The sequence below is a fragment of the Flavobacterium sp. genome (assembly GCF_027531705.1).
GTDB lineage: Bacteria > Bacteroidota > Bacteroidia > Flavobacteriales > Flavobacteriaceae > Flavobacterium.
Window position 1 is genome coordinate 115,344 of sequence record NZ_JAPZSP010000020.1, and the last position, 57,671, is coordinate 173,014.

The following is a 57,671-nucleotide window of genomic DNA, read 5'->3' on the forward strand; positions in this document are numbered from 1 at the left end:
TGACGACCTTTTCCTTGTTGTTCAATTAGTTGATTTTGATTGTTTAATACCTCTTGCTTCTGAATTAAAGTTGCCACAGGTTTGAAAGCTACTCTAAAATAAATATCCATTCCGTTAGAAATTCCGCCTTGAATTCCGCCAGAAAGATTGGTTTTGGTTGTGCCATCTTCGTTATACAAATCATTATGTTCGCTACCTTTCATTTTAGCGCCACAAAAACCGCTTCCAAATTCAAAACCTTTTACAGCATTGATTGACAACATTGCCTTTCCTAATTCGGCATGTAGTTTGTCAAAAACGGGTTCGCCCAAACCGACTGGAACATTCTGAATTACACAAGTTATGGTTCCGCCAACAGTATCACCTTGTTTTTTGATTTCTTTAATGTATTCTTCCATTTTTTCGGCTGTTGCCAAATCTGGACAGCGAACCGCATTAGTTTCTGTCAATGAAAAGTTAAGAGCTTGATAGGGTTTGTCAATGAAAATTTCTCCAACTGATGAAACGAAAGCATTTATTTTAATTTCATTTATAACTTGTTTTGCAATTGCTCCAGCTACTACTCTACTTGCTGTTTCGCGCGCTGAACTTCTTCCACCACCTCGATAATCGCGAATGCCATATTTTTTTTCGTAAACATAATCGGCGTGACTTGGTCGATAACTATCTTTGATATGTGAATAATCGTCTGACTTTTGATTGGTATTTGGAATTATAAATCCGATTGGAGTTCCAGTCGTTTTTCCTTCAAAAATTCCTGATAAAAATTGTACTTCGTCTTCTTCTTTTCTTTGGGTAACTATTGAAGATTGACCTGGTTTACGGCGTTGCATTTCATGCTGAATTGCTTCTGAATTTAATTCAATTCCAGCTGGACAACCATCTATTATTCCGCCAAGTGCTTCGCCATGAGATTCTCCAAATGTGGTTACTCTAAAAAGTGTTCCATAACTATTGCCTGCCATTCGTATTAGTTTTGAACAAATATAGTTTTTTTGGTTTAAAGAATAAAATTATTCTAAACATGTGAAAAATATAAACTTTTTAATTAAATATATAAGATTGGCTAATAAGTTGCGTTATAAATTTGTAGAAATAAATTAGTAAACAAAATTGTAAAACATGAAAAAACTTATTTTATCAGCTTTTATGCTAACTGGAATAGCATTTAGCACTCAGGCTCAAGACATTTCAAAGAACGCTTTAGGTTTAAGATTAGGAGATAGCGATGGTTTTGGTGGTGAAGTTTCATACCAAAGAGGGTTAAAAAGTAATAACAGACTTGAATTAGACTTAGGTTGGCGTAATTCGAATAATGTTGATGCTTTAAAAATTGCTGGATTATACCAATGGGTTTGGAACATTGATGGAGGCTTCAATTGGTATGCTGGTGTTGGTGGTGGTGTTGGAACTTGGAGTTATGATTATAAAGGAATTGATGATAATGGAACTATCCTTTTTGCTGCTGGAGGCATTGGTATTGAATATAACTTTGATTTTCCTTTACAATTGTCCTTAGATATGCGTCCAGAATTATATTTTGATTCAGATTCATATAGAGATGATAGTTTTGGTCCTGATATTGCTTTAGGTATCAGATACAAATTCAATTAATTATACAAAATCCCGTTAACTCATAGCTAACGGGATTTTTTTTATTAAACTAATTTATAAAAATTAAACATTCGTTAACATTAAAAATAGTATTTTCGGCAAATTAAATTTTTCAATATGATGCCTCAAAATAAATTAATATTAGGTAGTGAAGAATGGTGCAAGTTTCTTGATTTAGGAATTCCTGCCATAAAAGCCAGAGTAGATTCAGGTGCAAAAACATCTGCTTTGCATGCTATTAATATTGCTCCTTTTGTAAAAGATGGTGAAAACTGGGTGAAATTTGACATCAATCCGATTCAAAATAATCTAAAAACTGTTATTCATTGTGAAGCATTACTTATTGATAAAAGAATTGTAAAAAGTTCAAGTGGTTTTAGAGAACAACGTTATGTAATTCAAACAAATATAACCATTGCAAACGACTCTTGGCCTATTGAAATGACTTTGACCAACAGAGATTCAATGGGATTCAGAATGCTTTTAGGAAGAGAAGCAATGAGTGGAAGAATTCTAGTTGATCCTGAACAAAAATATATTCTTGGTGAAACTACAACAGAAAATTTGGTTGATTTATATCCGGAAGCATTAGCAAATAAGACAGGATTACGAATTGGACTTTTAGCAAGTAATCCCGAACTTTATAGCAACAAGCGAATAATGGAATCTGGACTTATGCGTGGTCATAAAATGCATTTTTTAAATATCAAAGAATGTTACATGAAACTTGATGCCGATAAACCTGAAATTCATTATCGTGGAGGAAAAATTCTCGATAATTTTGATGCGGTTATTCCTCGTATTAGACCAAGTATTACTTTTTATGGATGTGCATTAACAAGACAATTTGAAGCAATGGATGTTTTTTGCCTAAATTCTGCTGCTGCAATAACACAATCTAGAGATAAATTATTTTCATTACAATTATTGTTACATCATGGTGTTGATATTCCAACAACTGGTTTTGCCAATTCACCTTTAGATACCGATGATTTGATAAAAATGGTTGGTGGTTCACCTTTGATTGTAAAATTACTCGAAGGTACTCAAGGAAAAGGTGTTGTTTTAGCCGAAACAAAAAAAGCAGCAGAATCAGTTATTAATGCTTTTAAAAGTCTAAATGCTAATATACTTGTTCAAGAATTTATAAAAGAAGCAGATGGAAAAGATTTGCGTTTGTTTGTAGTTGATGGAAAAGTTGTCGCAACAATTCAACGTGAAGCAGCTCCGGGAGAATTCAGAGCCAATATACATATGGGAGGAACAGCTTCTGTTATCAAACCAACTGTCGATGAAAAGAAAATTGCAATCAAAGCAGCGAAAGCAATGGATTTAAAAGTCGCTGGTGTGGATATTATTCGCTCTTCCAAAGGACCATTATTACTTGAAGTCAACTCTTCTCCAGGACTCGAAGGTATTGAAGGCGCAACTAATAAAGATATTGCAGGTGAAATGATAAAAGCAATTGAGAAAAATTTTAAAATAAAATAGCTTTTATTAAAAAAAATATAAATTACAAACTCCACTCCTAACTTTTAACTATATTTGCACGCAATTTAACTACAACTACAAATTGCAATGAAAGCACACACAACTAAAATCGTTGGAGAAGGACTTACTTACGACGATGTACTGCTAATCCCAAATTATTCTGAAGTTTTACCGCGCGAAGTTAGTATTCAATCTAAATTTTCTAGAAATATTACTTTAAACGTTCCTATAGTTTCTGCAGCAATGGACACAGTTACTGAAAGTTCTATGGCAATAGCAATGGCACAAGAAGGCGGAATTGGTGTTTTGCACAAAAATATGACGATTGAACAACAAGCTGCCAAAGTTAGAAAAGTAAAACGTGCCGAAGCCGGAATGATTATTGATCCCGTAACTTTACCATTAACTGCAACTGTTGGTGACGCGAAAATGGCAATGAAAGAATTTGGAATTGGTGGAATTCCAGTTGTGGATGAAAATGGAATTTTAAAAGGAATTGCAACCAATAGAGATTTACGCTTCGAAAAAATAAATTCTCGTTCCATTTTAGAAGTAATGACTTCAAAAAATTTGGTTACAGCTGCTGTTGGAACTACTTTGCAAGAAGCTGAAGGCATTTTACAAGAAAACAAGATTGAAAAACTTCCAGTGGTTGATGCTGATTATAAATTAGTTGGACTAATCACTTTTAGAGATATTACAAAACTGGCTCAAAAACCAATAGCTAACAAAGATAAATTTGGTCGTTTGAGAGTTGCCGCTGCACTTGGTGTAACAGCAGATGTACTTGAAAGAGCAACAGCATTGGTAAATGCAGGTGTAGATGCCGTAATTATTGATACAGCGCACGGACATACGCAAGGTGTTGTTTCTGTTTTAAAAGAAGTAAAAGCTAAATTTCCAAACCTTGATGTTGTGGTTGGAAATATTGCTACACCAGAAGCAGCATTGTACTTAGCTCAAAATGGTGCAGATGCTGTAAAAGTTGGAATTGGACCAGGTTCTATTTGTACAACAAGAGTAGTTGCAGGTGTTGGTTTTCCTCAATTTTCTGCTGTTTTAGAAGTTGCTGCTGCCTTACGTGGTACTGGTGTTCCAGTAATAGCTGACGGTGGAATTCGCTATACTGGTGATATTCCAAAAGCTATTGCTGCTGGTGCTGATTGTGTTATGCTAGGATCACTTTTAGCTGGAACAAAAGAATCGCCTGGAGAAACCATTATTTTTGAAGGAAGAAAATTCAAATCTTATCGCGGAATGGGCTCAATCGAAGCCATGGAAGATGGTTCAAAAGATCGCTATTTTCAAGATGTTGAAGACGATGTAAAAAAACTGGTTCCAGAAGGAATTGTGGGTCGTGTTCCTTACAAAGGTGAACTCAACGAAAGCATGCAACAATTCATTGGAGGATTAAGAGCTGGAATGGGTTATTGTGGTTCAAAAGATATTCCAACATTACAAGAAACGGGAAGATTTGTTAGAATTACAGCTAGTGGAATTGGTGAAAGTCATCCTCATAACGTGACTATTACAAAAGAAGCTCCTAATTATTCTAGGTAAAATTAAATTGAATTAAAAATAAAACAATGAAAAAAATTTTACAAATTCTATGTTTGATAGCAATTACTAATAACTCGTTTTCTCAACAATGCTGGAAAACATTAGATGCAGATAATTTTCAAGTTTTAGGAGTTTCTGCAAATGGAAAACTTTGGGGTTGGGGTAATAATCAATACGGAGTATTAGGTGACGGAACTACAGATAGTAGACTAATTCCGACTCAAATAGGTACTGCTTCAAATTGGGTCACTTGTGCTACTATTCGTTATGATTCTTTCGGTATAAAAAGCGACGGAAGACTTTATGCATGGGGTAGAAATCAATTCGGTATTCACGGTGACGGAACTACAATTTCAAAATTAACTCCAACACAAATAGGTACAGATACCAATTGGGCAAAAATTGCGGTAAGTACTGAACATTGTTTGGCTATTAAAACAAATGGGACGCTTTGGGCTTGGGGCGATAATATTCATGGTCAACTTGGCGATGGTACTACAACCTACAGATCAACACCTGTTCAAATTGGCACAGATACGGATTGGGCTTCAATAACTGCTGGAAGTTTAGTATCATTAGCAATTAAAACAAACGGAACTTTATACGGCTGGGGAAGTGATGCCTACGGTTTAAATGGACAAAATAATGTTAACCCTGCGATAATATTTAATTCGCCAACACAAGTTGGAACTGATTCGAATTGGAAAGAAGTAAACACAAATTACGCTCATGTCGTGGCTGTAAAAACTAATGGCACTTTATGGTCTTGGGGACAAAACAGTTATGGAGAGCTGGGTAATGGATCTACAAACTTTAATACAATACCAACGCAAATTGGTTTGGATTCAAATTGGCTAACAGCAACAACAGGCAGACATACCTCTGGAGCAATAAAAACCAACGGTACTTTATGGACTTGGGGTAGAAATTTTTACGGAAATCTTGGAGATGGCACTACAATAGATAGATTAAGCCCTAATCAAATTGGTACAGTCACCAACTGGAAATCTATAAACATGAGTGGCACCTGCAGTATTGCAACAAGAACAGTTGCAAATAACCTTTCAAGTTGGGGTTTTAATAACGATGGACAATTAGGGAACAATACCCAAGATAATTCATTAGTTCCAATAAACATTGATTGCCCTACTACTTTGGTTTTAGATACAAATGAATTTAAAAAAAATGACTTTTTAGTATATCCAAATCCAACAAATGATTTTATAACAATAAAATCGTACAGTAATGACATAATAAAGCAAATAAAAATAATAGATATTTTAGGTAAAGTAATAATCAATAAGCAAAATGGTCTTGAAAATATAGATGTTTCAGATTTAAAATCTAGTTTATTTTTTATCGAAATTAAAGCTGATAATGAAAAAACTACTTTGTTAAAATTTATCAAACAATAAGTAGAAAAATATAATAAAGTTATAATTTTTTATGTTTTTAAAGAAATTCTTAGCCTAACCGAAATGATAAAAAAATAGTCCACAAGTTAATTATTAAATACTAAATGGCTCGATTTCAAGAAAACGACATACCAAAAGTTAAACTCAACGAAAGTATGCAACAATTTGTAGACGAACATTGAGTAGAATAGGTTGTTGTGGTTCAAAAGATATTCCAACATTACAAGAAACTGGAAGATTCGTCAGAATTACAACTAATGGAATTGGTAAAAGTCATCCGCATAATGTGACTATTACTAAAGAAACTCCTAATTATTCGAGATAATTTTTAGCTTTCAGTCGCAGCTTTCAGTTTACAGTTTGTCATTCCGAAGGAATCTTATTTAAAGTGCCATTTATGAATTTAAAATTCAATATTCAAAAAACAATAGAATCAGAACTATTTTATGGTTCTTATGTTATCTATATTCTTGGTGGTCATCATGTAGAAGTAAATCCAAATTTTTACATTCAAGTTGTAAATAATGAAACTAAAGAAGAGATTGAATTAAAAGAAAAATATCTTAAAGCAAGAGATTTTAAGTTTAGAAAAAAAGCTGTAAGATTCTATACTTTCCAGATTAATGAATATGCAAAATTTAAAATATCTGTCCATAACTATAATGATATTGTTGTGAAAGATTCAATTTTAGAAGTTTACCCGTTTCCATTTAACATTCCAAATATTGTATTGTCAAAAGTATTAGGTAGAAGTAGACAAAATAAAAGTTTAAATGATATTGAAATTTTAATTCAATAAAATTTAGAAATTGACATTTTAAGCCTTCATAAAATTGGCAATTTTTTTCTTTTCACCTGCAATCCATAAGATATCACTATCTTCTAGAACTAAATGTGATTCTGGATTAAGAATTCGCTTTCCGTTGCGCTCAACACCTACTATAATTCCATGTGTTTTTTCTCTAATACCAGATTCTCTTATTGTTTTTCCTATGCAAACTCTATTTTTTAATTCGAGTTTTTGCAGAATTATATCTGTTTCTTCAACAGTTTCTGGAATATCAATTTCATTTTTATCTAGAAAAACTTTAAAATCTTTAACCTGATCATCTGTTCCAATAACACTAATTTCATCACCTGGAAAAATACGCTCAGTTCGTGTTGGAATATTAATCATTATATCACCTCTTTTTATTGAAGCGATATTAATTCCAAATTGTTCTCTAATAGCAAGTTCTTGAAGTGTTTTGCCAGCCAAGTTTGATTCGTGTGCAATTTGAAACTCTGTCATGTGACCATCCCAAGGTGAAAGTGTGTTTTGTCTTTTATTTTCTTTCTTTATTTCTCTGTTATTAAGATTTGACATAAAATGAGTTTCAATTTTTTGATAAATAGCATGTAGCTTTTTAGGAAATATTATATAAGCAGAAACTGCAACTAGAAAAGCAATAAAAGCAATTCCAGCAGAAAAAAATGTATTCAAAACAAATCCAATGTAAAATAAGGTAAGCGCTATTCTAAAAAAAACTAACATTATTATTGGTCCTTGGTGTTTTTTTTCTTCCATCAATATTTGAACTTGCTTCACTGCTACTCTTCTGAGCGACAAAGCCCATAAAAATGGAGATAAAATTATAACAGTAATCAAAGCTGCAATAACATTTCCCGATTTTGAATCTTGTACTAATGGCAGCAAATAATTAGAAGAAAGTAAAATTATTGCAATTATAATGATTGAATGAATGATGACTTGTGTCAAATAACTTCTTAAAACAATTCTCCAATTACTTTCGGACTTAATTTCTTCCGTATTGGAACTATATAGTTTAATTCGTTTTACCCAACGTTTTGGTAATTTTCTCTCTAAAAAATCAGAAAAAGGCACCGCATATTTTACCATAAAAGGTGTTGTAAATGTTGTAATTGCAGATACAGCAACCACAATTGGGTAAAGAAAATCATTAGTAACCTTTAGCGTTGTTCCTAAAGTGGCAATAATAAACGAAAACTCGCCTATTTGCGACAAACTCATTCCAGCTTGAATGGATTGTTTTAAAGGTTGTCCAGACAGCAACGAGCCAATTGTTGAACTAATTGACTGCCCAAAAATAACTACCAATGTCAAAATTGCGACAGGTAGTGCATACTCTACTAACGTATCAGGATTAATCAACATTCCAACAGAAACAAAGAAAACAGCTCCAAACAAATCTTTTACAGGTTTTACTAGATGTTCAATGTGTTCGGCTTGTGTTGTTTCGGCTATTATTGAACCCATAATAAAAGCTCCAAGTGCTGGAGAAAAACCAACGTTTGCAGCAAAAATAACCATCAACAAGCAAAGTGCTAAAGAAATTATGAGCATCATTTCATCTGTCAACAAATGCTTTGCCTTTTGTAATAATGTTGGTATAAAGAAGATACCTACAACAAACCAAATAGTTAAAAAGAAAATTAATTTTAAAACTGAAAAAAACAATTCCATTCCAGAAAACTGTTGACTTACTGCTATTGTAGAAAGTAGAACCATCATCAAAATGGCAACAATGTCTTGAACTATCAAGGTACCGATTACATTTCCTGCAAATTTTTGAGTTTTTACACCAAGTTCATCAAATGTTTTTAAGATAATTGTTGTGGATGATATTGATAAAATTACACCTAAGAAAATGCTATTCATTTTATTCCAATTCATCAATTGACCTACAAAGAAACCAATTGCAACCATCGCTATTATTTGGGTAAGAGCAGTTATTGAAGCCGTTCCGCCAACTTTCATCAATTTTTTGAAACTAAATTCAAGTCCAAGGCTAAACAAGAGAAATATAACTCCTATTTCTGCCCAAACTTCAACACTATGCATATCTCTAACTGTTGGAAACAAATCGAACTTGTTTCCTGCTAAAAATCCTGCTACCAAATAACCCAAAACTAAAGGTTGTTTCAGCATTTTAAATAATAAAACTGCAATAGCAGCAGTAATTAGGATTAAACCTAAATCACTTATCAAATCAGGTAAATGAACCGCAGAAGCTGCTAAAAAGATAGACATAAATTTGAATTTTTACTAAAATAACAAAAAATCTGCTTTAATCAAAAAGACCAAAGCAGATTTAAAGAAATTATAACAAAAAATAGATTAAATCCCCAAATAATTACTTGGGCTAATCTGCATCAACTCTACTTTAATTTCATCTGAAACTTTTAAGGTTTGTATAAAACTATGAATCGCTTCTTTATTGATAACAGAATTGGTTCTTGTCAAGTCCTTCAAAGCTTCATAAGGATTTGGATAGCCTTCACGACGCAAAATCGTTTGAATGGCTTCGGCTACAACTGCCCAGTTTTTTTCTAAATCTTCAGCAAATTTAACTTCGTTCAAAACTAACTTGTTCAATCCTTTTAAAGTTGCTTCAAAAGCGATTAAAGTGTGCCCGATTGGAACTCCAATGTTTCTTAAAACTGTACTGTCGGTCAAATCGCGTTGTAATCTTGAAACAGGTAATTTAGCAGAAAGATGTTCAAAAATCGCATTGGCTATTCCTAAATTTCCTTCTGAATTTTCAAAATCTATTGGATTTACTTTGTGCGGCATGGCTGACGAACCAACTTCTCCAGCTTTTATTTTTTGCTTAAAGTAATCCATCGAAACATAAGTCCAAATATCTCTATCTAAATCGATTAGAATAGTATTTATTCTTTTTAAAGCATCGAAAAAAGCAGCGAAATGGTCGTAATGTTCTATTTGTGTAGTTGGAAAAGAATGCTGTAATCCTAAAACATTTTCAACAAAATCAGTTCCAAATTGCTTCCAATCGGTTGCTGGATAGGCTACATGGTGCGCATTATAATTTCCAGTTGCGCCACCAAATTTAGCAGCAAAGGGAATATTGAATAACAATCGTAGTTGCTCTTCTAAACGCTCTACAAAAACCAAAATTTCTTTTCCTAAACGGGTTGGTGAAGCTGGTTGACCATGTGTTCTAGCCAACATTGGAACATCCTTCCACTCTATTGCAAGTTCTTTTAATTTGGCAATTACCGAAATTAAACTTGGCAAATACACCTTTTCAAATGCTTCTTTAGTAGAAAGTGGAATGGCAGTGTTATTGATATCTTGAGAAGTTAACCCGAAGTGAATGAACTCTTTATATTTTTCTAAACCTAATCCGTCGAATTTACTTTTGATAAAATATTCAACTGCTTTCACATCATGGTTGGTTGTTTTTTCGGTTTCTTTTATCCAAAGTGCATCTTCGGTTGAAAAATTGGTATAAATTTTACGCAAATCTTCAAAAACGGATTTGTTTACATCAGAAAGTTGAGGCAAATCGGCTTCACATAAAGCGATGAAATATTCTACTTCTACTAAAACCCTATATTTTATTAATGCTTCTTCTGAAAAGAAAGGAGAAAGCGAAACGGTTTTGCTTCTGTATCTACCATCAATTGGAGAAATAGCGTTTAATTCTGTTAGTTGCATGTTGTTGTGTTGTTGTTTGAAAGTGCAAAAATAGTTAAACGATTTTAGAATATAGAAAATAGAACAAAGAAAATAGACTATCCACGGAATCTATTTTCTATTCTCTATTTTCTATTCTCTTGTTCGCAATTTTTCTCTTAAAAACGGAACACCTTCGGTTGCATTCATCGGAATTATTTCCAACGGATTTGACAAATCATAAATAGTGGCTGGATTTGGATCGATATAAAAAATAGGAACATTTTTATTGGTATAGTGCAACAAACCAGCTGCAGGATAAACTTGCATGGAAGTTCCAACAATTACAAAACAATCAGCTTGTTGGCTAATTTCGATTGCTTCTTCTAGTGCTGGAACGGCTTCACCAAACCAAACAATATGTGGTCGCAGTTGATTTCCGTTTGGGTCAACATTGCCAATATTTAAATCGCCATTCCAATCTAAAATATAGTTTTCGTTTTTGGTACTTCTCACTTTTAGCAATTCACCATGAAGATGCAACACTTTTGAACTTCCTGCTTTTTCATGCAAATTATCCACATTTTGAGTTATGATATGCACATCAAAATCAGATTCTAATTTAGCTAAAGTTTTGTGACCCAAATTGGGTTCAACGGTTTGCAATTGTCTTCGTCTTTGATTGTAAAAATCTAAAACTAATTCTTTATTTTTACACCAACCTTCGGGCGAAGCAACTTCCATTACATCATGACCTTCCCATAGTCCGTCGGCATCTCTGAAGGTTTTGATGCCACTTTCTGCTGAAATTCCAGCACCGGTTAAAACAACTAATTTCTTTTTCATAATATTGGAACGCAGATGACACGGATTTGCGCAGATTTTAAAATTGATTTAGTTTTTAAACACATATATACACAGACTTTAATTAGATACTATAGATTTTATAGAAATGTTATTTTTTTCACATAGTCTATAAAATCTATAAAAAGCGAAGCGACTTATATAGTTTATTATTATCTATGTTTCTATGTGTTTAAAATTTGACTATAAAATTAGTGAATTTGTTCTAAAATAGAGATTCGTTTTTATTAAATCTTGTTTTACTATTTTTGCAAAAATATTTTTGAGAATGATCGATTTAGACTATTTAGCCTTTTTAGAAAATATACTTACCGAAAAAAGAAAAGAACGTTTTTTAGAAGTTTTAAAAAACCGTACCAACCATTTTACAATTGCTATAGAAGATGTTTTTCAATTGCATAATACTAGCGCAGTAATGCGAAGTTGCGAAGTTTTTGGGATTCAAGAACTAAATGTAATTGAAGAAAAATTTGGCAAACGAATTGACAAAGAAATTGCAATGGGTGCACAGAAATGGGTTGATGTTAATCGATTTAATGCTGTTCAAGATTGTATTGATACACTAAAAGGCAAAGGTTATCAAATCATTGCTACAACACCTCATAACGATTCTTGTCTAATTCATGAATTTGATATTTCAAAAAAAAGTGCTTTGTTTTTTGGTACCGAAAGAGATGGACTTTCTCAAGAAATTATTGACCAAGCCGATGGTTATTTGAAAATTCCAATGGTTGGTTTTACTGAAAGTTTGAATATATCGGTTTCGGCAGCAATTATCATCCAAGATATCACTAACAGATTGCGACTTTCAGACATTAATTGGCAATTATCCGAAGAAGAAATTTTAGAAAAAAGACTTCTTTGGGCAAAAAACACCATTAAAGATATTCAACGAATTGAGGAACGATATTATTCTGAAAAAAAATAACCTATTTTTTCTTCAAAACTTTATATTCTTCGTGGCATTGTGTGATGGCTTCGAGAATTTGCAAATCATTTGCCGATTTTGCGAAAGCCTCTGAATAATTACATCGTTGCAACAATTCTGGTATTTCGTCCTTATCAACTCCAAGTATGATTGATAATGTTTCTCTATCGAACTTATTTTCTAACATTGCTCTAACTGAAGGATCTTTCTTCATTTCCTTTAGTCGTTTTAACTCTTTAGGTTTTTTTCCGAAAAAATTATATAACATATCCGCTGGATTGAATAGAGAACCCATAACTTTTCCAAAAGCACTAGGCGAATATTCTCCTGCCTCGTAACCTTGTTCTAATCCTGAAATACTATAACGATAATTTTCTCTTGAAGGAATCAATTTGGTATCAATTTCAAGATAACCTGTTAACATGTAGGGTTGGATAATTACTTCTTCAAGCGCAATGGCTTTTTCAGTTAACTTTATTGTAGTAGTTTTATTTTTAATCCAGTCATTGGTAACACGCATTTTTATAGATTGAAAACCAACCATAGATAAATGTAGTGTGTCATTAACAGAAGCGCTCAACTCAAAATATCCTTTTGAATCAGATACGGTTGCTTTTGCTTTATTCAAGTTAATAATATTTACATTGGAAACTGGTATAAAAGTGAATTCATTCACAATTGTTCCAGAAATTGATTGAGTAGTTGTGGCTTCTTGCGCTCCAACGGTGTTAGCAAGTGCAACTAAAAAAAAGACTACAAAATATCTCATATTTGGGTTTTAAAACGATAAAAGTAATAAAACAAATAAGATAAAATTGTAGTCTTCAATTTTTTATAAGAAAATTAACTAAATGACTTAGCTTTTTCTTGGTCTTCTTGGTCTAGATGCGTCACCAAAACCTTCCGAACGTCTTGGAGCTCTTTCTGAACTTCCTTCTGTTCTTGAAGAATCAAATCTTCTTGCTGGTCTTTCGCCTCTTTCAAAACCACCTGGTTCTCTTCTTGGAGCTGCACTTTTAAAACTGCCTTCTCTTGGTGCTCTTTCTGAAAAACCACCTTCTTTTCTTGGTCCAAAACCGCCACTTCTTGGTGCAGAACTTCTTCTTTCGCCACCAAAACCGCCACGTCTTTCTCCGCCTCCACTTCTACCATTATGATCACGTCTTCCGCCACCATCATTTTTAGAAATTTCAACGTTTATTCTTCTTCCGTTTAGATCAAAACCATTTAAGATTTCCATTACTTTATCAGTATGTTCTCCGTCAGTGTTAAAGAAAGAGAAACCTTCTTTTACATCTACTTTGAAAACGTCATCACGACCTAAATCTAAAGTTTCTTTTAAGAAATCTTTCAATTGCATCCAATCAAAATCGTCTCTTGAACCAATATTTACGAAATATCTAACTGGATCACCAGCTCTAATTTCTCTTGGTTCAGAACTTCTATCACTTCTTTCACCACCTTTTTCACCTGATAAATCACGTTTCTTTTTGTAGTAATTGATGAATCGATTAAATTCTACAGAAACCATTTTTTTGATCAACTCTTCTTTAGTCAAACCATCCAAAACCTCGTTGATAGCAGGAAGATAGTTGTCTATTTCGTGGTCAACTTCGGTATCTTTGATTTTATTAGCTAAGTGCAACAATTGAATTTCACAGATTTCCATTCCAGAAGGAATCGTTTTCTCTTCAAATTTTTGTTGGATGATTCTTTCGATAGAGGATATTTTACGTAATTCACTTTTAGTGATTATTACGATAGAAGTTCCTAATTTACCAGCACGACCAGTTCTTCCTGAACGGTGATTATAGGTTTCAATTTCATCAGGTAATTGATAATTTACTACGTGAGTAATATTATCAACGTCAATTCCACGAGCTGCAACGTCAGTAGCAACCAACATTTGAATTTGACGACCTCTAAAAGATTTCATTACACCATCACGTTGCGCTTGAGATAAATCTCCGTGCAATGCTGCGGCACTGTAACCATCTTCAATTAATTTTTCTGCAACAGCTTGTGTATCTCGTTTTGTTCTACAAAAAACTACAGAAAAAATATCTGGATTAGCATCTGCTAAACGCTTTAACGCTTCATAACGATCACGAGCGTTTACACAGTAAAATTCGTGTGAAACGGTTGCAGAACCAGAGTTTTTAGTTCCAACTGTAATTTCAGCTGGCGAAACCATGAATTTTTTAGCAATTCTGGCTACTTCTGCAGGCATTGTTGCCGAGAATAACCAAGTGTTTTTTTCGTCTGGAGTATCGGACAAAATCGATACGATGTCTTCATAAAAACCCATGTTCAACATCTCATCGGCTTCGTCTAGAATACAATAATTGATGTTTTTAATGTTTACAAGACCACGGTTAATCATGTCTTGCATTCTACCTGGAGTTGCCACAATAATTTGTGCTCCACGTTTAATTTCTCGGGCTTGTTCTGTAATGCTTGCGCCACCATAAACTGCCACTGTATGTAATCCTTTTACATATTTTGAGTAAAGTTTAATCTCGTTGGTGATTTGTAAGCATAGCTCACGCGTTGGTGATAAAATTAACGCTTGTGTACTTCTGTCTTCAGCATCAATTTTTTGAATCAGTGGAAAACCAAAAGCTGCCGTTTTCCCTGTACCTGTTTGTGCTAAAGCGACTAAGTCTGTTTCTTGTTCCAATAAGACTGGAATGGCTTTTTCTTGCACTTCTGACGGATTCTCAAATCCTAGATCTTTGATCGCCAGCAGTAACGACTCATTCAGACCTAATTGTTCAAATTTATTCATATTATATTTTAAAATTGGGTGCAAAGGTAGGTTTTAAAAACAATATAAACTAATTTGTTGTTTTTTGATTTTCAAGCAGTTGACATAATTGAATTTAAAATTGATTGTTAGAAAGTGTTCAAGAAAAATATTGTTTTATAGATTTTTACAAAATTCAACCAACTTTTTTACCGCTTTTCCTCTATGACTAATAGTTGATTTTTCTTCAATAGAAAGCTCTGCAAAAGTTTTTGAATAACCATCTGCAACAAAAATTGGGTCGTAGCCAAAACCATTATCTCCTACTCTATTTTCTATGATTTTGCCGTTTACAATTCCAGTAAAAAGGTGTTGTTTTCCATTTATATTTAAACAGATAACTGTTTTGAAGTTGGCATTTTTGTTGGTTTTATCTTTTAAATTTTTTAAAACCTTGTCAATATTTTTTGAATCATCTTTGGGTTCGCCAGCATATCTTGCCGAAAAAACACCTGGTTCTCCATTTAAAGCATCAATTTCTAAACCAGAATCATCTGCAAAACAGTTGAAACCATATTTTTCGGTAACATAATTTGCTTTCAAAATGGCGTTTCCTTCAATGGTATCAGCAGTTTCTGGAATATCTTCTGTGCATCCTATATCTTTTAGACTCATAATTTCTATTGAATTTGGTACTAAAAGTTGAATTTCTTTTATTTTATTTTGATTGTTGGATGCAAATACTAGTTTCATAATTGATTTATCAAGTTATTAAGGTAAAAAATGTTTTTTATTACGTATATCTCAATCTAACATAAACATGTTTTATACCTTTCTTATCCGATTCACGCTCATCTATTTCGAGAATATCTGTTAATGATTTTAACATCGGTGTAAGTTTAGAAAATCCATAATTACGCGGATCAAATTCTGGTTTTTTCTTTGAAATTAAATTTCCTACATCACCCAAAAAAGCCCAGCCATCGTCATCGCCTATTGCTTCAAGTGTGTCTTCAATAAGTTCAATAGTTTTGATGTCAATTTTATTTACAACTTCTTTTGGAAGCGCCAATTCACTTGTATTTGCTTCAACTAACTTTGGAGCTGGCTTGGATGTTTTACTTGTTACAGTTCTAACTTTTCTTGTTTTTTTTATCGCACCGTCCAGAACTTCTATGTAGATAAATCTGTCACAAGCAACTATAAACGAATTAGGCGTTTTCTTTTCGCCAATACCGATAACTTTCATGCCAGATTCACGTAATCTAATGGCTAGTCTTGTAAAATCGGAATCGCTGGAAACAATACAAAAACCATCTACTTTGTCTGAATATAACAAATCCATAGCATCAATAATCATAGCCGAGTCAGAAGAATTTTTGCCGACAGTATAACTATATTGTTGAATTGGTGTTATGGCATGTTCGAGTAAAACAGATTTCCAACCATTTGCATTTGGTTTTGTCCAATCGGCGTAAATACGTTTGGTTGTTGGAGTTCCTAACTTTGCGATTTCTTCCATCATTCCTTTTACGTTGCTATATGGAACATTGTCGGCATCGATTAAAACAGCTAGTTTGAGTTCTTTATTGGTTGACATAATGTAGTGTTGATTTTTGAAATTAAAATCAAATTCAAAGATACAATGTTTTTTTTGAAAACGAATGCCCTAGCCGTGATAGCAGTGGAAATCCTGTTATTGCGAGATTACAAAGTTCCTGCTTACTACTAAATACAAACTCGCAATAACAGATTGGAACGGATAGCGCGATTAGCTCCTTAAAAATTATGAAATAATATATAAAATAGTTAATTTTGCAACTTGAAAAAACAAAAAAATCAGATGGTAAAAGATTTATTCGAAAGAATTCAAAACAATAAAGGTCCATTAGGTAAATGGGCTTCTCAAGCAGAAGGATATTTTGTATTTCCTAAACTAGAAGGAGAATTAGGTCCAAGAATGAAGTTTCAAGGCAAAGATATTTTAAATTGGAGTTTGAATGATTATTTAGGATTAGCTAATCATCCAGAAGTTCGTCAGGCTGATACTGATGCAGCAATTGCTTATGGTGCAGCTTATCCGATGGGCGCAAGAATGATGAGTGGACATACCAATGCACACGAACAATTAGAAAATGAGCTAGCTGAATTTGTTCAAAAAGAAGCTGCTTATTTATTAAATTTTGGTTACCAAGGAATCATGTCTTGCATAGATGCGCTTGTAACCAAAAATGATATTATAGTTTATGATGTAGATGCACATGCCTGTATTATAGATGGTGTTCGTCTTCACATGGGAAAACGTTTTACTTACAAACACAATGATATTGAAAGCATGGAGAAAAATCTTCAACGTGCTACAAAAATGGCTACCGAAACTGGTGGTGGAATTTTATTTATTACCGAAGGAGTTTTCGGAATGCGTGGTCAGCAAGGTAAGTTGAAAGAAATTGTAGAAATGAAGAAAAAATACAATTTCCGTTTATTAGTGGATGATGCTCACGGATTTGGAACATTAGGAAAAACTGGTGCTGGTGCTGGTGAAGAACAAGGTTGTCAAGACGGAATTGATGTTTACTTCTCTACATTTGCTAAATCTATGGCAAGTATTGGTGCTTTTTTAGCTGCTGATAAAGATATTATTGATTATTTAAAATACAATTTGCGTTCACAAATGTTTGCAAAAGCGTTACCAATGATTCAAACAGTTGGTGCATTGAAACGTTTGGAATTATTACGTAAATCGTCTGAATTGAAAGACAAACTTTGGGAAAATGTAAATGCATTACAAGGTGGTTTGAAAACTAAAGGATTTAACATTGGTGACACTAACACATGTGTAACACCGGTTTATTTGGAAGGCTCAATACCAGAAGCTATGGTTATGGTAAATGACTTGAGAGAAAACTATGGAATCTTCTTATCTATAGTGGTTTACCCTGTTATACCTAAAGGAATTATTTTGCTAAGAATGATACCAACAGCTACACATACTTTAGCAGATATAGAAGAAACGTTAACTGCTTTTGAAGCTATCCGTGAGAAATTAGTAAACGGAACGTATGCAAAATTAGCGGAACAAAATGTTGAGAATATGGCTTAATAAAAGCTTTATATTTTTATAAAAAAATCCATTCGTTTTGACGAATGGATTTTTTTTGTTTTGACGATTTATTACTTTAAGTGGTTCGGGTTTTGAAGCCCTAAAACTTTCGGTTGTGGATTGAAAATAAAAAGTGTAACTTTTTAAGTTCTTATCTTCCGTTCTCAATTTTCAATTTTAATTTTCAATTTCCGATTTCAATAGCTATAAAATTCTTCTTAATTAATTTAGGGATTAATAAAATCAAAATAATTAGTAAACAAAAAAACAACGAAAGCAATATTCTAAACGGATTAAAAATAGGTAAAGAAAATAATCCTATCGATAAGATGAAAAAAAACCAAGTAAATGATTTTCTATTCAATATAGGAGTTAACACATTTTGAATAAATACAATAAAGAAAAAAGCAAATATAATAAGAGGAAATATAGTTCCTATAACTAGTTTTTGATTAGGCTTTATCGTTAAATAAACTAATGCAAGAAGGAAGGAATAAAATACAGTTTGTATAATACTAATAAAAAATCCAAATGCTAATATTCTTTTCATATTTAAAAACTATAAAATTATTTTCCGCTTAAAATGAATTGAACTGTTTTGTCGAAATTCCAATTTTAATGCTTCTGCTATTTACATTTCGACTTTTCAAGTTTATGATGGAAAGTTTAAACTCTCAAGATTCTACTTTATTTAATTCTTTCCAATACAGTTTTTTTTATTTTCTGATTGATTTTATCTGAGTAATTTCGACATAACGCCAGCGTAACTATTTATCATTTCATTTTTACAAATCCTTCTTATAAGTCTTTCTTTTTCTAAAAGTCACAGGATCAAAATGTTTCCATATTTGATGAATGGCGTGATTATCGGCTAATTCTGGAGTTCTTATACAATTTTTTATTCCTTTTTTTGTAAAAGAAACATAATTTTCATTAAAAATAACTGCTGTAACTCCTTTGTTTTGGTATTCTGGCGCTACACCTATTAGGTAAAATAAAACATCTTTGCTTTCTCTTCGAGCTTTTAGCATGTGGTAAATTCCAAATGGAAATAGTTTTCCGTTTGCTTTTTGCAATGCTTCTGCAAAACTTGGCATTACTATACTAAAAGCTACCATATTATCATCTTTATCAAGCACAAACTTTATGTATTCTGGATTGATGAAACTAATGTATTTTTTCTTAAAATATTCTTTTTGAACATCTGTAATAGCAACAAACGACGACAAATCGGCATAAGAATTGTTAAACAAATCGAACATTTTGTCTACATACGGCATAATGTCTTTTGTTTTGGTAAAATTCAATGGACGTAATTGGTATCTTTTTTTGATTAATTCTTGTGCTTTGAAGAAGAATTCGGGTTTTACATTTTCAAACGGAAATTTATTTTCCCAATATTCTTTTTCTTGAACAAACCCTAATTGTTCTAAATGTTGCGAATAATAAGGATAATTATACCAAGTAATCATTGAACCAATTTCATCAAAACCTTCGGTTAGAACACCCACTTTATCAAGATTAGAAAATCCCATTGGCCCTTCAACGTGTTCTAATTTGTTGGTTTTACCAAATTCATATACTTTTTCTAGCAATGCTTTGGTAACTTCAATATCGTCTATAACATCCCACCAACCAAAGCGAACTTTCTTTTTTTGTTGGTCGTTTACTTCATTCCAATTGATAATGGCTCCAATTCTTCCAACAACTTTATTGTCTTTATAAGCCAAATAAAATTTTGCGTCAGCACTTTTAAATGCTGGATTTTTTGTTTTATCAAAAGTTTCTAATTCATCAGCAATCAATGGTGGAACCCAATAGGGATGATTTTTATATAAAGTAAACGGAAATTTTACATAATCCTTAAAATCCTTTTTGGTAATTACTTCTCTAACCTCTGTCATTATTCTTCTTTTTCTTTAGATTTTGGCAATTTATCTAACATTTTTTTCTCGTTATTCTTTTTCTTTTTGTCTTTTTTAGCCTTATCAGCTTTATTTTTTTCAGGTGATTTTATCAAATGATCTTTGTAGTTAGTATCTGAACGCCATGTTACACCTACTCCAACATATAATAATGACGGCGTATCTTTAATGTTTTTAGTCACCGAAGCATCCACTTGTAAATTATTATGAACCAGATAGGCACCTCCCGCCGAAAACAAAGCGTCAGAATAATACTTGCTATTTATTCCTTTATGCTCTACAAATGCTGACCATTTATCATTAAAACCTCTTGTAAGTGTAACTAAATATCCTTTTGCTTGACCAGCAGTTGTAATTTTATCAAGAAAAATATTGGTGATAAAAACATATTGATTTCCAAAAATATTTTGAGTAATCAACATAAGCTTTGGACTAATATTACTCAATTTTTCATCTCCAAATTGGAATTTATTATTACTAAAATTCAAATTCATTCCACCATAAACAGACACAATTGGAATTAATTGCTTCATTTTAAATTTATGATTGGCTTTCCAACTATATAAATTTACATTTTCTTCATAAAATTTGAAAGGATCATAAACTAGATATTTTAAACCTAATGTAGTAGATTTAATTCCGCTTCTGTTTTTCTCAATAAAGTCGGTTACATATTTATCATTTTGATAACTAACTTCTAATATTGTCTCCAATTGTTCTTTAAAAAAACCATATCTCACGTTAAAATCAGTTACAAAACCATTTGCTTTATATTCCAATCCATTATGATTTTCGTTAATATAACCAAGTCCACCTTCTAACTGAACAACGGTTCTTCCAACCGCAAAAGCCGACATTGATTCGCTTGGACGATTAGAATTGACAATGTCTGTATATTGAGCATTACTCAATTGAAAAGTAAGTAATACTATAAAGGATAAAAACTTTGACTTCATAAAAATTGGTTTTTAAATACATTAAATTGAAAGTATCCAAATGTAGAATTTTTTTATTATTTATTTAAGATTCCAATTCGGCAAGATTTATTATTTTTGAACAAATTTATTAACTTATGGAAACGGCTTCTTTTACTGGTTTTTTCAAAACGCTTATCTACATTGTTGGGTTTTATTATGTTTTTAGATTTTTGGCCAAATTATTTTTACCAATTTTACTAAAAAAAGCGGTTCAAAAAGCTGGTGAAAATTTTCAAAAACAACAACAGAATTACCAACAACACTATCAAAATACATCAACCGACAACGATATTATTTACGATAAATCAACTTCTTCAAAACCTCGAGAAACTAAAAAAGTTGGCGAATATGTTGATTATGAAGAAATAGAGTAACTTTTTTGATTTAGTCTTCACAAAAGTTTGATTACCTACTTATTTTTTGACTATTTTTGAACTTTACTATTGTTTACTAAATCGCTTTATGAATTTACTTAAAAAGTTTTATCCTCATGCGCTTGCCGTTATTGGTTTTGTGCTAGTTTCTATTATTTATTTTTATCCTGTTTTGCAAGGAAAAAAAATATACCAATCTGATATTGCGCAATATACCGGAATGGCAAAAGAGCAAAATGACTTTAGAGCCAATGAAAATACTGAACCTTATTGGACAAATTCAGCCTTTGGTGGAATGCCAACTTATCAGCTTGGAGCAAAATATCCTAATGATTTTATTGGTGATTTAGATGATGTAATTCGCTTTTTGCCAAGACCAGCAGATTATTTATTTCTTTACTTTTTAGGATTTTATGTATTGCTTTTAGTTTTAAAAATAGATCCATTGAAAGCCTTTTTCGGTGCATTAGCCTTTGGTTTATCTACCTATTTAATAATAATTCTTGGTGTTGGACATAATGCTAAAGCGCACGCTATTGCTTATATGCCGCTTGTGATTGCAGGAACTATTTTAGTTTATAAAAAGAAATACATTGTTGGTGGATTATTAGCCATGTTTGCAACCGCTTTAGAGATTAATGCCAATCACTTTCAGATGACATATTACTTTTTGTTTTTACTTTTAATTATTGGAATTTATTATTCTATAAAACTATTAAAATCAAAAGATTACAAATCTATAGTGAAAATAAAATTGACCTTTTTAGTTGCCATAATCTTAGCTTTGGGAGCAAATGCTACTAATTTATTAGCGACAAAAGAATACGCAGATTTCAGTACAAGAGGAAAAAATGAATTAACCTACAATCCAGATGGTTCAAAGGTTGAAGGCACAAACGGACTTTCATATGATTATATCACAGAATACAGTTATGGTGTTTCTGAAAGTTTGAACATATTTGCCGCACGCCTATTTGGTGGTTCTAACAGTGAAAATCTTGGTACACAAAGCAAAATGTACGAATTCATGGTTGGACAAGGTGTTCCCGAAGGTCAAGCTGCTGAGTTTGCTTCTGGTTTACCAACTTATTGGGGCGATCAACCTATTGTGGCTGCTCCAGCTTACATTGGTGCTGTTGTGTTTTTCTTGGCAATTTTGGCTTTGTTTGTTGATAAGCGTAAACTTAAATATGTTTTTCTATCTGGAGCAATCCTTTCATTGGTGCTTTCTTGGGGAAAAAATTTCTCAATCCTAACTGATTTGATGATTGATTATATGCCGTTATACAATAAGTTTAGAGCAGTTTCATCTATACAAGTTGTTTTAGAATTATGTATGCCAGTATTAGCCATTATGGGATTACAATCATTTTTCAAAGCAGAAAAAGAAGCTCAATTCAAAGCTTTATGGCAATCGGCTGCAGTGGTTTTAGGATTAATTGTTGCTTTGTTTCTATTCAAAGGAATGTTTGCTTTTTCTGGTGGTAGCGATGGTTATTATTTGCAAAGTTATGGACCTGAATTTGTTGATGCACTCAAAGAAGATAGAAAAAGTATGTATTCTGCTGATTTACTACGTTCAGGATTTTTGATTGCACTGACGGCTTTCTTGCTTTGGATGGCAAACAAAAACAAATTAAATCAACAAAAAACAGTTATTCTTGTTGGATTAGTAATGGTTTTGGATTTGTTTTTTATGGCAAAAAACTATGTTGGCAAAGATGATTTTGTGCCAGCAAGTCAAGTTGATGTTCCTTTTGCGGCAACGCCAGCTGACATGCAGATTTTACAAGATACAACGCATTATAGAGTTTTAGAAATAGATGGAAATATGTCAAGTGCGCGTGCTTCGTATTTTCATAAATCAATTGGTGGTTATAGTGCTGTAAAACCGCAAAGAATGCAGCAATTATTTGATTATCAAATCGCTCGAAACAATATTGATGTACTCAATATGTTGAATGTAAAATACCTTATTCAGACAGATTCAACTGGAAATTATTTTCCAACTTTAAATCCTGAAGCTAATGGAAATGCTTGGTTTGTGAAGAATTTGAAAAAGGTAAATTCAGCTGATGCCGAAATGAAAGCTTTGGATAGTTTGGATACGAAGAACATTTGTTTATTAAACCAAGTTGAATTTGGAGCTTGGAGAAAAGGGAATGCAAATGATAATTTCGAAAAAGATTCAACTGCAACAATTCGATTACTAAAATACAAACCAAATCATTTAGTTTACGAATCAAATAATGCAAAAGATGGTTTTGCCGTGTTTTCTGAAATGTATTATAAAAATGGTTGGAAAGCCACTATCAAAGGTAAAGAACTTCCAATTTATCGAGTAGATTATGTTTTACGCGGGTTAGAAATTCCGGCAGGAAAGCAAATAATTGAATTCAAGTTTGAACCTGAAGTTGTTAAAACAGGAAGCACAATCGCTTTATATAGTTTCATCGGAATGATTTTGATATTGATTGGCGGAATATATTTAGAATATAAAAAATCTAATAGTAAAGATTAGAAATAAATAAATGAAAAAAAACAGTTCTTTTTATGCAAATCCAGAAGTTCATCAAGCTAGAAGAATTGAGGAAATAAAAGCATTATCCTATGAAGATAGAATAAAGCGATTATTTGCATTGATTGAGATTTCATTTAAAATTAAGAATGCAAATAAGAAAAAATGACTGAACAAATTTTTGCAATTTGGAAATATTTTTTTCAGTATGATGTAAAATATATCACTATTGGTGGTTTTGCAGTAAATTTCCATGGTTATAATAGAAGTACTGGTGATATTGATTTATTATTAGAAGATTCTACAGAAAATAGGCATAAATTAAGAAATGCATTTATTGAAATTGGTCTTGGTGATATAAAAGAGCTGGAGACGATGCAATTTGTTGCTGGTTGGACAGAGTTTTCATTAAATCATGGTTTTAGCCTCGATCTTATGACTTCTATCAAAGGTCTTGAAAATAAAACTTTTGATGAACTATTTGAAGTTGCAAATGAAACAACAATTGATGGTGTTTCAATCAAGTTTATTGATTACGAAAATTTAATTATTGCAAAAAAAGCAACTAATCGTCCAAAAGATATTTTAGATATTGAAGAGTTAGAAAAAATTAATAAAAAAATCTGATTCTTAAATTGAAAACTGAACCAAAAAAACTCCTAATCATCACTTACTATTGGCCACCAGCAGGCGGTCCAGGTGTGCAGCGTTGGTTAAAATTCGTAAAATATTTACCTGATTTTGGTGTGCAGCCAATCGTATTTATTCCAGAAAACCCAACTTATCCAATTGTTGATGACGCTTTGGTAAGTGAAATTTCGGATAAAGCGATTATTCTAAAACAAAAAATATTTGAGCCTTATCAATTAGCGGGAATTTTTTCTAAAAAAGAAACTAAAAAAATTAGTTCAGGTATTATTCCAAATCAAAAAAAACAAACCTTTTTGGAGAAAATATTGCTTTGGGTTCGAGGCAATTTATTTATTCCAGATGCTCGTAAATATTGGGTTGAACCTTCAGTTGACTATCTTAAAAAATACATTCAAGAAAACAAAATTTATACCATTGTAACTTCTGGACCACCACATAGTTTGCATTTGATAGGTTTGCAACTAAAAAATGATTTAAAAATCAATTGGCTTGCCGATTTTCGTGATCCTTGGACAACTATTGGCTATCATAAAGCTTTAAAATTATCTTCATATGCTGCAAAAAAACATAAAGCATTGGAAAAAAAGGTTTTAACAACTGCCGATACTATAATTGTTACCAGTAAAACCACTAAAACAGAATTTAAAGTTATTACCAATCAGCCAATCGAAGTGATTACCAATGGTTATGATGTTGAAAATATTCCGAGACAAAAGTTAGATGAAAAGTTTACGATGTCACACATTGGTTCATTTTTATCAGATAGAAATCCAGCTATTTTATGGGAAGTTTTGAGTGAATTAGTTTCCGAGAATGAAAATTTTGCCTCACGTTTTCAATTGAATTTGATTGGAAAAGTCAGTCAAGAAATTATTGATAGTATTTCAAAATTTAATTTAAGTAATTATTGCAATCTAGTTGGTTATGTTTCACACAATAAAGCAATTGTGTTTCAGAAAAAATCACAAATTTTATTACTTATTGAAATTAATTCTCCGGAAACCAAAAGCATTATTCCTGGTAAACTATTTGAATATATGGTTTCTGAAAGACCTATTATTGCTATTGGTCCAAAAGAATCTGATTTTGCCGAAATCATAACAACAACAAATACTGGTGTTTTCTTTACTTACGATGAAAAAGAAAGATTAAAGAAAACAATTTTAGCTAATTTTGAGCTGTATTTAGAAAACAAATTACAAGTTTACCCTATTGGTTTGCAACAATATTCAAGAAAAAACTTGACCGAAAAATTAGTACAAATCCTTAATCAAAATTCCTAAATCTAAATTCTAAAATGGGAATCGTAATCAATCAATCTATTAAAAACACTATCATTACCTATATTGGTTTTGTGATTGGTGCGGCTAATGCATTGTTTATGTATCCACATTTTTTGGGCGAAACTTATTATGGATTAACAGGTTATATTTTATCTTCGGCTAATGTTATCTTTCCACTATTAGCATTTGGTGTTCATAATACCTTGATTAAGTTTTTTACACAATATAAAACTGATCAAGAAAAAAGTTCGTTTTTAACCTTTGTTTTGGTTTTACCTTTATTAGTAATTATACCAATTTTTATTGCAGGAACATTAAGTTATGATTGGATTGCCACATTTTGCTCGACCAAAAATGCTATTGTTTACGATTATGTATGGCAAATACCTGTAATTGGTATTTGTATGGGTTATTTTGAAATTTTCTATGCATGGGTAAAAGTACATTTACAATCAGTTTTTGGAAGTTTTGTCAAAGAAATTTTACTTCGAGTTTTTATTTCGATTTTCCTTTTTTGTGTTTATTTTAATTGGATTTCAACTTTAACATTTATCAATTCCTTAATGGGAATTTATCTTGCTTCTACGCTTGTAATGTTTGTTTACGCCATGAAAGTGCGTCGCATAACTTTTAATTTCAAAATGCCCAAAAATAGTAAAGCTATTGTAGTTTATTCATTTTTTATAATTCTTTCAGGAAGTATTGCCAATATGTTGTTGGATATTGACAAAACTATGTTGAATCAATACATTGAAATAGAAAACATTGCATATTATTCGGTGGCGATTTTTATTGCTACAGTAATTGCTGTTCCAAGTCGTGCTATGCATCAAATAACGTATCCGATTACGGCAAAATTGATGACAGAAGGCAAACACGATGAACTTAATGATTTGTATAAGAAAACATCTATTACTTTGCAAATAGTTGGTGGTTTGGTTTTGGTCGGTATTCTGGTCAACATCAAGCAATTGTATCTATTATTGCCTGCTAATTATAGTGGTGGAATATTTGTAGTTTTTACTATTGGAATTTCTAAATATTTTGATTTGATTTTAGGTAACAACAATGCTATTATTTTTAATTCAAAATATTATAAAGCGGTTTTATTTTTGGGTTTACTCCTAGCCTTTTTTGCCATTACTTTGAATATGCTTTTTATTCCGATGTATGGTATTAATGGTGCAGCTTTGGCAACTTTAATTTCGATTACACTTTATAGTTTAGCAAAACTATTGTTTGTGGTTATAAAAATGAAATTATATCCGTTTTCGATTAAAACTTTATATTCTTTAGGGATATTGACAGCTACTTTTTTACTGTTTTATTATTGGGATTTCCCTTTTAATCCGATTCTAAATATTGTTTTGAAATCGATTCTTGTAACTATTCTATATGTTTTTGTTAATTATAAATTAGTTATTTCGGCTGAGTTTAATCAAGTAGTTCACTCGATACTCCAAAAGCTGCGATTAGTTTAGCCGTGATTAGCTCACTTTGCTTTTATTTTTTATAGGAGTTCACTGAATGCATAGCATTTGTAGTGGAAATCCTTTTGTCTCGTCTCAAACGAGACGAAAGATTGGAACGTATAGCGCGAATAGCTTCAAAAAAAAATCCTGCTTCCTCTTTTCAGAATCTGCAGGATTAAACAAACTAACCAACCAATCAAATTTTTATTCTTTGTCTTCAACTAAGGCTTTTGTGCCATCAGTTCTGTAATAGTAGTAATTGTTATCATCATTGTTATATGTATAAGTTTGATGATTATTGGTGTAATAACTGTGTGTGAAACTGCTGTTATCTCTACCTTTTACGCTTCCAATCATGTCGGTTATTTCACCAAAACGGTTGTAAATCAATTTCATTCCACCAATTTGAGTTAAAGCAAAACGATTGTATCGCATATATACTGAACCAATTCGGCTTACTCTATCTCGACTATCGTAGTTGATGAAGGTATTCCCTACTCTACGAACTCTACCAAAACTATCATGCTCAATTTTTACACCATAATTAGTTGGTGTTCCACGTCTTTCAGCAGTTTTTACACCTGCTTTTCTGTAATAGAAATCACCTTCGCTATCATCTGGACGTGTATTAAAATCGAAGTCACCATTTGCAAAAACAAAGAACTCAATGCCTCTTTCTGTAAATGTAATTGGCTCATCAAAATCAAATCTGTTGGTTGCAAAATCAACCATGTTGAAACTTTTTGTTTCATTTGCATTTGCTACACTTACTGTTAACATAATGCTTACTGCTACTAAAGTAATTGTTCTCATAATAAATCGTTTTTAAGCTTTTGCTTACTCGTTCGATTTTCAGCTTCTTCGACCAGAAAAACTTTCTGATGTTTGGTATATTTCAAGATGTGTGCCAAACCGAACCAAATGATTTGTTATTGAGTTGTTAATGATTTCTAAGTGATTGAAAATGAATAAAAAAATATTCATTTTATTTAAAAAATGTTGTTGTTATAATAAATTTTGTAAATTTGATTTTTAAAGAAAAAAGATATGACAGTTGTAATAGATAAAACCAATTCAAAGAATGTTTCAAAAATTCTTACTGAAAAACTGAATAAAGTCAGTAAAAAAGGAAATTTGGCTAAGCATTTTGGAAAGCTCAAAAGAAATATTGATGGCTTAAAGTATCAAACTGAAATAAGAAAAGATGAAGATTGATTTTATTGCTGATACAAATTTATTGGTTTATATTCATGAAGGAAATGAAATTATTGCTCCATTTTTAAATTATGATTTTGGCATTTCATTTATTTCAGAAGTTGAGTTATTAGGTTATAATAAAATAACTAAAGCAGAAGATTCAAAATTAAGACAATTATTAAGTGATTGTTTTTGCATAGAATGGAATTCTAAAATAAAAGAGCAGACAATTCAATTAAAAAGAAAATATTCAATTAAATTACCAGATGCAATAATAGCATCTACGTCAATTGTATATGAAATTCCTTTAGTAACAGCGGATAAAGGTTTTTCTAAAATTGAAGAACTAGATTTAATTTTAATAAACCTATAATTTCTCCTTCAAATACTTTCCAGTTACTGATTTTTTGTTTTTAATAATTTCTTCCGGAGTTCCGAAAGCCAATAATTGTCCCCCGTTTTCGCCACCTTCTGGACCTAAATCTATTAAATAATCGGCACATTTTATTAAATCCAAATTGTGTTCAATTACTATAATAGAATGTCCTTTTTCCAATAATGCGTCAAATGATGCTAATAATTTCTTAATGTCGTGAAAATGCAATCCTGTTGTTGGTTCGTCAAAAACAAAAAGTACTTTATCTTTGGTAGTTCCTTTTACTAAGAAAGAAGCCAATTTAATACGTTGTGCTTCACCACCAGAAAGCGTTGATGATGATTGACCTAATTGTACATAACCCAAACCAACATCTTGCAAAGGTTGCAATTTTTGCATGATTTTATTTTGCTTCTGCAACGTAAAAAATGTTATTGCATCATCGATAGTCATTGTTAAAATATCATCGATATTTTTGCCTTCAAAATTAACTTCAAGAATTTCTTTTTTGAAACGTTTTCCACCACAAGTTTCACATGGTAACTCAACATCGGCCATAAAAACCATTTCTACATTGATAGAACCATCGCCTTTACAAGTTTCGCATCGTCCACCATCAACATTGAAAGAAAAATGTTTGGGTTGGTAACCTCTAATTTTGGATAATTTTTCTTTAGAATATAAATCTCGAATATCGTCATAAGCCTTTATATAAGTCACAGGATTGGAGCGTGAACTTCTTCCAATTGGGTTTTGATCAACATATTCAATGCTTTTGATATGTGAATAACTTCCAGCTAATTCGGTAAATTGTCCTGCTTTTTCACCAATTCCTTCTAACTTTTTTTGTAGAGCTGGAAATAAAATTTTCTTTACCAGCGTACTTTTTCCGCTTCCTGAAACACCAGTGATTACAGTTAATGAATCTAATGGAAAAGTAACATCTATATTTTTTAAATTATTTTCGCGTGCTCCTTTGACTTCAATAAAATTCTTTGAAGTTCTGCGTTTTTTGGGAACAGCAATTTCTAATTTTCCGTTCAAATATTGAGAAGTTAATGAATCGCTTTTTAAAATTTCAGCAAAATCTCCTTGTGCTACTAATTTTCCACCGTAAGTTCCTGCTTCTGGACCAATATCAATAATCATATCGGCCGCTTTCATTATATCCTCATCGTGTTCAACGACAATAACAGTATTGCCCAAATCACGCAAATCTTTCAATACTTTTATCAATCGCTCAGTATCTTTTGGATGCAAGCCTATACTTGGTTCGTCTAAAATATACATCGAACCAACAAGCGAGCTTCCTAACGAAGTTGCCAAGTTAATACGTTGACTTTCACCACCAGAAAGTGATGCCGAATTTCTATTGAGAGTAAGATAATCCAAACCAACATCCGATAAAAAAGCTAATCTGTTATTGATTTCAATCAAAAGTCGTTTGGCAACTTTCAAATCATATTCGGACAAGTGCAATTCTTTGAAAAAATCAGTTAAATTCTTAATTGGCATATCTACCAATTCTGAAATGGTCTTTCCTCCTACTTTTATATTATTAGTTTCTTGTCGAAGGCGCTTACCTTTACAAGTGGTACATTTGGTTTTGCCACGATAACGCGAAAGCATTACACGATTTTGAATTTTATAATTTTTCTCTTCCAATTCTTTGAAAAAATCATTTAAACCTGTAAAGAATTTGTTGCCTTTCCAAACTAAATCTTTTTGATCATCTGAAAGTTCATAAAAAGGTTTGTGAATTGGAAAATCAAATTTATAGGCATTGTTTACCAATTGTTCATTGTACCAGCCCATACTTTCACCACGCCAAGGATAAATAGCATTTTCATAAACAGAAAGTGATGTGTTGGGAATAACTAATTCTTCATCAATTCCGATAATATTTCCGTAACCTTCACAAGTAGGACATGCTCCATAAGGGTTGTTGAAACTAAATAAATGAATATTTGGTTCAAGAAAAGTGATTCCGTCAAGAGTGAAATTGGCGTTATAGTTGATTCTTTTATTTGTATTCAAATCCTGAAGAAAACATTCACCTTTTCCTTCAAAAAAAGCAGTTTGAACAGCATCCGCCAATCGATTGAAAAACTCTTCTTCTTCTTTTACAACAATTCTATCAATGATAAGTAGAATATCTTTGTTATCTAATGTATGTTTTTCGATTTCATCTAAACGAACCATTTCGTTATTGACCAGAATACGAGCAAAACCTTGTTGCAAAAGCACTTTTAGTTTATCTTCTAACTTTCTACCTTCTTCTAAATGAATTGGTGAAAGTAAAAGCCATTTGCTGTCTGATTCAAAAGTTTTTACATCATTAATAACATCACTAACATTGTCCTTTTTTACTTCTTTACCCGAAATTGGAGAAATTGTTTTTCCAATACGAGCAAATAACAACTTCATATAATCATATATTTCTGTAGAAGTTCCAACTGTTGAACGAGCATTGGTTGTATTTACTTTCTGTTCAATGGCAATCGCAGGTGCAATTCCTTTTATGTAATCGACTTTTGGTTTGTCTAATCTTCCTAAAAATTGTCTAGCATATGAAGACAAACTTTCAACATAGCGACGTTGTCCTTCAGCATACAAAGTATCAAAAGCCAAACTCGATTTTCCCGAACCAGAAAGCCCAGTAATAACAACTAATTTATTACGAGGAATTGCTACATCAAGATTTTTCAAGTTGTGAATTTGCGCTCCTTTTATCAGAATGTTTTTCTTAGGCTCGAGTGTAGATATATCTTTAGGAATCATACGAAAAAGTGAATTTTTGCAAAGATAATCATTTCTGAAATTAGAAATAGTATAAAGTTATGAGCAAAATTGAATCAAATTATGAATTTGATAAATATCAAAAAATCATTCAACAAGTTTAAAAATCATAATAATGTTGTTTTAAATGGAAATTTTCCACAAATCTAAAATGAAATACGAACAAACCTCTGTGTTAAACTAAAATCCACCTATACATTAGCTCAACATTTTGTTTTTACCTACTAATTATTGATTCATATATAACTACATGATTCTATTGGACTAGCATATATTTCAAACGTTTTCGTGAATGTTTTTTATGTATAGTTTTTATATAGTTAAACAAAATAGGAACAATCAATAGGTTGACTAAATTTGGTATTCAACTAAATTTAATATTATTATGAAAAAAATTACTCTATTAGCATTACTATTGGCTTTTTCATTAGGAAATGCTCAAACTATCCAAGGAACTTGGAAAATGACTCCGGCAGCAGCATCACTTGGTGTTGGTCCTAATTTTGGAGATATATCTTGGTGGTCAAATTCAACCGCCGATGTTACAACAAGAGCTTGTTATTTTGATGATGAATTTATGTTCAATGCAGATGGTTCTTTTTCAAACGTACATGGTGCTCAAACATGGTTAGAAGGTTGGCAAGGATTTGGTGATGGCTGTGGTGCTCCAGTTGCTCCTCACAATAGTTCAAATGCTGCGTCTTGGACTTATAACGCAACAGCAAACACGTTAACGTTAAATGGTACAGGTGCTTACATTGGATTACCTAAAGTTTATAACGGTGGTGAGCTTTCAAATCCAGCTAATGCTCCAGCGTCTATTACTTATACAGTTACTACACTTACTGCAACTTCAATGACATTAGATATTGCAATTTCAGGTGGATGGTGGCGTTACAAACTAACTAAACAAGGTGCTGCTCCTTCTTGCTCTGACGGAATTCAAAATGGAGACGAAACTGGAGTTGACTGCGGTGGATCTTGTAATGCATGTTTAGCTCAAATTAATTTACCTGTAACTTTTGAAGGAACAACTACTAATTATGCTGTTACAGATTTTGGAGGAACTTCTTCTAGCTTAGTTGCTGATCCAGAAAATGCAAGTAATATGGTATTGAAAGTTATCAAAACTGTTGGTGCTGCAGGTTGGGCAGGAACTACAATGAGTACTGATTCAGGATTTAGTTCTCCAGTTCCATTTTCAGCTTCTAACAAAAAAATGTATGTGAAAGTTTGGGCTGCTAATGCTGGAATTCCAGTAAGATTAAAAGTTGAAGATCATGGAAATGTTAATCATTATGTTGAAAAAGATGCTTTAACAACAGCTTCTGGTTGGCAAACTTTGGAGTTTGATTTCGCAACTCCAGCAACCGCTCCTTTTGATCCAACATTTATTTATGACAAAGCTTCAATCTTCTTTAATTTTGTTCCAGATGTTACAAATGCAACTGAATTGACTTTCTATTTTGACGATGTTAGTTATGGTATATCTTTAGCAAATTCTTCATTCAATTTAGCTTCTTCTTTAAGAGTTTATCCAAACCCTGCTAACAATGCAATTACTGTTGATTCAGCTAAAACTATTGAATCTATTGCGATTGTTAATCTTTTGGGACAAGAAGTTATCTCAAAAAATACAAATTCTGAATCAGTAACTTTAGATATTTCTTCACTTCAAAATGGAGTTTATATTCTAAAAACAACTGTTGAAGGTTCTACTGCAACTTCAAGAATAATCAAAGAATAAATTTTGTTTTTGTTTTCGAGAAAAGCACGTTTTTTATAGACGTGCTTTTTTATTATAATTATTTTCTTTTTTCTATTTAGTTATATTGTTTATCTTTATCGGTATTAATCAACTTTATAATGCGTTTACGTCTTTTAATTTTTATTTTCTTCCTATCAATAAATTCTTTCTGTCAAGAATTACCACCTATTGTAAAATATAATTCATCAACTTATAATGCTGGTAATCAAAACTGGATGATTTCTCAAGATAAAAATCATTATGTTTATTTTGCCAATAATGAAGGGCTATTGGAATTTAATGGTTCCAATTGGACTTTATATAAATCTCCTAACGAAACAATTATTAGATCCGTAAATGTTATTGGGAACAAAATATTCACAGGTTGTTATATGGAATTTGGTTTTTGGAATAGACAAAACAATGGTCGGTTGACGTATACTTCTTTGAGCAAGAAAATTAAATCTAAAATACTTGACGATGAACAGTTTTGGAATATCATAAATTATGATCAATGGGTTATTTTCCAATCGTTGAGCAGAATTTATATTTATGATACTAAAACTTCTTTGTTTAAAATTATTATTCCAAAAAATAATATTCTGAAATCATTTAAAACTTCAAATTCAATTTATTATCAAACCGCAAATGATGGATTGTATGAAATAGAAAATGGTAAAAGTAAACTGGTAACTAATAATTCCATTATAAAAAATAATAAAATTGTAAATATATTTTCAATTGATGAAGGTTTATTAATTCATACACAATTTAATGGTTTTTTTAAACTAATAGATGGAAACCTTACAAAATTTAATACCGAAGCCGATTCCGAAATTGCGGCTAGTAGTATTTATAGTAGTCAAATGCTTTCTGATAGCAGTTTTGCAATTGGAACAATTTCAAATGGAGTTTTTATTCTAACCAAAGAAGGAAAAGTTAACTATCATATTACTCAAAATAAAGGGTTAAGTAACAATACTGTTTTATCACTATTTGAAGATATAGATAAAAATTTATGGATTGGATTAGACAACGGAATTAATTGTATCAATTTGCAGTCGCCAGTAAGAAGCTTTTCTGATGACACAGGAATTCTTGGAACAGTTTATACATCAAAACTTCATAACAATAAATTATATATCGGAACCAACCAAGGTTTATTTTATAAAAATTATCTAAATGGCAATCAATTTAAGTATATTTCAGGTACAAAAGGTCAAGTGTGGTCCCTTTTTGTTCATGATGGAACATTATTTTGCGGACATGATTCAGGAACATTTATAATTGAAAACGAAATAGCAAAACAAATTTTCTCCCAATCAGGAACCTGGAAATTTGAGACTTCACCAATTAACCGAAATAGAATAATTCAAGGAAATTATTATGGGTTATCAGTTTTAGAAAAAATAAACAATCAATGGCAGTTTAGAAATAAAATAACAGGTTTTGATTATTCATCTAGATATTTTGAAATTACAAATAACAATGAAGTTTATGTCAGCCATGAATACAAAGGTGTATTTAGATTTTTTCTAGATTCAAAAAACACAAAAGCTTCAAATTTATACACTTACACAAATCCAACTAAAGGAAAAAATGCAGGTTTAGTTACTTTTAATAATACAATCTATTATGCTTATAAAGAAGGTATTTTTAAATTAAATAAGAAAACAAAACAATTTGAAAAAGACAAATCGTTAAGCTCTGTCTTTGATAATGAAGAATATACTTCAGGCAAAATGGTGTTAGATAATTCTAATAAGTTATGGCTTTTTTCAAAAAATTACATCAATTATTTTACTCTTAACAAGTTGAGTTCAGACTTAAAAAAAAATTCGATACCAATTCCTTCTTCCTTAACAAACTCAATGCTAGGATATGAAAATATAACACAATTATCTAATTCTAACTATCTTATTGGTACAACAGACGGCTATTACACTATCAATATTAATGATTTAAGTTTTAAAAATTATAGTGTATCAATTTCTGATATTAGTATCAATAAATTAAATGAAAAATTAACTAGTTTTTCAATAACTGAAGAAGGCAAGTTTAAATATGATGAAAACAACGTAACCTTTACCTATACAGTTCCAGAATATAACAAATATATTAATGCAGAATATCAATATTTATTAGAAGGCTTTCAGGATGAGTGGAGCGAATGGAGTGCAAAACCAACAGTTAATTTCAAAAATTTGCCTTCTGGTGATTATATTTTCAAAGTTAGAGCAAGGATAGCAAGTTCGACTCCAGAAAATATAGCAGTATATTCTTTTACAATCAAAAAGCCATGGTATGCTACTAATTTTGCGTTAGTACTTTATATGGTATTGCTAGTATATATGTTTTTGTATATCAATAAATTATATAAAAATTATTATCAAAAACAAAGAGAAAAACTTATAGAAGAAAATAATTTATTACTTGAAATAAAAGAGTTAGAAAACGAACAACAATTGATGAAAATAAGAAACGAACAACTTTCGCAAGATGTTGATGCTAAGAATAAAGAGTTGGCCGTTTCTACAATGAGTTTAATAAAGAAAGACGAACTACTTTCGGTAATCAAAGAAGATTTAAAAAAATCATCTGATGAAAATAGTAGTCGAAGCATAAAATCTGTAATCTCAACAATTACGAGAAACATTTCAGAAGAAGATACATGGAATGTTTTTAAAGAAGCTTTTGATACAGCTGACAAAGATTTTTTAAAGAAAGTAAAAGCTGCTCATTCATCATTAACTCCAAATGATTTGAGGCTTTGCGCATACTTGCGATTGAATCTTTCTTCTAAAGAAATTGCTCCTTTATTGAATATTTCTGTACGAAGTGTTGAGATAAAACGATATCGTTTGCGCAAAAAGATGGATTTATCACACGAACAAGGTTTAGTTGAATATATCTTATCTATTTAAAATTCAATTTTCAAATAATTAAACTATACATCACCACAACAAAAACGTTTTCGACTCGATTAAACTGTATAGTCTTTCACAATTCTTCAATCTAAATAAATCCTCATTTTATAGTCAAATTAAGGGTTGTTTTTGCTAAATTATTAAAAACATAATCTTTTTTTGCGATGTATATTTTTTGTAGAGGTGAATTTTAGGTATTTATCATCAGGAGTAAGTAATTTTAAACATCTAAACAAAATAATATTATGAAATCTAAACTATTAGTAATTGTTTTCATTTTAATTTCATCATTTGGGTTTTCTCAAAAGCATGAAATTAGTGGAAAGGTTATGGATGGCTCAAGCGGAGTTCCGCTTCCAGGAGTGAACATAACAGTAAAGAACACATCGCAAGCAATAGCAACAGATGTAGATGGTAAATTCAAATTTTCTAATGTATCAAAAGGATCAACCCTTGTATTCAGTTACATAGGCTATCAGAATTTTGAGTTGAAAGTAACACAAAGTCAAGAAATTACTGTTTCCCTAAAAGAATCAAAAAACAGTCTTGACGAGGTTGTGGTTTTAGGTTACTCTTCCAAAAAGAAAAAAGATGTTACTGGTGCAGTAACTATTATTGGAAGTAAAACTATTGACCAACTCAAACCAATCAAAGTTGAACAAGCACTACAAGGCACTGTTGCTGGTGTAACCGTCACAGCTCAATCTGGAGCTCCAGGAGAAAGATTAAATATCAAAGTTAGAGGTGTTGCAACAAATATAAATTCAGATGCAACAGTCTTAATAGATGGTGTAAAAGGTGATATTGGTATTTTAAATCCTGATGACATTGAATCAATAACTGTATTAAAAGATGCGCAAGCAGCTATTTATGGAACTATTGGTGCAAATGGGATTGTATTAGTAATCACCAAACAAGGTAAGAAAAATTCAAAACCTAAAGTTTCGTTCAATTCCTATACTGGATTCCAAGAAACTACAAAAAAAATTGATGTATTAAATGCAACAGAATATGCTTTACTACTTAATGAAAGTTATGCAAATGGTGGGCAATCACTTCCATTTCCAAATGTTTCAAATTTAGGCACTGGAACTGATTGGCAAGATGAAGTTTTCCAAAAATCTCCAATTACCAATAATGACTTTACAGTTTCTGGAGGTTCAGAAAAAATTACTTATTCTTTAAGTGGTTCTGATTTAAAACAACAGGGAATAATTGGTGGAAGTAAATCTAGATTTAATAGAAGCACTGCAAGATTAAATGTTGGTATCGATCTTACATCTAAACTTAAATTACAAACGAATTTAATTTTTACCAACATTAAGAGCAGAGGTCTAAACACTTCAGGATTAGGTTCTGTTTTGTTTAATGCTCTAAATGCTCCTTCTACTCTATCTGTTTATGATCAAAACGGTCAATACTCGTTAATACCTAGTACAACTGGTTTTGGAACTGAAGTTATTAACTCTTTAGCGCAAATAGAAAATACATTTAACGACTACTCACTAAAAAAACTAAATGGCTCAGTCAATTTAGGTTATAATATTACTGATGAATTAAAATTAACTTCGCGTGTAGGATTTAATTCGGGAAATAGCTTGGGTAGAAGTTTCGCAAAAAAAATAAGCTATGGTGGTAAAGTTTTTGATGTTAATAGAAGTCGAGTTGACCAAAATGCAATAAATGATTCAGACTACACTTTTGATTTATTCGCAGAATATAGTAAATCATTTATTGAAAATCATAAAATCAAATTTACCGTTGGAACAACAATTTTTAAAGAACTTGGTAGTGGTTTGTTTGCTTCAGGTTATGATGTTCCAAACAACGATTATCAATTTGCAGACATTAATTTAGCCCTAGGTACAAGTGATGGTAGAGATGTTAGTGCTTACAGCTACGATGAAAGAAGATTATCTCATTTTGCCTTTTTAGATTATAGTTATAAAGGTAAATATCTAATTTCTGGAACAATAAGACGTGACCTTTCTACCAAATTTGGTCCAGGTAACAGAATTGGAATATTTCCAGGTGTAACAGCAGGTTGGATTATTACAGAAGAAAATTTATTCAAAAACAATAGCACTGTTAACTTTTTTAAACTAAGAGCTAGTTACGGAATACTAGGAAATGATCAATTTGGAAATAACAAATATATTGGAGGTTTGACAGGTGAAGGGGTATACCTTTTTAACAATCAATTAAATGCGGGTACTGCAATTGGCGTATTACCAAACCCAAATATCAAATGGGAACAAGCTAAAAAAATTGATATAGGTGTTGATTTAAAATTATTTAATAATAAAATTGAAATTACTTCTGATTACTTTGATGAAACAAGAGATGATTTATTAATAAATAATGTTCCTGTGTCTGGAATTACTGGAGTCTCTGCTCCTGGTTCAGGTAGTCCTACAGTTAATGCCGGAAGAGTTAATAATAAGGGTATAGAATTTTCTATAAATTACAAAGACAATCTTTCAGACGATTTAAATTTTAATATTGGTTTCAATTTACTTAAACTTAAAAATGAAGTTACCAAAGTTGATAATCAAACAGGATTTATTGAAGGCGGTTCTTTTGGTGTTTCACAACCTGCTCCAGCTCGAATGGAAGTTGGACAACCTTTAGGATATTTTTATGGATATCAAACTGAAGGTATTTTTCAAAATCAATCAGAAATTAACGCTCATGCAGACCAAAACGGATTAGGATCTCTAACTGTTCCAGGTGATATTAAATTTAAAGATATTAATGGAGACGGAAAAATTGATTTGACTGATAGAACTAATATTGGTAGTGCAATTGCGGATTATACATTTGGGTTAAATTTAAATCTAAATTATAAAAACATAGATTTTGTAGCTTACACATATGCTTCCTTAGGAAATGAAATGGTTAGAAATTACGAAAGAGTTCTTTCTGATGTAAACAAATTAAACTATACTTTAGATCGTTGGACTGGAGAAGGTACTAGCAATAATGTTCCGAGAGTAACTACAGGTGCTAGTAATAATAATCTTTTTTCTGACTATTATGTTGAAGATGCTTCTTTTGTTAGAATACAAAATATACAATTAGGATATTCTTTTAATAAAAAAATAATTGAAAAAATAGGCATGACTAAAGTTAGATTATATGCCTCTGTAAATAATTTATATACTTTCACTAAATATAAAGGTTATGACCCTGCAGCCTTACAAGGATATAGACCTGATAGACCAGATGATTCAATTATTGGTTTTGGGATTGATAGCGGGTTTTACCCAACACCAAAAACTTATATGTTTGGTATAAATTTAATATTCTAAAATTATGAAAAATACACTTAAAAATATTTTAATTACAGGCAGTTGTATTTCAATAATTGCTTTGATATTTGGTTCTTGTGGGGATGATTTTGTTGACAGAGAACCACCTTATTTAATAGGTTCTGAAACTTATTTTAACTCTGAAGATGATTATAACAATGCTCTTATTGGAGCTTATGATTTGTTACAATCTTCCTATATAAATGTATTAATGGGAGAAATTGCCTCTGATAACACTTTGTCTGGTGGGGAAAGTGCAAATGATGTAATTGGATTTCAACAAATAGATGAAATGACCCATTCACCAATAAATAGTAATCTTAAAAATCTTTGGGATTGGATGTTTGCAGGGGTTAATAGATGTAACTATATTCTTGAATTTAAAGACAAAACAGATTTCGCTAATAAAAATCAAGTTATTGCTGAAACTCGCTTTTTAAGAGCATACTATAACTTTGAATTAGTAAAGTGGTTTGGTTCAATTCCATTAAGTGGAGACAAACGTTTTAAAGTTGATGATGAAAAAACAATACCAAGATCATCAACGCCAGAAGTTTTTGCAGTAATAGAGTCTGATTTAATTTTTGCAATCGAAAACTTAAACCCAATTGCAAGTCAACAAGGAAGAGCAACCAAAGGAGCTGCGCAAGCTCTATTAGGTAAAGCTTATTTATATCAAAATAAATATGTTGATGCAGCAAATGTTTTGACTTCACTTATTGATTCTGAAAAATACTCACTTGTTTCAGATTACAATTCAATATTCGAAAATGATGGAGAAAATAATAGTGAATCCGTTTTTGAGGTTCAATATTTTGAAGGTGAAGGCGCAGGATTCGGATGTTTGCAATGTAGTGAAGGAAATGTAGCAGTTGGTTTTAATGGTATTAGAAATTATACTGGACCACTATTTTCACCTGGATATAGTTTCAATGTTCCAACCCAAGAAGCTGTTAATGCATTTGAAGTTGGTGATAAAAGAAAAAATACAACTATTTTGGACATAGTGTCTTTTGCTTCAGTAAATAACGCTACTTATGGAGTTGGTTATAAACACACAGGATTTTTTAATAGAAAATATCTTCCAAGAACAAGGAATGCAAACTCTCCAGGAGACTTAAACCTAACCAACCCTAACAACTACAGAGCAATTCGCTATGCAGATGTATTATTGATGGCTGCAGAAGCTTACAATCGTGGTGGAATTGATGATGCAAAAGCAAGAACTTATTTGAATGAAGTAAGAAGACGAGCTTTTGGTGATATAAATCATGATATTTCTGCTTCGGGTGCAGCATTAACCGATTTTATTTGGGCAGAAAGACGAGTAGAACTTATGGGCGAAGGACATCGTTTCTTTGATCTAGTAAGAACAGGAAAAGCAGCTCAAACAATTAACGGATTTACTCCAAATAAAAACGAAGTATTTCCTATTCCATTTGAAGAAATTCAATTTTCTAATGGTAATTGGCAACAAAATACAGGATACTAAAAATTTAGAACTATGAAAAAAATAAAAATAATACTATCACTATTCATTCTGACATCTTTTATAGGATGCTCAAGCGATGATGAAAATGTGAACTTAGATAATCTAGTCGCTCCATCCAATATCTCTGCTTTAATGACTATTGAGCAAGATAATTCTGGAAAAGTTACTATAACACCTAGAGGTGAAGGTGTAACTCAATTTGAAGTAAATTTTGGTGATGGAACAACCCAAAACGCTTTTGTTAATCCAGGTGAATCTATTCAAAATGTATACGATGAAGGTACTTACCAAGTAAAAATTATTGGCATGACTCTCAATGGCAAAAAAACAGAAGTAACACAGCCATTAACCGTTTCATTTTTAGCACCTACAAATCTTGCTGCTACAATAGCTCCAGTTTCAGGAAATAATCTTTCTATAACTGTTCAGGCAACTGCAACTTTAGAAACGTATTTTCAAGTTTATTTTGGAGATGTTACCAACGAAGTCCCAACCGATTTCATGGAAGGTGAAACTATTACTCATATTTATCCTTCAGTAGGAACTTATACAGTAACCGTTGTAGCTTTAAGCGGTGGTGTAGCTACATCACAAACAACTCAAACAGTTACAATCAGTGACCCCGTTCTATTACCTTTAGACTTTGAATCACCAACGCTTAACTATTCATTTGTTAATTTTGGAGGTGCTTTTACATCTGTAGAAAATAATCCAAGCATTGGTTCTGCAAATGGAAGTTCTAGAGTTGCCAAGTTAACAAAAGGGAATGGTTCAGAAACATGGGCTGGTTCATTTATAGAGCTAAGTTCTCCTATAGATTTTTCTACTTTGAAAAAAATTAAAATGAAAGTTTGGTCACCACAATCTGGTATTGTTGTAAAAATGAAATTAGAAAATGCTGCCAATTCAAATATCAATACAGAAGTTGATGTAACCAATACAATTTCAAATGGTTGGGAAGAATTAACTTTTGATTTTACAGGTATAAATGGTTCAAATAATTACCAAAAAATTGTTGTTTTCTTCAATTTTGGAAATTCAGGTACAGGACTAAGTTATTATTTTGATGATATCCAATTAACTTCTGGTGCACCTACTCTATCTTTACCATTGAACTTTGAATCTTCAACTTTAACTTATGCTTTTACAAATTTTGGTGATGCTACTGCTACAGTTGTCAATAATCCAAATGTTAGTGGTATAAACACTTCTTCTAAGGTTGGTAAAATGGTAAAAGCTAATGGAGCTCAAACTTGGGGTGGTTCGTTTATTTTGCTAGATTCACCAATTAATTTTTCAGGTATGCAAAAAATTAAAATGAAAGTATGGTCACCTCAAGCTGGTATTATAGTAAAACTAAAATTAGAAAACGCTGCTAATTCTAACGTAAATACCGAGTTAGATGCAACTACAACTGTTGCCAATAGCTGGGAAGAGCTAACGTATGATTTTACAGGAATAACTAATTCAAATAACTATCAAAGAGTAGTTGTATTTTTCAATTTTGGAGTAGTAGGAAATGGAAGTACCTATTATTTTGATGATATTAGACAAACTAATTAATAAAATTATAAATCATGATAAAAATAATAACCAAAATTAGCGCTTTATTTGTTTTGCTACTTTTTGTAAGCTGTCAAGAAGATAAAGCTACATTTGGAGATTTAAACGCTCCAACTAATTTGACTATAACGGCTGAACTCGTTGGAAAAACTACTGACTTGCCTAATGGTGATGGTTCTGGCTTAGTAAATTTTTCCGCAACAGCCGATAATGCAATTTCCTATAAATTTATTTTTGGAGATGAAACATCAAGTAATGCTCCAAGCGGAATATATCAAAAAAGATATACTAAAACTGGAACACATATTTACACAGTTACCGTTCTTGCTTCTGGTAAAGGTGGCGTAACTACAACAGCAAATATTGATATTGAAGTTTTTAGTGATTTTAACGATGACGAAGCTGTAACATTTTTAACTGGTGGAACTTCTAAAAAATGGTATTGGTCAGCTTCTGAACCAGGTCACTTGGGTGTTGGTCAGAATGATAACAATGTTTTACTTAATTTTTATGCTAACTATTATCAAGCTACAGCATGGGAAAAAGCTGGTTCAGGTGATAGCAGTTGTCTATATGAAAATGAATTGACTTTTTCATTAGATGGAGATATCTTAAAATATACTTTAAACAATAATGGAAGTACTTTTTTTAATAAAGACTTTCAAAGTGTTGCAGGTGGAAGTGCTGGTTTTGATTTTTGCTATAGTTATGATACATCTGGGACAAAAACGGTAAATCTTTCTCCTTCAGAATCTGTTGTTGCCGCTAATGGTATTCCAGGACAAACAAGAGGAACTATGATGAATTTTTCTGATGGTGGTTTTATGGGATATTATATTGGTCAAAGTTCATATGAAATTCTATCAATTACTGCCAACAGAATGGTTGTAAGAGCTGTTATGGGTGGAAATCCTGCTCTTGCTTGGTATCATATTTTTACAACAACCAAACCAACGCAAACTCCTGATGTAGATTTTACTAACCTAGTTTGGTCGGACGAATTTAATACTGATGGTGCTCCTGATTCAACCAAATGGGGTTATGATTTAGGCGCAGGTGGCTGGGGAAATGCAGAGGCTCAAACATATACAAATGCATCTGCAAACGCTTCTGTTTCTGGAGGAAACCTAAAAATTACAGCTATTAAAAGTGGTAGTACATATACTTCCGCAAGGTTAAAATCTGAAAACAAGTATGAATTTACTTATGGAAAAGTTGAAGTAAGAGCAAAACTTCCAACAGGTGGAGGAACATGGCCTGCTATATGGATGTTAGGTCAAAATTACGCAACCAATACTTGGCCAGCTTGTGGTGAAATAGATATTATGGAACACAAAGGAAATGAGCTAAATAAAATTTATGGAACGCTTCATTATCCAGGTAATTCGGGTGGTAATGCTAATGGCAATAGCACAATGATTACTGGTGCGACGACAGATTTCCATATTTACAAAACTATTTGGACAGCAACTTCAATAAAAATTTATGTTGATGATACGCTTTTCCATTCTGTTGCCAACACTAACTCTTTACCTTTTAATAGTGATTTCTTTTTGATCCTGAATGTTGCTATGGGTGGAACTTTTGGTGGAGCAATCGATCCAACTTTCACACAATCATCAATGGAGATAGATTATGTAAGGGTTTATCAATAAATAGTTAATCATATTTTCAAATGCAAGAATGGTAGTTCGCTATCATTCTTGTATTTTTATTCAACTTGAAATTATTATAATGAAATTATTTCCAACAAGACTCTTTATAAGTATAGTTATTCTTTCACTATCAAGCTGTAGTTCTGCCCAAAAAAAGAAAGCAAATTTCAAAAAAGTAACTACTTTAGAACAAAAAGTGGATTCTATTTTCAATCTAATGACTTTAGAGGAAAAAATAGGTCAACTCAATCAATACAATGGTTTTTGGGATATAACTGGACCAGTTCCAAAAGAAGGACAAGCAGCCAAAAAATACGAACATCTAAAAAAAGGTTTAGTTGGTTCTATGTTAAATGTTAAAGGCGTTAAAGATGTAAAAGCTTTGCAAAAAATTGCAGTAGAACAAACACGTCTTGGAATTCCTTTAATATTTGGATTCGATGTTATTCACGGATATAAAACAATAAGCCCAATTCCATTAGCAGAATCAGCTAGTTGGGATATGGAAGCTATAAAAAAATCGGCTGCAATTGCTGCAGAAGAAGCTTCAGCTGTTGGATTAAATTGGACATTTGCCCCTATGGTTGATGTTTCACGCGATGCTCGTTGGGGACGCGTTATGGAAGGTGCAGGTGAAGATTCATATTTAGGAAGTCAAATAGCAATTGCTAGAGTAAAAGGATTTCAAGGTGAAAATTTCAATTCAAATAAAACAATTGTAGCATGTGCAAAGCATTTTGCTGGTTATGCTCAAGCAGAATCAGGTCGTGATTATAATTCTGTTGATATTAGTGAAGAAATGTTGCAAAATGTAATTTTTCCGCCATTCAAAGCTTCTGTCGATGCTGGTGTTCGCACTTTTATGAATTCATTTAATGAACTTAACGGAATTCCAGCAACAGCAAGTAGTTATTTACAAAGAGAAGTTTTAAAAAGAGATTGGAAATTTGATGGTTTTGTAGTTTCCGATTGGGGTTCAATTGGAGAAATGATAAATCACGGATATGCAAAAGATGGCAAACATGCTGCTGAACTTGCCATGAATGCTGGTTCAGACATGGATATGGAATCTGTATTGTATGTTGAGCACTTATCCACTTTGGTAAATGAAGGAAAAATAAAAGAAACCGATATAAACGATGCAGTCAAAAGGATTTTAAAAGTAAAATTTGAACTCGGTTTATTCGCTAATCCATATAAATATTGTGATGAAGCCTATGAAAAAGCAACTGTTGGGAAAAAAGAATTTCAAGAAGGCGTTTTAGATGTTGCTAAAAAATCAATTGTTTTATTAAAAAATCAAAATGATTTATTGCCTTTGAAAAAATCTGGGCAAAAAATCGCTCTTATTGGTGCTTTAGCAAATGACAAAACCAGTCCATTAGGAAGTTGGAGATTGGCAGCTGATGAGAACTCGGCAGTTTCAGTATTAGAAGGTTTACAAAATTATAAAGGAAATACATTAACGTACTCAAAAGGTGCTGATGTAGCAGTCGGGAAAACTCAATTTATTTTTGAAACCAAAATCAATGAAACTGACAAAAGCGGATTTACAGAAGCCATAGCTTTAGCCAAACAATCTGATGTTGTAATACTAGTTTTAGGCGAACATGGTTTGCAATCAGGTGAAGGAAGAAGTCGCTCTGATATTGGAATACCAGGTGTGCAACAAGAATTATTAGAAGAAGTTTACAAAGTAAATAAAAACATTGTTTTAGTATTGAATAATGGTCGTCCGCTAGCCTTTCCTTGGGCTGCAGAAAATATTCCAGCAATTGTTGAAGCATGGCATCTTGGTTCTCAAAGCGGAAATGCAATCGCGCAAGTTCTTTATGGAGATTACAATCCAAGTGGTAAATTACCCATGACTTTTCCTCGAAATGTTGGTCAAGTTCCAATCTATTATAATCACAAAAGTACAGGAAGACCAAGTATTGAAAACAAAGATTTAGTATTTTGGTCACATTATATGGATGTTGATAATTCACCTCTTTATCCTTTTGGTTATGGGTTAAGCTATTCAAAATTTGACTATTCAAATCTTTCATTAAGCTCAAATTCTTTTGATAAAAATGGGAAAATTGAAGTTTCAGTAACAGTTACAAACTCTGGAAAAGTAACAGGGAAAGAGGTTGTTCAATTATATATTCGAGATTTAATTGGAAGTTTAACTCGTCCGGTAAAAGAACTAAAAGGTTTTGAAATGATTGAATTAAAACCAAATGAGTCAAAAAAAGTAACTTTTACTATAAATGAAAAAACAATTGAATATTTCTCAGCAAATAAAAAATGGGAAGCAGAATCAGGTGATTTCAAAGTGTTCATAGGAACAAACTCTGCCGAAACTATTGAAGCTGATTTTAAATTCAATAACTAACAAAATGAAAAATATTTTTATTCCAATTTTACTACTATCATTTTCCTTTTTTTATTCGCAAGAGACTAAACGTAAACTAGTTTGGGAAGAAAATTTCAATGGCAAAAATTTAAATGAAGCCAATTGGAACTATGAATTAGGAAATGGTTGTCCATCTATTTGTGGTTGGGGTAATGATGAACGTCAAATTTACACCAAAACTAATCACAAACTTAAAAAAGGAAAACTTACAATTACCGCCAAAAAAGAAAAGGAAGCCTACACTTCTACTCGCATTACAACCTCAGGAAAGAAAGAATTTCAATATGGTCGTATAGAAACTCGTGCAAAATTGCCTGTTGGTAAAGGAATTTGGCCCGCTTTCTGGATGTTAGGTGGCAATATCAGCAAAGTTGGTTGGCCACAATGTGGTGAAATTGATATTTTAGAATATGTTGGCAAAAACCCACATTTAGTTTATACTTCTTTGCATACACAAGATAGTCATGGTGAAACTATTAATTCAAAGAAAACGGTTTTTCCTGAAATTGAAGAAGGATTTCACATTTTTGCAGTTGAATGGACTAAGGATAAAATGGAATTCTTTGTTGATGATAAATTAGTCTATACTTTCCAACCAGAAGCTAAAAATGAAAGCACCTGGCCATTTAACCAACCCTTTTACATAATTATCAATATGGCTATTGGTGGAAATTTTGGCGGACCAGAAGTTGACGACTCCATTTTTCCTCAAGAATATGTATTAGATTACGTAAAAGTGTATCAATAATTCAAACTTTTTCAAAAATATTGCATAAAAACTGTTAAAATTTTAGTTAACATTTGCATCTTAAGAAAATATTATGCTACATTTGGTTAATAATTAACTCACAAAACCCTGTTGCCTATACAATAAAATTACTTTTTAGAGAAAATCTCAAATTTTAACTCAAAACTAAAAGTGTAATTTTATGGCTACTACTCAAACCCCAGATGCCTTATTGGTAAAAAATTATATGGCTGGCGATGAAAACGCACTTGCTATATTAATAAAGAGACATCAGTCAAAAATCTACGGTTTTATTTATTCAAAAATTGCCGATAGAGAAATTGCTGACGATGTTTTTCAGGATACTTTCGTAAAAGTTATCAAAACTCTTAAATCACAATCGTATAATGAAGAAGGAAAATTTTTGCCTTGGGTAATGCGAATTGCACATAATTTAATTGTTGATCACTTTAGAAAAGGCAAAAAAATGCCAATGCTACGCGAAACCGAAGAGTTTTCAATATTTACCATCTTAACAGATAATTCTCCAACAATCGAAGGACAACTTATTACCGAACAAATAGAAGGCGATTTGATAAAAATAATTGAAGAACTTCCAGATGATCAAAAAGAAGTTTTAATGATGCGTATTTACCAAGATTTGAGTTTCAAAGAAATATCAGATTTAACAGGTGTCAGCATCAATACAGCCTTAGGTAGAATGCGTTACGCAATATTGAATATGCGAAAAGTAATTGAAAAAAATCAAATAATTTTAACTAATTAAACAATATTGTAACAACTGTTGCGTTATAGAATATATAATTTAAATCATTCTATGGCAAAACTTTACTCTAAAGAAACTGTTGCAATAACTAAAATGGCTCCAAAAAAAGAAACAATTGATTTTTTGCTTAATTTTTCTAAAGCATTTTCTGTTGTGAAAATTGGAAAAGCAAAATTTGAAATTATTGCCAACTAGGAAAAATCCCGAAACATATAGATATGTATCGGGATTTTTTATTTACTAAAGGTTTTTAAAACCTCTTTTCTACCAATGGTTTTGGTAATGATGTCTTTTTCAATATCCCAACCACGCGCAGGCGAATATTCCCTTCCGTACCAAATGATTTGCAAATGCAATTCGTTCCATAAATCTCTTGGAAAAATAGCTTTAGCATCTTTTTCGGTTTGTACAACATTTTTTCCGCTAGATAAATTCCAGCGATACATCAATCTGTGAATGTGTGTATCAACAGGAAAAGCCGGTACTCCAAAAGCTTGACTCATAACAACACTTGCGGTTTTGTGTCCAACTGCAGGTAATTCTTCAAGAGCTTCAAAACTTTGTGGCACTTCTCCATTGTATTTGTCTATCAAAATATGTGACAAACCGTGAATTCCCTTTGATTTCATTGGCGATAATCCACAAGGTCTGATAATTTCTTTTATTTCTTCCACACTCATTTTGATCATATCAAACGGATTGTCCGCTTTTGCAAAAAGAAGAGGCGTGATTTGATTAACACGAACATCTGTACATTGAGCTGAAAGCAAAACCGCTATCAACAATGTATAAGCATCTTTATGATCTAACGGAATAGGAATTTCGGGATATAAATCATTTAACGTATTTATAACAAACGTTGCACGCTCTTTCTTGGTCATTTTTAAGTAAATTTGGATGTAAAAATAAACTAAACTTTTAAACTAATAAACTCTTAAACTTTTAAACTCAAAAAAAATGACTAATTTAAAAAAAGGCGACAAAGCACCCGATTTTTCAGGGTTTGATCAAGACAATAAATTCCACCAACTTGAAGATTACAAAGGCAAAAAATTAGTGGTATTCTTTTATCCAAAAGCTAATACACCCGGTTGCACTGCAGAAGCTTGCGATTTGCGTGATAATTATGAACGTTTTCAAGCTAATAATTATGCTTTGTTAGGTGTAAGCGCCGATAGTGAAAAAGCACAGTTTAAATTTAAAGAAAAATTCAATTTTCCGTTTCCGTTATTGGCAGACGAAGATAAATCGGTTATACAAGCATTTGGTGTTTGGGGTCCAAAAAAATTCATGGGAAGAGAATATGATGGAATTCACAGAACGACTTTTGTAATTGACGAAAACGGAATTATTGAAGATGTGATTACGGATGTAAAAACAAAAGCACACACAGCGCAGATATTAAAATAATTTAATGAAACTCTCCAAATAGTTTTGAGGCTTCATTATAAGAGCTTTCAAAACTCATTGGACTCACATTAGTATCCGCTTTTTGTTGTGTAAAATAAGATAGCATTTTTTCTGTGGGCATATTTCCTGTCAAATCATCTTTGGCCATTGGGCAACCACCAAAACCTTGAATTGCACCATCAAATCTTCGACAACCAGCTTTGTAGGCAGAATCTATTTTTTCATGCCACTTATCGGAAGTTGTATGTAAATGTGCACCAAATTCAATTTTAGGATATTTTAAAATCAAATTATTGAATAGATAGTGAATTATTTCAGGTGTAGAACTTCCAATTGTATCAGAAAGAGATAAAATTTTTACACCCATTGTTGCTAGTTTTTCTGTCCAACTTCCAACAATTTCAACATCCCAAGGATCACCATAAGGATTACCAAAGCCCATTGATAAATAAGCAACAACTTCTTTGTTTGATTTATCAGCAATATTTAATATATCTTCAAGGGTTATTAAACTTTCAGCAATTGTTTTATGCGTATTTCGCATCTGAAAATTTTCTGAAATTGAAAAAGGAAATCCTAAATATTGAATTTCTTTATGATTAGAAGCTAAATCTGCTCCTTGAACATTTGCAATAATTGCTAATAACTTACTTTTAGTCTGTGATAAATCGAGTCCCTTCAATAATTCAGCGGTATCTTGCATTTGAGGAATAGCTTTTGGAGAGACAAAACTTCCAAAATCAATTGTGTCAAATCCAACTCTAAGCAATGATTGAATATAATTAATTTTATTTTCGGTAGGAATAAAAGTCTTGATACCTTGCATAGCATCACGAGGGCATTCTATTATTTTGACTTTTTCCATTTGTAATTATTTTCAAATAAATTATGATTGCTAAAGTAATGAAAAAGTTTTTGATGACAAGTTCAATTGTTTAGTAACCATTACTTATTTATAAAATCTATTGATAATTGAGCAACTGAAAGTTATTTTGTATTTAGTATTTTTCTATTAATATCTCTTATTAATGAAGGTCCTTCGTATATAAACCCTGTATAAAGTTGAATTAAACTTGCGCCAGCATCTAGTTTTTCTATTGCATCTCCGGGTGAATGAATTCCACCAACACCAATGATTGGAAATGCTTTATTACTTTTTTCAGATAAAAAGCGAATTACTTCTGTAGATCGTTTTGCTAATGGTTTTCCAGATAATCCTCCAGCTTCAGTTTTATTTTTAGAAAGCAAACCATCACGAGAAAGAGTTGTATTTGTTGCTATTACGCCTGCTATTTTAGTATCTATTACTATATCAACAATATCTAAAAGTTGTTCATTGGATAAATCAGGAGCAATTTTTAGCAATATTGGTTTAGGCTTTAATGTCCCATTATTTTCATTTTGAAGCGCATTTAATAAATCTGTTAAAGGTTTTTTATCTTGTAATTCTCTTAGATTAGGTGTATTTGGAGAACTTACATTTACAACAAAATAGTCAACCACTTTATACAATTCTTTAAAACAAACTAAATAATCTGAAATAGCTTCTTCATTTGGTGTAATTTTATTTTTACCAATATTACCGCCTATTATTACCTTTTTATTTCCTTTTAATCTTATAGCAGCTTCTTTTACACCATCATTATTAAATCCCATTCTATTAATAATTGCAGAATCTTCTTTAAGGCGGAATAATCTTTTCTTTGGATTTCCTTCTTGTCCAATTGGTGTTACTGTACCAATTTCAATAAACCCAAAACCAAAGTTTGATAGCTCATTATACATTTTAGCATCTTTATCAAAACCAGCAGCTAAACCAACAGGATTGGGAAATTTTAAACCAAAAACTTCTCTTTCAAGCTGGCTATTCTCAATTGAGTATAATTTATTCATTAATTTAGAAACAAATGGTATTTTGAATAAAATTCGCAAAAAAGTAAATGAAAAATAGTGAACTTTTTCTGGATCAAAAAGAAAAAGAATTGGACGAATAAGTAATTTGTACATTGTAGTTAGTTAATTGTGTTTTACAAAAATACAATATCAAAATAAAACAATTTACAATTTATAATAAAAAAACTGCTCTTTTGAAAGAGCAGTTTTTTAGCTATTTATTATTGAATCAATTAACCTTTAATTCTTTGTTGAAGTGGAATAATAACATATACAGTTCTTGACATAGCATTAGACGCAGGAAGTTCCTCTTGATGTATCATATTACCATATTGATCATAAGCTCTAAAAATCATAATTTCATTCAATGGAACACCAGCTGTCAAAGTACCATTTGCTCCAGTAATACCTAAAGATATTAAAGGGACATTCCAGTGATCTTCTGGTCCAACAACACTTGGTCTAAAAATTTCGCATCTGATTCCATTCACTGTTGTTCCATCGCTTTCATTCTTAGCAACAACTGTTAAAGAAGCAACCGTAAAAGCCCAATCATTATTCCATGGAGTGAAATGTGAAACATTACCTACATACTTATCTCCTACTTTAGTTGAAAACCCATCCTCTTTCCATAAACCAATTGTTTCGTCAAAAAACCATAGAGGAATTACATTAGGAGAATATAATTGTTGTTCAGGTGAAATTGACATTGTAATTTTTGCTTGGTGTCCAGTTGCTAACTGAAGTTTTTCATTATTAGAACCTTTTAATTCTACATTAACCATTCCAAAAGTATGTAGTCCTTTGTATTCTCCTTTTGAATCAATAGCTAATAATGAACCTGGCATTTTTTGAAAAACTTTAGGATCATTTGCAGGCATATCTGTCATATAAACTTTAACTGCTCCATTATAGGTAATTCCAGATTCAGTAACAAAAGCCCCGTCAAATTCAACAGTAGTTTTTCCAATTTCAACTATACTAACAACTCCAGATTGAATTGTTTTAATTGTTGGTTTTAACATCATAATCCTCAATGAATTTAAATTTTCATGAGTCATTAATGTTCTAGAACCTTTCATGTAGCCAGCTTTTTCAGCTGTTAAATAAGCAAATCTTTCTTTTACAGAAACATTACTTAACGTAAATACACCATTTGCATCTGTAATAGCTGTTTTACCATTCATTTTTACAGTCACACCTGATAAAGCATTATTATCTTCATCAGTAATAACACCTTTGAATGCTCTATTTACAGTTTTTCCTAAGTCAAATTTATATTCACTATTTTGAACATCTACAGTATTTTCAGAATTAGTATCACCACAATTAATAAATAATAATGATGCAAGCACAAATACTGAAATAAAAATTTTGTTAAGTTTCATAAAGTAGGTAATTTATTTTATTTTATTAAGTTAGAAATAGGAATTTATTATTTTTAAACGTAAAAAAAGCCGATTTAAATCGGCTTTTTAATTATTATTATTATTTAACCTTTAATTCTTTGTTGCAAAGGAATTAAAACAGTTACATTTCTTGTCATTTGATTTGAAGCTGGTAAATTTTCTTCCCATACTAAACTTCCATATTGATCATAAGCTCTAAAAATCAAAACTTCATTACGAGGAACGCCAACGCTTAAAGTACCATTAGCACCAGTGATACCAAGTTCCATTAATACATCACCTGTACTACCAGCTAATCTAGTAATTGTACATCTTACACCTTGAACTGGAGTATTATCTGATTCATTTTTAGCAGTAACTTTTAAAGTAGCAACTGTATAAGCGTAGTCATTATTCCACCAGCAGAAGTGAGAAACTTCACCTACATAATTGTTTCCAACTCTTGTAGAAAAACCATCTTCTTTCCATACACCTTCTACTTCATCAAAATTCCATAATGCCATTGTGTTGGGAGCAGTATCATATTGATTTGGCGCAATAGCCATTGTTATCTTAGCTTTGTGTCCAGAAGCAATTTGTAATTTTTCGTTGTTTGCACCTTTAAGGTCAACATTAACCATTCCGTAAGTTTCTAAACCTTTATATTCACCTTTAGAATCAATAGCAAATAAAGTACCTGGCATTTTATTGAAAACATTAACATCATTAGATGGTAAATCATTCATATAAATTTTCACAGCACCTGTATAAGGAACACCAGCTTCAGTAGAAAATGCACCGTCAAATTGTACTGTAGTATTTCCTAATTGTACATTACTAACTTCACCAGTTTGAATTGTTTTTACAAGATTTTCTTGTAACATCATTATTTTCAATGTATTCAATTCTGAATGAGGCATTAGAGTTCTAGAACCATTTACAAAACCTGCTTTTTCAGCAGTCAAATATGCAAATCTTTCTTTAACTGAAACATTGCTTAAAGTAAAAACTCCATTTGCATCAGTTGTAGCAACTTTTCCGCTCATTTTAATAGTTACACCAGAAAGTGCATTGTTATTTTCATCAACAACAATTCCTTTAAATGCTCTATTTACAGATTTTCCTAAATCAAATTTGTATTCAGTATCTTGTGTAGTTGTTGAATCATCATCACTTTTACTACAATTAGAAAAGAACATTGTCACAAGAGCTAAACCTAAAATAGATAGTTTGTTTAATTTCATAATTATTAATTTTTAAAAATTGTTTTTCTTAGAATTGGGATTTAACTCAGCAAACATAAGCACATAAAGGGTTTAAATTGAAAATTATTTGTTGAACTGCAAAAAACATCGACGAAATGCGCTTTTATTTAACTTTTTAAAACTTTTTTAATAAAAAAATTATAGTAGTAGCTAATTAACTGTAAAACAGTTTATAAAATTTTCTTCAAAACTGTTTGCTCTTTTTCATCTAAATTTGTTAGAAAAGACACAAAAAGTTTCTTGTTTTTTTCGTCTTTAATGAGCTCTCTAATTTTATCCTTAGAATATTTTGAAAATTGCCATCTAAAGTGTATTGTCCCGTTTATCAGATTTTTTAAAACTATTTCATCATGTGGATTTACAATTAATGCTGCTTCAAAGGCATTTTGACGAATTGAACTTTCAAACTTAGACGATGTATAGTTTATTAATTCATTATAAAGAGAAAATTTGGTTTCTGAATAAATTTCTTTTGAAAGTTGCGCATACATCAAATACAATATTCTCAAAGATCTATCATTATTTCCTTTCCAATCTTTTGCTATTTTAAGATATTTCGATTGTTCATTGGGAAAGTTATTCCATAAATTGACATATGCTATTTCTTTTGTATTATAAGATTCATCATTTAATAAGGTTTCATATTCCTTTTTAAAATCAATTGGAATATTATTCAAAGTTTCTGCAACAGCTTGACGAACTTCAATTGACTTACATTGCATAGCGATTTCAATTAACCTTTTTTTATACTCAAAAGAAACTGAACTTATTTGATACAAAATCTCAACTTTAATTGGATAATAAACATTTGAATTCATTATTTGAAGAAACATATCTTTTTTCTCAGAAAATGGTTTATTTGATTGCTTTTGAATTTCAACCAATTGCTTTATAAATTCATTTTTATTTAACAATCGATTAATATCATCAGATTGATAACGCCAATCTAACAACCATTTTTTCTTAAAGTTTTCTACATCAAAATTTGAAACTTTCTTTATTTCAGCTAAAAAATTATCTGTTTCAACATTTTTAAATTTATACTTTTTTAAATAAGTCTTAACCGCTTTATCAAACTTTTCTTCACCAATAGTTTCTCTTATTACATGTAATGCCCACGCTCCTTTTTCATAAAAACTTAATGAACTTGCTTTTTCATTCATAACCGGAATGGTATCTGTTTTAGAAGCGTTTTTTATGGCGTTGGCGTTTTTATATAATTTGTAATAAAAATAATCGTCGCCAAAAACTTCTTTTTCAGCCAACATCTCATAATATTTGGCAAAACCTTCTTGCAACCAATGATGTTTTCCTGATTTGGCCGTAATCAAATTTCCAAACCATTGATGTGCCAATTCATGAGCGTTAACCCAAACATAATTTCGATCATTGAAACCAATAGAATCAACAACAAAATCTTGTGCGAAAATTGTCGCTGATGTGTTTTCCATTCCTGCATACAGAAAATCTCTTACTGGAACTTGACGGTAAATTTTCCAAGGATACTTCACTCCTATTTTCTTTTCAAAAAAATCAAATATTTGCTTTGAATAGCGATAAGTTGGCTCAAATTTATCCGAATCATTTGCATCCAAATAAAATTCTAACGGAATTCCCGATTTAGACTGACTTTCATGTTTAACAAATTTGCCAATGGCAACCATCAATAAATAGGACGACATTGGTTTTTGCATTTGATAGTTCCAAACTTTCAAGTTTGTATTTATTGAAGATTTCATGAATTTTCCATTTGACAAAACTTCAAAATCTTTATTGAAATTGATATTCAAATTAAAAATGACTTTCTCATTTACATCATCAAAACTCGGCAACCAATAACTTGTATATTTTCCTTGACCTTGTGTCCAAATTTGAAGATTATCGCCTTCTCCAACAAAATAAAATGCTTGCTTGGGTTTGCATTCATAGTCAAAAGCAACTTTGTTTTTTCCGATTTTAAAACCTTCAAACAGCAATAATTCTTTCTTATTGTTTTTAAAATTGACTTTCTTTCCATTAACAATAACTTCACTAAAACCCATATTCTTGGCGTCAATTCTAATGGTGTCGATAGAAGATTTTACTTTGAAAGTATATAAGACTTTTCCAGAAACCGATTTACTTTCAGCTTTAGGAACAATTGTAGCATTACATTCAAGAAAATCAACTTTGCTGGTTTGTTGAGCAATAGAACAAATTGAAAAAAGAAAGAAAATTAAATAGCGCATGATAAATTTTATAAGCTTTACAAAGATAACAGAGTTTTTCAAATAGGCGTTTTCAAATTTCCTATTAAAAAACTATCTTCGCTAATTGTAATTGAATTTTGTAATTGCCATTGAAATTGATATGAATCTCTTCGATACTCCAATAGAATATCTTAAAGGCGTTGGTCCTCAACGTGGTGATTTGTTGCGCAAGGAATTGAACATTCATAAATATTGCGATTTAGTCAATTTATTTCCAAATAGATATATAGATAGAACTCGTTATTACAAAATCAATCAACTTCAAAATAATAATTCTGAAGTTCAGATTGTTGGCAAAATCATTCATATCAAAACCGTCGAACAAGGAAAAGCCAAAACCCGTTTAGTAGCCACATTTGTTGATGAAACGGGCGAAATGGAACTTGTGTGGTTTCAGGGACAAAAATGGATTAAAGAAAGTTTGAAACTAAATACCGTTTATGTGATTTTTGGAAAAGTAGCGCAATTTGGAGCAAACTTCAACATGGCGCATCCCGAAATGGAATTACTAGAAGAACACAAAGCCAATATTAGAAGTGCCATGCAACCTGTTTATCCAAGTACGGAAAAGCTTGGTAATAGAGGAATTTCAAACAAAGTCATCAATAAAATGATGCAACAATTGTTTACTGAAACGCATACTTTATTTTCGGAAACTTTACCTTCTTATTTGTTAGATGAATTGAAATTAATTCCAAAAAAAGACGCATTAATCAACATTCATTTTCCTAAAAGTCAAGATATTTTAGCCAAAGCTCAATTCCGATTAAAGTTTGAAGAATTGTTCTTTATTCAATTGCAATTGATCACCAAAAATCTGATTAGAAAACACAAAATAAAAGGACATCCGTTTGAAAAAGTAGGTGAAAATTTTACTGATTTTTACAATAATCATTTGCCATTTGACTTAACAAACGCCCAAAAAAGAGTGCTCAAAGAAATTAGAAATGATCTTGGTAGCAATGCACAAATGAACCGATTACTACAAGGTGATGTTGGTTCAGGTAAAACAATTGTGGCTTTAATGTGCATGCTTTTGGCAAAAGACAATGGTTTTCAAAGTTGCTTGATGGCACCAACCGAAATTCTTGCTAATCAACATTTTAATGGATTATCGGGATTGGC

At 31.5% G+C, this 57,671-nt stretch carries 46 protein-coding genes (2 of these 46 cut by a window edge); 28 read left to right on the forward strand and 18 right to left on the reverse strand.

The features are described from left to right. On the reverse strand, positions 1-965 hold the 5' portion of the coding sequence (aroC, locus tag O9267_RS08385) for a chorismate synthase (protein ID WP_298178097.1). 94 nt of this gene lie to the left of the window's left edge; 965 of the gene's 1,059 nt are visible here — the first part of the coding sequence; it begins with the start codon at positions 963-965; the stop codon falls past the left edge of the window. A gap of 157 nt (positions 966-1,122) precedes the next feature. On the opposite strand from aroC, the gene O9267_RS08390 reads away from it, so the two are divergent. The 6 genes from O9267_RS08390 (at position 1,123) to O9267_RS08415 (ending at position 6,879) form a co-directional block, all read left to right on the forward strand. Then, positions 1,123-1,614 (forward strand): hypothetical protein, encoded by a 492-nt coding sequence (locus tag O9267_RS08390; RefSeq protein ID WP_298178099.1) that lies wholly within the window; start codon positions 1,123-1,125, stop codon positions 1,612-1,614. A gap of 120 nt (positions 1,615-1,734) precedes the next feature. Next, the gene (gene rimK / locus O9267_RS08395; protein WP_298178231.1) at positions 1,735-3,105 is read left to right on the forward strand and encodes a 30S ribosomal protein S6--L-glutamate ligase; all 1,371 of its coding nucleotides are present in this window, start codon (positions 1,735-1,737) and stop codon (positions 3,103-3,105) included. Between the two features lie 87 nt (positions 3,106-3,192). Next, positions 3,193-4,665 carry an IMP dehydrogenase gene (gene guaB, locus O9267_RS08400; RefSeq protein WP_298178101.1) on the forward strand — a complete coding sequence of 491 codons (1,473 nt, stop codon included), beginning with the start codon at positions 3,193-3,195 and terminating at the stop codon, positions 4,663-4,665. Between the two features lie 26 nt (positions 4,666-4,691). Further along, positions 4,692-6,080 carry a T9SS type A sorting domain-containing protein gene (locus tag O9267_RS08405; RefSeq protein WP_298178103.1) on the forward strand — a complete coding sequence of 463 codons (1,389 nt, stop codon included), beginning with the start codon at positions 4,692-4,694 and terminating at the stop codon, positions 6,078-6,080. 178 nt (positions 6,081-6,258) lie between these two features. Continuing rightward, complete coding sequence (locus tag O9267_RS08410) at positions 6,259-6,405, forward strand: hypothetical protein (protein ID WP_298178105.1); 147 nt, start codon at positions 6,259-6,261, stop codon at positions 6,403-6,405. A gap of 72 nt (positions 6,406-6,477) precedes the next feature. Continuing rightward, entirely contained in the window at positions 6,478-6,879 is a 402-nt protein-coding gene (locus O9267_RS08415) for a hypothetical protein (RefSeq protein ID WP_298178107.1), read from the forward strand. An 18-nt stretch (positions 6,880-6,897) separates the two neighbouring features. On the opposite strand, the gene O9267_RS08420 is transcribed toward O9267_RS08415, so the two are convergent. The 3 genes from O9267_RS08420 to O9267_RS08430 form a co-directional block, all read right to left on the reverse strand. Next, complete coding sequence (locus tag O9267_RS08420; protein WP_298178110.1) at positions 6,898-9,132, reverse strand: cation:proton antiporter; 2,235 nt, start codon at positions 9,130-9,132, stop codon at positions 6,898-6,900. An 87-nt stretch (positions 9,133-9,219) separates the two neighbouring features. Further along, complete coding sequence (gene purB / locus O9267_RS08425; protein ID WP_298178112.1) at positions 9,220-10,563, reverse strand: adenylosuccinate lyase; 1,344 nt, start codon at positions 10,561-10,563, stop codon at positions 9,220-9,222. A 111-nt stretch (positions 10,564-10,674) separates the two neighbouring features. Continuing rightward, positions 10,675-11,367, reverse strand: a complete 693-nt coding sequence (locus O9267_RS08430; protein ID WP_298178114.1) for an NAD-dependent deacylase — start codon at positions 11,365-11,367, stop codon at positions 10,675-10,677. A 286-nt stretch (positions 11,368-11,653) separates the two neighbouring features. Here O9267_RS08430 and O9267_RS08435 point away from each other — a divergent pair, with 286 nt between their 5' ends. Further along, on the forward strand, positions 11,654-12,313 hold the full coding sequence (locus O9267_RS08435) for an RNA methyltransferase (protein ID WP_298178116.1): 660 nt from the start codon (positions 11,654-11,656) through the stop codon (positions 12,311-12,313). Between the two features lies 1 nt (position 12,314). Here the strand turns inward: O9267_RS08435 and O9267_RS08440 are convergent, their stop codons facing one another. The 4 genes from O9267_RS08440 to O9267_RS08455 form a co-directional block, all read right to left on the reverse strand. Next, positions 12,315-13,082, reverse strand: a complete 768-nt coding sequence (locus tag O9267_RS08440; RefSeq protein WP_298178118.1) for a carboxypeptidase-like regulatory domain-containing protein — start codon at positions 13,080-13,082, stop codon at positions 12,315-12,317. A gap of 87 nt (positions 13,083-13,169) precedes the next feature. Further along, entirely contained in the window at positions 13,170-15,101 is a 1,932-nt protein-coding gene (locus O9267_RS08445; RefSeq protein WP_298178120.1) for a DEAD/DEAH box helicase, read from the reverse strand. A gap of 135 nt (positions 15,102-15,236) precedes the next feature. Next, positions 15,237-15,812, reverse strand: a complete 576-nt coding sequence (locus tag O9267_RS08450; protein WP_298178122.1) for a non-canonical purine NTP diphosphatase — start codon at positions 15,810-15,812, stop codon at positions 15,237-15,239. 40 nt (positions 15,813-15,852) lie between these two features. Next, positions 15,853-16,659 carry an NYN domain-containing protein gene (locus O9267_RS08455; protein WP_298178124.1) on the reverse strand — a complete coding sequence of 269 codons (807 nt, stop codon included), beginning with the start codon at positions 16,657-16,659 and terminating at the stop codon, positions 15,853-15,855. A gap of 243 nt (positions 16,660-16,902) precedes the next feature. On the opposite strand from O9267_RS08455, the gene O9267_RS08460 reads away from it, so the two are divergent. Beyond that, entirely contained in the window at positions 16,903-18,162 is a 1,260-nt protein-coding gene (locus O9267_RS08460) for a pyridoxal phosphate-dependent aminotransferase family protein (RefSeq protein WP_298178232.1), read from the forward strand. A 785-nt stretch (positions 18,163-18,947) separates the two neighbouring features. Here O9267_RS08460 and O9267_RS08465 read toward each other — a convergent pair. Next, positions 18,948-20,066, reverse strand: a complete 1,119-nt coding sequence (locus O9267_RS08465; RefSeq protein ID WP_298178126.1) for a GTP cyclohydrolase — start codon at positions 20,064-20,066, stop codon at positions 18,948-18,950. Further along, positions 20,066-21,043 carry a transporter gene (locus O9267_RS08470; RefSeq protein WP_298178127.1) on the reverse strand — a complete coding sequence of 326 codons (978 nt, stop codon included), beginning with the start codon at positions 21,041-21,043 and terminating at the stop codon, positions 20,066-20,068. The genes O9267_RS08465 and O9267_RS08470 overlap by 1 nt, the downstream gene beginning before the upstream one ends. Positions 21,044-21,159: 116 nt before the next feature. Here O9267_RS08470 and O9267_RS08475 point away from each other — a divergent pair, with 116 nt between their 5' ends. The 6 genes from O9267_RS08475 to O9267_RS08500 all read left to right on the forward strand — a co-directional run bounded on the left by O9267_RS08475 (position 21,160) and on the right by O9267_RS08500 (position 27,371). Further along, complete coding sequence (locus O9267_RS08475; protein ID WP_298178130.1) at positions 21,160-21,438, forward strand: DUF4834 family protein; 279 nt, start codon at positions 21,160-21,162, stop codon at positions 21,436-21,438. Between the two features lie 88 nt (positions 21,439-21,526). After that, on the forward strand, positions 21,527-23,959 hold the full coding sequence (locus O9267_RS08480) for a YfhO family protein (RefSeq protein ID WP_298178131.1): 2,433 nt from the start codon (positions 21,527-21,529) through the stop codon (positions 23,957-23,959). Between the two features lie 10 nt (positions 23,960-23,969). Next, positions 23,970-24,125 (forward strand): hypothetical protein, encoded by a 156-nt coding sequence (locus O9267_RS08485; protein WP_298178132.1) that lies wholly within the window; start codon positions 23,970-23,972, stop codon positions 24,123-24,125. Continuing rightward, entirely contained in the window at positions 24,122-24,583 is a 462-nt protein-coding gene (locus O9267_RS08490; RefSeq protein ID WP_298178134.1) for a nucleotidyltransferase, read from the forward strand. The genes O9267_RS08485 and O9267_RS08490 overlap by 4 nt, the downstream gene beginning before the upstream one ends. An 8-nt stretch (positions 24,584-24,591) precedes the next feature. Then, positions 24,592-25,890: a glycosyltransferase family 4 protein gene (locus tag O9267_RS08495; RefSeq protein WP_298178136.1), complete on the forward strand. Its 1,299-nt coding sequence runs from the start codon at positions 24,592-24,594 to the stop codon at positions 25,888-25,890. A 14-nt stretch (positions 25,891-25,904) separates the two neighbouring features. Then, positions 25,905-27,371: an oligosaccharide flippase family protein gene (locus O9267_RS08500; RefSeq protein WP_298178137.1), complete on the forward strand. Its 1,467-nt coding sequence runs from the start codon at positions 25,905-25,907 to the stop codon at positions 27,369-27,371. 195 nt (positions 27,372-27,566) lie between these two features. Here O9267_RS08500 and O9267_RS08505 read toward each other — a convergent pair whose 3' ends face one another. After that, positions 27,567-28,175, reverse strand: coding sequence for a hypothetical protein (locus tag O9267_RS08505; protein WP_298178138.1), 609 nt, complete (start codon positions 28,173-28,175; stop codon positions 27,567-27,569). Between the two features lie 234 nt (positions 28,176-28,409). On the opposite strand from O9267_RS08505, the gene O9267_RS08510 reads away from it, so the two are divergent. Both O9267_RS08510 and O9267_RS08515 read left to right on the forward strand, forming a co-directional pair. Further along, positions 28,410-28,577 (forward strand): hypothetical protein, encoded by a 168-nt coding sequence (locus tag O9267_RS08510; protein ID WP_298178141.1) that lies wholly within the window; start codon positions 28,410-28,412, stop codon positions 28,575-28,577. After that, entirely contained in the window at positions 28,567-28,932 is a 366-nt protein-coding gene (locus O9267_RS08515) for a type II toxin-antitoxin system VapC family toxin (protein WP_298178143.1), read from the forward strand. The genes O9267_RS08510 and O9267_RS08515 overlap by 11 nt, the downstream gene beginning before the upstream one ends. Here O9267_RS08515 and uvrA read toward each other — a convergent pair. Then, a complete protein-coding gene (gene uvrA, locus O9267_RS08520) occupies positions 28,927-31,716 on the reverse strand; it encodes an excinuclease ABC subunit UvrA (protein WP_298178145.1) in 2,790 nt (929 codons plus the stop codon). The genes O9267_RS08515 and uvrA overlap by 6 nt on opposite strands. 403 nt (positions 31,717-32,119) lie before the next feature. Here uvrA and O9267_RS08525 point away from each other — a divergent pair, with 403 nt between their 5' ends. From O9267_RS08525 to O9267_RS08570, 10 genes are all read left to right on the forward strand, one after another. Then, a complete protein-coding gene (locus tag O9267_RS08525; protein WP_298178147.1) occupies positions 32,120-33,481 on the forward strand; it encodes a T9SS type A sorting domain-containing protein in 1,362 nt (453 codons plus the stop codon). A 119-nt stretch (positions 33,482-33,600) separates the two neighbouring features. After that, a complete protein-coding gene (locus O9267_RS08530; RefSeq protein ID WP_298178149.1) occupies positions 33,601-36,405 on the forward strand; it encodes a triple tyrosine motif-containing protein in 2,805 nt (934 codons plus the stop codon). Between the two features lie 248 nt (positions 36,406-36,653). Next, positions 36,654-39,719: a TonB-dependent receptor gene (locus O9267_RS08535; protein ID WP_298178151.1), complete on the forward strand. Its 3,066-nt coding sequence runs from the start codon at positions 36,654-36,656 to the stop codon at positions 39,717-39,719. Between the two features lie 4 nt (positions 39,720-39,723). After that, complete coding sequence (locus O9267_RS08540; protein WP_298178153.1) at positions 39,724-41,211, forward strand: RagB/SusD family nutrient uptake outer membrane protein; 1,488 nt, start codon at positions 39,724-39,726, stop codon at positions 41,209-41,211. Positions 41,212-41,223: 12 nt separating this feature from the next. Next, positions 41,224-42,774: a PKD domain-containing protein gene (locus O9267_RS08545; protein WP_298178154.1), complete on the forward strand. Its 1,551-nt coding sequence runs from the start codon at positions 41,224-41,226 to the stop codon at positions 42,772-42,774. Between the two features lie 14 nt (positions 42,775-42,788). Continuing rightward, on the forward strand, positions 42,789-44,429 hold the full coding sequence (locus O9267_RS08550) for a family 16 glycosylhydrolase (protein ID WP_298178157.1): 1,641 nt from the start codon (positions 42,789-42,791) through the stop codon (positions 44,427-44,429). 79 nt (positions 44,430-44,508) lie between these two features. Then, positions 44,509-46,806: a beta-glucosidase BglX gene (gene bglX, locus O9267_RS08555; protein ID WP_298178159.1), complete on the forward strand. Its 2,298-nt coding sequence runs from the start codon at positions 44,509-44,511 to the stop codon at positions 46,804-46,806. A 4-nt stretch (positions 46,807-46,810) separates the two neighbouring features. After that, a complete protein-coding gene (locus O9267_RS08560) occupies positions 46,811-47,575 on the forward strand; it encodes a glycoside hydrolase family 16 protein (protein WP_298178161.1) in 765 nt (254 codons plus the stop codon). Between the two features lie 181 nt (positions 47,576-47,756). Further along, positions 47,757-48,341: a sigma-70 family RNA polymerase sigma factor gene (locus tag O9267_RS08565; protein WP_298178163.1), complete on the forward strand. Its 585-nt coding sequence runs from the start codon at positions 47,757-47,759 to the stop codon at positions 48,339-48,341. Positions 48,342-48,392: 51 nt separating this feature from the next. After that, positions 48,393-48,536, forward strand: a complete 144-nt coding sequence (locus O9267_RS08570) for a hypothetical protein (protein WP_298178165.1) — start codon at positions 48,393-48,395, stop codon at positions 48,534-48,536. A 38-nt stretch (positions 48,537-48,574) separates the two neighbouring features. Here O9267_RS08570 and nth read toward each other — a convergent pair whose 3' ends face one another. Next, positions 48,575-49,222, reverse strand: a complete 648-nt coding sequence (gene nth, locus O9267_RS08575; RefSeq protein ID WP_298178167.1) for an endonuclease III — start codon at positions 49,220-49,222, stop codon at positions 48,575-48,577. 76 nt (positions 49,223-49,298) lie between these two features. On the opposite strand from nth, the gene bcp reads away from it, so the two are divergent. Then, positions 49,299-49,751: a thioredoxin-dependent thiol peroxidase gene (gene bcp / locus O9267_RS08580; RefSeq protein ID WP_298178170.1), complete on the forward strand. Its 453-nt coding sequence runs from the start codon at positions 49,299-49,301 to the stop codon at positions 49,749-49,751. A 1-nt stretch (position 49,752) separates the two neighbouring features. On the opposite strand, the gene O9267_RS08585 is transcribed toward bcp, so the two are convergent. The 5 genes from O9267_RS08585 to O9267_RS08605 all read right to left on the reverse strand — a co-directional run bounded on the left by O9267_RS08585 (position 49,753) and on the right by O9267_RS08605 (position 56,525). Further along, complete coding sequence (locus O9267_RS08585; protein WP_298178172.1) at positions 49,753-50,616, reverse strand: hydroxymethylglutaryl-CoA lyase; 864 nt, start codon at positions 50,614-50,616, stop codon at positions 49,753-49,755. Positions 50,617-50,738: 122 nt separating this feature from the next. Continuing rightward, the gene (locus O9267_RS08590; RefSeq protein WP_298178174.1) at positions 50,739-51,758 is read right to left on the reverse strand and encodes a quinone-dependent dihydroorotate dehydrogenase; all 1,020 of its coding nucleotides are present in this window, start codon (positions 51,756-51,758) and stop codon (positions 50,739-50,741) included. 119 nt (positions 51,759-51,877) lie between these two features. Beyond that, a complete protein-coding gene (locus tag O9267_RS08595; RefSeq protein WP_298178176.1) occupies positions 51,878-53,032 on the reverse strand; it encodes a carboxypeptidase-like regulatory domain-containing protein in 1,155 nt (384 codons plus the stop codon). 104 nt (positions 53,033-53,136) lie between these two features. Continuing rightward, positions 53,137-54,276: a carboxypeptidase-like regulatory domain-containing protein gene (locus tag O9267_RS08600; RefSeq protein WP_298178178.1), complete on the reverse strand. Its 1,140-nt coding sequence runs from the start codon at positions 54,274-54,276 to the stop codon at positions 53,137-53,139. 191 nt (positions 54,277-54,467) lie between these two features. Next, positions 54,468-56,525: a M1 family metallopeptidase gene (locus tag O9267_RS08605; protein WP_298178181.1), complete on the reverse strand. Its 2,058-nt coding sequence runs from the start codon at positions 56,523-56,525 to the stop codon at positions 54,468-54,470. Between the two features lie 121 nt (positions 56,526-56,646). Between O9267_RS08605 and recG the strand changes: the two genes are divergently transcribed. Beyond that, positions 56,647-57,671: the beginning of an ATP-dependent DNA helicase RecG gene (recG, locus tag O9267_RS08610; protein ID WP_298178183.1), read on the forward strand. It continues 1,078 nt past the right edge of the window; 1,025 of the gene's 2,103 nt are visible here — the first part of the coding sequence; the start codon lies at positions 56,647-56,649; its stop codon lies beyond the right edge, outside the window.

Excerpts from the sequence above, each read along its gene's own strand:
- O9267_RS08605 (WP_298178181.1), bottom strand. The coding sequence starts at position 56,525 with ATGCGCTATTTAATTTTCTTTCTTTTTTCAATTTGTTCTATTGCTCAA.
- O9267_RS08480 (WP_298178131.1), top strand. The coding sequence starts at position 21,527 with ATGAATTTACTTAAAAAGTTTTATCCTCATGCGCTTGCCGTTATTGGT.
- bglX (WP_298178159.1), top strand. The coding sequence starts at position 44,509 with ATGAAATTATTTCCAACAAGACTCTTTATAAGTATAGTTATTCTTTCA.
- O9267_RS08455 (WP_298178124.1), bottom strand. The coding sequence starts at position 16,659 with ATGTCAACCAATAAAGAACTCAAACTAGCTGTTTTAATCGATGCCGAC.
- purB (WP_298178112.1), bottom strand. The coding sequence starts at position 10,563 with ATGCAACTAACAGAATTAAACGCTATTTCTCCAATTGATGGTAGATAC.
- O9267_RS08600 (WP_298178178.1), bottom strand. The coding sequence starts at position 54,276 with ATGAAATTAAACAAACTATCTATTTTAGGTTTAGCTCTTGTGACAATG.
- O9267_RS08540 (WP_298178153.1), top strand. The coding sequence starts at position 39,724 with ATGAAAAATACACTTAAAAATATTTTAATTACAGGCAGTTGTATTTCA.
- O9267_RS08550 (WP_298178157.1), top strand. The coding sequence starts at position 42,789 with ATGATAAAAATAATAACCAAAATTAGCGCTTTATTTGTTTTGCTACTT.
- O9267_RS08565 (WP_298178163.1), top strand. The coding sequence starts at position 47,757 with ATGGCTACTACTCAAACCCCAGATGCCTTATTGGTAAAAAATTATATG.
- O9267_RS08485 (WP_298178132.1), top strand. The coding sequence starts at position 23,970 with ATGAAAAAAAACAGTTCTTTTTATGCAAATCCAGAAGTTCATCAAGCT.
- O9267_RS08510 (WP_298178141.1), top strand. The coding sequence starts at position 28,410 with ATGACAGTTGTAATAGATAAAACCAATTCAAAGAATGTTTCAAAAATT.
- O9267_RS08470 (WP_298178127.1), bottom strand. The coding sequence starts at position 21,043 with ATGAAGTCAAAGTTTTTATCCTTTATAGTATTACTTACTTTTCAATTG.
- O9267_RS08490 (WP_298178134.1), top strand. The coding sequence starts at position 24,122 with ATGACTGAACAAATTTTTGCAATTTGGAAATATTTTTTTCAGTATGAT.
- O9267_RS08445 (WP_298178120.1), bottom strand. The coding sequence starts at position 15,101 with ATGAATAAATTTGAACAATTAGGTCTGAATGAGTCGTTACTGCTGGCG.
- rimK (WP_298178231.1), top strand. The coding sequence starts at position 1,735 with ATGCCTCAAAATAAATTAATATTAGGTAGTGAAGAATGGTGCAAGTTT.
- O9267_RS08500 (WP_298178137.1), top strand. The coding sequence starts at position 25,905 with ATGGGAATCGTAATCAATCAATCTATTAAAAACACTATCATTACCTAT.
- O9267_RS08570 (WP_298178165.1), top strand. The coding sequence starts at position 48,393 with ATGGCAAAACTTTACTCTAAAGAAACTGTTGCAATAACTAAAATGGCT.
- O9267_RS08465 (WP_298178126.1), bottom strand. The coding sequence starts at position 20,066 with ATGACAGAGGTTAGAGAAGTAATTACCAAAAAGGATTTTAAGGATTAT.
- O9267_RS08440 (WP_298178118.1), bottom strand. The coding sequence starts at position 13,082 with ATGAGATATTTTGTAGTCTTTTTTTTAGTTGCACTTGCTAACACCGTT.
- O9267_RS08405 (WP_298178103.1), top strand. The coding sequence starts at position 4,692 with ATGAAAAAAATTTTACAAATTCTATGTTTGATAGCAATTACTAATAAC.
- O9267_RS08560 (WP_298178161.1), top strand. The coding sequence starts at position 46,811 with ATGAAAAATATTTTTATTCCAATTTTACTACTATCATTTTCCTTTTTT.
- O9267_RS08505 (WP_298178138.1), bottom strand. The coding sequence starts at position 28,175 with ATGAGAACAATTACTTTAGTAGCAGTAAGCATTATGTTAACAGTAAGT.
- O9267_RS08530 (WP_298178149.1), top strand. The coding sequence starts at position 33,601 with ATGCGTTTACGTCTTTTAATTTTTATTTTCTTCCTATCAATAAATTCT.
- O9267_RS08585 (WP_298178172.1), bottom strand. The coding sequence starts at position 50,616 with ATGGAAAAAGTCAAAATAATAGAATGCCCTCGTGATGCTATGCAAGGT.
- O9267_RS08535 (WP_298178151.1), top strand. The coding sequence starts at position 36,654 with ATGAAATCTAAACTATTAGTAATTGTTTTCATTTTAATTTCATCATTT.
- O9267_RS08450 (WP_298178122.1), bottom strand. The coding sequence starts at position 15,812 with ATGAAACTAGTATTTGCATCCAACAATCAAAATAAAATAAAAGAAATT.
- O9267_RS08515 (WP_298178143.1), top strand. The coding sequence starts at position 28,567 with ATGAAGATTGATTTTATTGCTGATACAAATTTATTGGTTTATATTCAT.
- O9267_RS08430 (WP_298178114.1), bottom strand. The coding sequence starts at position 11,367 with ATGAAAAAGAAATTAGTTGTTTTAACCGGTGCTGGAATTTCAGCAGAA.
- uvrA (WP_298178145.1), bottom strand. The coding sequence starts at position 31,716 with ATGATTCCTAAAGATATATCTACACTCGAGCCTAAGAAAAACATTCTG.
- O9267_RS08595 (WP_298178176.1), bottom strand. The coding sequence starts at position 53,032 with ATGAAACTTAACAAAATTTTTATTTCAGTATTTGTGCTTGCATCATTA.
- O9267_RS08390 (WP_298178099.1), top strand. The coding sequence starts at position 1,123 with ATGAAAAAACTTATTTTATCAGCTTTTATGCTAACTGGAATAGCATTT.
- O9267_RS08415 (WP_298178107.1), top strand. The coding sequence starts at position 6,478 with ATGAATTTAAAATTCAATATTCAAAAAACAATAGAATCAGAACTATTT.
- O9267_RS08435 (WP_298178116.1), top strand. The coding sequence starts at position 11,654 with ATGATCGATTTAGACTATTTAGCCTTTTTAGAAAATATACTTACCGAA.
- O9267_RS08545 (WP_298178154.1), top strand. The coding sequence starts at position 41,224 with ATGAAAAAAATAAAAATAATACTATCACTATTCATTCTGACATCTTTT.
- guaB (WP_298178101.1), top strand. The coding sequence starts at position 3,193 with ATGAAAGCACACACAACTAAAATCGTTGGAGAAGGACTTACTTACGAC.
- nth (WP_298178167.1), bottom strand. The coding sequence starts at position 49,222 with ATGACCAAGAAAGAGCGTGCAACGTTTGTTATAAATACGTTAAATGAT.
- O9267_RS08420 (WP_298178110.1), bottom strand. The coding sequence starts at position 9,132 with ATGTCTATCTTTTTAGCAGCTTCTGCGGTTCATTTACCTGATTTGATA.
- O9267_RS08460 (WP_298178232.1), top strand. The coding sequence starts at position 16,903 with ATGGTAAAAGATTTATTCGAAAGAATTCAAAACAATAAAGGTCCATTA.
- O9267_RS08475 (WP_298178130.1), top strand. The coding sequence starts at position 21,160 with ATGGAAACGGCTTCTTTTACTGGTTTTTTCAAAACGCTTATCTACATT.
- O9267_RS08525 (WP_298178147.1), top strand. The coding sequence starts at position 32,120 with ATGAAAAAAATTACTCTATTAGCATTACTATTGGCTTTTTCATTAGGA.
- bcp (WP_298178170.1), top strand. The coding sequence starts at position 49,299 with ATGACTAATTTAAAAAAAGGCGACAAAGCACCCGATTTTTCAGGGTTT.
- O9267_RS08590 (WP_298178174.1), bottom strand. The coding sequence starts at position 51,758 with ATGTACAAATTACTTATTCGTCCAATTCTTTTTCTTTTTGATCCAGAA.